This is a genomic window from Sulfitobacter mediterraneus (assembly GCF_003054325.1).
GTDB lineage: Bacteria > Pseudomonadota > Alphaproteobacteria > Rhodobacterales > Rhodobacteraceae > Sulfitobacter > Sulfitobacter mediterraneus.
On sequence record NZ_QBKU01000003.1, the window covers coordinates 115,343 to 170,930 of the forward strand.

The 55,588-nt window shown below is 58.9% G+C and carries 54 protein-coding genes and 1 tRNA gene (2 of these 55 cut by a window edge); 28 read left to right on the top strand and 27 right to left on the bottom strand.

Annotated features, from left to right (window positions below; all coding sequences use genetic code 11):
- Nucleotides 1–632: the start of a cytochrome-c oxidase, cbb3-type subunit I gene (ccoN, locus tag C8N31_RS05755; RefSeq protein ID WP_037918505.1), read on the bottom strand. The gene continues 973 nt to the left of window position 1, outside the view; only the first 632 of its 1,605 coding nucleotides appear in the window; it begins with the start codon at nt 630–632; its stop codon lies off the left edge, out of view.
- Between the two features lie 194 nt (nt 633–826).
- On the opposite strand from ccoN, the gene C8N31_RS05760 reads away from it, so the two are divergent.
- Nucleotides 827–1,666, top strand: a complete 840-nt coding sequence (locus C8N31_RS05760; RefSeq protein ID WP_025048411.1) for a universal stress protein — start codon at nt 827–829, stop codon at nt 1,664–1,666.
- A 4-nt stretch (nt 1,667–1,670) separates the two neighbouring features.
- Here the strand turns inward: C8N31_RS05760 and fnrL are convergent, their stop codons facing one another.
- From fnrL to C8N31_RS05775, 3 genes are all read right to left on the bottom strand, one after another.
- Nucleotides 1,671–2,417, bottom strand: a complete 747-nt coding sequence (fnrL, locus tag C8N31_RS05765; RefSeq protein ID WP_025048410.1) for a transcriptional regulator FnrL — start codon at nt 2,415–2,417, stop codon at nt 1,671–1,673.
- A 120-nt stretch (nt 2,418–2,537) separates the two neighbouring features.
- Entirely contained in the window at nt 2,538–4,814 is a 2,277-nt protein-coding gene (locus C8N31_RS05770; RefSeq protein ID WP_025048409.1) for a mechanosensitive ion channel family protein, read from the bottom strand.
- Nucleotides 4,811–5,932, bottom strand: a complete 1,122-nt coding sequence (locus C8N31_RS05775) for a 2Fe-2S iron-sulfur cluster-binding protein (RefSeq protein WP_146173108.1) — start codon at nt 5,930–5,932, stop codon at nt 4,811–4,813. The genes C8N31_RS05770 and C8N31_RS05775 overlap by 4 nt, the downstream gene beginning before the upstream one ends.
- A gap of 188 nt (nt 5,933–6,120) precedes the next feature.
- Here C8N31_RS05775 and C8N31_RS05780 point away from each other — a divergent pair, with 188 nt between their 5' ends.
- From C8N31_RS05780 to choV, 3 genes are all read left to right on the top strand, one after another.
- Complete coding sequence (locus C8N31_RS05780) at nt 6,121–7,044, top strand: choline ABC transporter substrate-binding protein (protein ID WP_025048407.1); 924 nt, start codon at nt 6,121–6,123, stop codon at nt 7,042–7,044.
- An 84-nt stretch (nt 7,045–7,128) separates the two neighbouring features.
- On the top strand, nt 7,129–7,962 hold the full coding sequence (gene choW / locus C8N31_RS05785) for a choline ABC transporter permease subunit (protein WP_025048406.1): 834 nt from the start codon (nt 7,129–7,131) through the stop codon (nt 7,960–7,962).
- Complete coding sequence (choV, locus tag C8N31_RS05790; RefSeq protein ID WP_025048405.1) at nt 7,959–8,975, top strand: choline ABC transporter ATP-binding protein; 1,017 nt, start codon at nt 7,959–7,961, stop codon at nt 8,973–8,975. Before choW ends, choV begins: the two co-directional genes overlap by 4 nt.
- A gap of 106 nt (nt 8,976–9,081) precedes the next feature.
- Here choV and C8N31_RS05795 read toward each other — a convergent pair.
- Nucleotides 9,082–9,157 (bottom strand) — tRNA-Thr (locus C8N31_RS05795).
- 256 nt (nt 9,158–9,413) lie between these two features.
- Between C8N31_RS05795 and C8N31_RS05800 the strand changes: the two genes are divergently transcribed.
- A complete protein-coding gene (locus C8N31_RS05800; protein WP_025048404.1) occupies nt 9,414–10,289 on the top strand; it encodes a hypothetical protein in 876 nt (291 codons plus the stop codon).
- Nucleotides 10,290–10,465: 176 nt separating this feature from the next.
- On the opposite strand, the gene C8N31_RS05805 is transcribed toward C8N31_RS05800, so the two are convergent.
- On the bottom strand, nt 10,466–12,001 hold the full coding sequence (locus C8N31_RS05805) for a trimethylamine methyltransferase family protein (RefSeq protein ID WP_037918409.1): 1,536 nt from the start codon (nt 11,999–12,001) through the stop codon (nt 10,466–10,468).
- Between the two features lie 216 nt (nt 12,002–12,217).
- Between C8N31_RS05805 and C8N31_RS05810 the strand changes: the two genes are divergently transcribed.
- The 8 genes from C8N31_RS05810 (at nt 12,218) to kynU (ending at nt 21,392) form a co-directional block, all read left to right on the top strand.
- The gene (locus C8N31_RS05810) at nt 12,218–14,509 is read left to right on the top strand and encodes a bifunctional salicylyl-CoA 5-hydroxylase/oxidoreductase (RefSeq protein WP_025048402.1); all 2,292 of its coding nucleotides are present in this window, start codon (nt 12,218–12,220) and stop codon (nt 14,507–14,509) included.
- On the top strand, nt 14,506–15,225 hold the full coding sequence (locus tag C8N31_RS05815) for an SDR family NAD(P)-dependent oxidoreductase (RefSeq protein WP_025048401.1): 720 nt from the start codon (nt 14,506–14,508) through the stop codon (nt 15,223–15,225). The genes C8N31_RS05810 and C8N31_RS05815 overlap by 4 nt, the downstream gene beginning before the upstream one ends.
- A complete protein-coding gene (locus C8N31_RS05820) occupies nt 15,222–15,701 on the top strand; it encodes a MarR family winged helix-turn-helix transcriptional regulator (RefSeq protein ID WP_025048400.1) in 480 nt (159 codons plus the stop codon). The genes C8N31_RS05815 and C8N31_RS05820 overlap by 4 nt, the downstream gene beginning before the upstream one ends.
- Nucleotides 15,691–16,491, top strand: coding sequence for an enoyl-CoA hydratase family protein (locus C8N31_RS05825; protein WP_025048399.1), 801 nt, complete (start codon nt 15,691–15,693; stop codon nt 16,489–16,491). Before C8N31_RS05820 ends, C8N31_RS05825 begins: the two co-directional genes overlap by 11 nt.
- A gap of 116 nt (nt 16,492–16,607) precedes the next feature.
- Nucleotides 16,608–17,756, top strand: coding sequence for an acyl-CoA dehydrogenase family protein (locus C8N31_RS05830; protein WP_025048398.1), 1,149 nt, complete (start codon nt 16,608–16,610; stop codon nt 17,754–17,756).
- A 1-nt stretch (nt 17,757) separates the two neighbouring features.
- On the top strand, nt 17,758–19,377 hold the full coding sequence (locus C8N31_RS05835) for an AMP-binding protein (protein ID WP_025048397.1): 1,620 nt from the start codon (nt 17,758–17,760) through the stop codon (nt 19,375–19,377).
- Nucleotides 19,374–20,201, top strand: coding sequence for a tryptophan 2,3-dioxygenase (locus C8N31_RS05840; RefSeq protein WP_025048396.1), 828 nt, complete (start codon nt 19,374–19,376; stop codon nt 20,199–20,201). Before C8N31_RS05835 ends, C8N31_RS05840 begins: the two co-directional genes overlap by 4 nt.
- Nucleotides 20,202–21,392, top strand: a complete 1,191-nt coding sequence (kynU, locus tag C8N31_RS05845) for a kynureninase (RefSeq protein WP_025048395.1) — start codon at nt 20,202–20,204, stop codon at nt 21,390–21,392.
- 86 nt (nt 21,393–21,478) lie between these two features.
- Here kynU and pcaG read toward each other — a convergent pair whose 3' ends face one another.
- The 6 genes from pcaG to C8N31_RS05875 are packed head-to-tail and all read right to left on the bottom strand — an operon-like array spanning nt 21,479 to nt 26,053.
- Complete coding sequence (pcaG, locus tag C8N31_RS05850) at nt 21,479–22,069, bottom strand: protocatechuate 3,4-dioxygenase subunit alpha (protein WP_025048394.1); 591 nt, start codon at nt 22,067–22,069, stop codon at nt 21,479–21,481.
- Nucleotides 22,069–22,809 (bottom strand): protocatechuate 3,4-dioxygenase subunit beta, encoded by a 741-nt coding sequence (gene pcaH / locus C8N31_RS05855; RefSeq protein WP_025048393.1) that lies wholly within the window; start codon nt 22,807–22,809, stop codon nt 22,069–22,071. The genes pcaG and pcaH overlap by 1 nt, the downstream gene beginning before the upstream one ends.
- Nucleotides 22,809–23,978, bottom strand: a complete 1,170-nt coding sequence (gene pobA / locus C8N31_RS05860; protein WP_025048392.1) for a 4-hydroxybenzoate 3-monooxygenase — start codon at nt 23,976–23,978, stop codon at nt 22,809–22,811. Before pobA ends, pcaH begins: the two co-directional genes overlap by 1 nt.
- Before the next feature lie 53 nt (nt 23,979–24,031).
- A complete protein-coding gene (locus C8N31_RS05865; RefSeq protein ID WP_025048391.1) occupies nt 24,032–24,826 on the bottom strand; it encodes a metal ABC transporter permease in 795 nt (264 codons plus the stop codon).
- On the bottom strand, nt 24,816–25,577 hold the full coding sequence (locus tag C8N31_RS05870) for a metal ABC transporter ATP-binding protein (protein WP_025048390.1): 762 nt from the start codon (nt 25,575–25,577) through the stop codon (nt 24,816–24,818). The genes C8N31_RS05865 and C8N31_RS05870 overlap by 11 nt, the downstream gene beginning before the upstream one ends.
- Nucleotides 25,574–26,053, bottom strand: a complete 480-nt coding sequence (locus tag C8N31_RS05875; protein WP_025048389.1) for a transcriptional repressor — start codon at nt 26,051–26,053, stop codon at nt 25,574–25,576. Before C8N31_RS05875 ends, C8N31_RS05870 begins: the two co-directional genes overlap by 4 nt.
- Nucleotides 26,054–26,138: 85 nt before the next feature.
- On the opposite strand from C8N31_RS05875, the gene C8N31_RS05880 reads away from it, so the two are divergent.
- A complete protein-coding gene (locus tag C8N31_RS05880; RefSeq protein ID WP_025048388.1) occupies nt 26,139–27,122 on the top strand; it encodes a zinc ABC transporter substrate-binding protein in 984 nt (327 codons plus the stop codon).
- On the opposite strand, the gene C8N31_RS05885 is transcribed toward C8N31_RS05880, so the two are convergent.
- Both C8N31_RS05885 and C8N31_RS05890 read right to left on the bottom strand, forming a co-directional pair.
- Entirely contained in the window at nt 27,065–28,240 is a 1,176-nt protein-coding gene (locus C8N31_RS05885; protein WP_025048387.1) for a Hint domain-containing protein, read from the bottom strand. The genes C8N31_RS05880 and C8N31_RS05885 overlap by 58 nt on opposite strands.
- A 237-nt stretch (nt 28,241–28,477) precedes the next feature.
- On the bottom strand, nt 28,478–30,499 hold the full coding sequence (locus C8N31_RS05890; protein WP_025048386.1) for a PhoX family protein: 2,022 nt from the start codon (nt 30,497–30,499) through the stop codon (nt 28,478–28,480).
- A gap of 292 nt (nt 30,500–30,791) precedes the next feature.
- Here C8N31_RS05890 and C8N31_RS05895 point away from each other — a divergent pair, with 292 nt between their 5' ends.
- The 3 genes from C8N31_RS05895 to C8N31_RS05905 all read left to right on the top strand — a co-directional run bounded on the left by C8N31_RS05895 (nt 30,792) and on the right by C8N31_RS05905 (nt 33,279).
- Entirely contained in the window at nt 30,792–31,448 is a 657-nt protein-coding gene (locus tag C8N31_RS05895) for an ATP-dependent Clp protease proteolytic subunit (RefSeq protein ID WP_025048385.1), read from the top strand.
- Between the two features lie 125 nt (nt 31,449–31,573).
- Complete coding sequence (gene clpX / locus C8N31_RS05900) at nt 31,574–32,842, top strand: ATP-dependent Clp protease ATP-binding subunit ClpX (RefSeq protein WP_025048384.1); 1,269 nt, start codon at nt 31,574–31,576, stop codon at nt 32,840–32,842.
- 74 nt (nt 32,843–32,916) lie between these two features.
- Nucleotides 32,917–33,279, top strand: coding sequence for a RidA family protein (locus tag C8N31_RS05905; protein WP_025048383.1), 363 nt, complete (start codon nt 32,917–32,919; stop codon nt 33,277–33,279).
- Nucleotides 33,280–33,292: 13 nt separating this feature from the next.
- On the opposite strand, the gene C8N31_RS05910 is transcribed toward C8N31_RS05905, so the two are convergent.
- Nucleotides 33,293–35,059 carry an FkbM family methyltransferase gene (locus C8N31_RS05910; protein WP_037918405.1) on the bottom strand — a complete coding sequence of 589 codons (1,767 nt, stop codon included), beginning with the start codon at nt 35,057–35,059 and terminating at the stop codon, nt 33,293–33,295.
- A gap of 171 nt (nt 35,060–35,230) precedes the next feature.
- On the opposite strand from C8N31_RS05910, the gene C8N31_RS05915 reads away from it, so the two are divergent.
- Together C8N31_RS05915 and C8N31_RS05920 are read left to right on the top strand one after the other, a co-directional pair.
- On the top strand, nt 35,231–35,614 hold the full coding sequence (locus C8N31_RS05915; RefSeq protein ID WP_025048382.1) for an NADH:ubiquinone oxidoreductase subunit NDUFA12: 384 nt from the start codon (nt 35,231–35,233) through the stop codon (nt 35,612–35,614).
- 41 nt (nt 35,615–35,655) lie between these two features.
- Complete coding sequence (locus C8N31_RS05920) at nt 35,656–36,009, top strand: DUF2155 domain-containing protein (protein WP_025048381.1); 354 nt, start codon at nt 35,656–35,658, stop codon at nt 36,007–36,009.
- Here the strand turns inward: C8N31_RS05920 and aat are convergent.
- From aat to accB, 3 genes are read right to left on the bottom strand one after another with little or no spacing between them, the layout of a single operon-like run.
- Nucleotides 35,973–36,608, bottom strand: coding sequence for a leucyl/phenylalanyl-tRNA--protein transferase (gene aat, locus C8N31_RS05925; protein ID WP_025048380.1), 636 nt, complete (start codon nt 36,606–36,608; stop codon nt 35,973–35,975). The two genes, C8N31_RS05920 and aat, sit on opposite strands and share 37 nt — an antisense overlap.
- A gap of 6 nt (nt 36,609–36,614) precedes the next feature.
- The gene (gene accC, locus C8N31_RS05930; RefSeq protein ID WP_025048379.1) at nt 36,615–37,967 is read right to left on the bottom strand and encodes an acetyl-CoA carboxylase biotin carboxylase subunit; all 1,353 of its coding nucleotides are present in this window, start codon (nt 37,965–37,967) and stop codon (nt 36,615–36,617) included.
- A 10-nt stretch (nt 37,968–37,977) separates the two neighbouring features.
- Nucleotides 37,978–38,475, bottom strand: a complete 498-nt coding sequence (gene accB, locus C8N31_RS05935; protein WP_025048378.1) for an acetyl-CoA carboxylase biotin carboxyl carrier protein — start codon at nt 38,473–38,475, stop codon at nt 37,978–37,980.
- Nucleotides 38,476–38,618: 143 nt separating this feature from the next.
- Between accB and C8N31_RS05940 the strand changes: the two genes are divergently transcribed.
- Nucleotides 38,619–40,121, top strand: a complete 1,503-nt coding sequence (locus tag C8N31_RS05940; RefSeq protein ID WP_025048377.1) for a class I adenylate-forming enzyme family protein — start codon at nt 38,619–38,621, stop codon at nt 40,119–40,121.
- A 96-nt stretch (nt 40,122–40,217) separates the two neighbouring features.
- Here the strand turns inward: C8N31_RS05940 and C8N31_RS05945 are convergent, their stop codons facing one another.
- The 5 genes from C8N31_RS05945 to C8N31_RS05965 all read right to left on the bottom strand — a co-directional run bounded on the left by C8N31_RS05945 (nt 40,218) and on the right by C8N31_RS05965 (nt 45,468).
- Nucleotides 40,218–40,970, bottom strand: a complete 753-nt coding sequence (locus C8N31_RS05945) for an ABC transporter ATP-binding protein (protein WP_025048376.1) — start codon at nt 40,968–40,970, stop codon at nt 40,218–40,220.
- An 11-nt stretch (nt 40,971–40,981) separates the two neighbouring features.
- Nucleotides 40,982–41,743 carry an ABC transporter ATP-binding protein gene (locus C8N31_RS05950; protein ID WP_025048375.1) on the bottom strand — a complete coding sequence of 254 codons (762 nt, stop codon included), beginning with the start codon at nt 41,741–41,743 and terminating at the stop codon, nt 40,982–40,984.
- An 11-nt stretch (nt 41,744–41,754) separates the two neighbouring features.
- Nucleotides 41,755–42,978, bottom strand: a complete 1,224-nt coding sequence (locus C8N31_RS05955; protein ID WP_025048374.1) for a branched-chain amino acid ABC transporter permease — start codon at nt 42,976–42,978, stop codon at nt 41,755–41,757.
- Between the two features lie 3 nt (nt 42,979–42,981).
- On the bottom strand, nt 42,982–44,010 hold the full coding sequence (locus C8N31_RS05960; protein ID WP_025048373.1) for a branched-chain amino acid ABC transporter permease: 1,029 nt from the start codon (nt 44,008–44,010) through the stop codon (nt 42,982–42,984).
- Between the two features lie 111 nt (nt 44,011–44,121).
- Nucleotides 44,122–45,468, bottom strand: coding sequence for a substrate-binding protein (locus tag C8N31_RS05965; protein ID WP_025048372.1), 1,347 nt, complete (start codon nt 45,466–45,468; stop codon nt 44,122–44,124).
- Nucleotides 45,469–45,699: 231 nt separating this feature from the next.
- On the opposite strand from C8N31_RS05965, the gene C8N31_RS05970 reads away from it, so the two are divergent.
- The 5 genes from C8N31_RS05970 (at nt 45,700) to C8N31_RS05990 (ending at nt 51,754) form a co-directional block, all read left to right on the top strand.
- Complete coding sequence (locus C8N31_RS05970; protein WP_025048371.1) at nt 45,700–46,995, top strand: helix-turn-helix transcriptional regulator; 1,296 nt, start codon at nt 45,700–45,702, stop codon at nt 46,993–46,995.
- Nucleotides 46,996–47,109: 114 nt separating this feature from the next.
- Entirely contained in the window at nt 47,110–47,478 is a 369-nt protein-coding gene (locus C8N31_RS05975; RefSeq protein ID WP_025048370.1) for a response regulator transcription factor, read from the top strand.
- A 14-nt stretch (nt 47,479–47,492) separates the two neighbouring features.
- Nucleotides 47,493–47,777, top strand: coding sequence for a hypothetical protein (locus C8N31_RS05980; protein WP_025048369.1), 285 nt, complete (start codon nt 47,493–47,495; stop codon nt 47,775–47,777).
- Nucleotides 47,777–50,509 (top strand): sensor histidine kinase, encoded by a 2,733-nt coding sequence (locus C8N31_RS05985; RefSeq protein WP_025048368.1) that lies wholly within the window; start codon nt 47,777–47,779, stop codon nt 50,507–50,509. The genes C8N31_RS05980 and C8N31_RS05985 overlap by 1 nt, the downstream gene beginning before the upstream one ends.
- A 63-nt stretch (nt 50,510–50,572) precedes the next feature.
- Entirely contained in the window at nt 50,573–51,754 is a 1,182-nt protein-coding gene (locus tag C8N31_RS05990) for a FliM/FliN family flagellar motor switch protein (protein WP_025048367.1), read from the top strand.
- Between the two features lie 17 nt (nt 51,755–51,771).
- Here C8N31_RS05990 and C8N31_RS05995 read toward each other — a convergent pair whose 3' ends face one another.
- Together C8N31_RS05995 and C8N31_RS06000 are read right to left on the bottom strand one after the other, a co-directional pair.
- Nucleotides 51,772–52,194 (bottom strand): TIGR01244 family sulfur transferase, encoded by a 423-nt coding sequence (locus C8N31_RS05995; RefSeq protein ID WP_025048366.1) that lies wholly within the window; start codon nt 52,192–52,194, stop codon nt 51,772–51,774.
- An 87-nt stretch (nt 52,195–52,281) separates the two neighbouring features.
- Nucleotides 52,282–52,521 carry a hypothetical protein gene (locus C8N31_RS06000; protein ID WP_025048365.1) on the bottom strand — a complete coding sequence of 80 codons (240 nt, stop codon included), beginning with the start codon at nt 52,519–52,521 and terminating at the stop codon, nt 52,282–52,284.
- Nucleotides 52,522–52,621: 100 nt separating this feature from the next.
- Here C8N31_RS06000 and C8N31_RS06005 point away from each other — a divergent pair, with 100 nt between their 5' ends.
- Together C8N31_RS06005 and tig are read left to right on the top strand one after the other, a co-directional pair.
- On the top strand, nt 52,622–52,906 hold the full coding sequence (locus tag C8N31_RS06005; protein WP_025048364.1) for a DUF2312 domain-containing protein: 285 nt from the start codon (nt 52,622–52,624) through the stop codon (nt 52,904–52,906).
- Between the two features lie 175 nt (nt 52,907–53,081).
- Nucleotides 53,082–54,413 (top strand): trigger factor, encoded by a 1,332-nt coding sequence (gene tig / locus C8N31_RS06010; protein WP_025048363.1) that lies wholly within the window; start codon nt 53,082–53,084, stop codon nt 54,411–54,413.
- 64 nt (nt 54,414–54,477) lie between these two features.
- On the opposite strand, the gene C8N31_RS06015 is transcribed toward tig, so the two are convergent.
- Nucleotides 54,478–54,888: a MerR family transcriptional regulator gene (locus C8N31_RS06015; protein ID WP_025048362.1), complete on the bottom strand. Its 411-nt coding sequence runs from the start codon at nt 54,886–54,888 to the stop codon at nt 54,478–54,480.
- A gap of 68 nt (nt 54,889–54,956) precedes the next feature.
- Here C8N31_RS06015 and C8N31_RS06020 point away from each other — a divergent pair, with 68 nt between their 5' ends.
- A complete protein-coding gene (locus tag C8N31_RS06020) occupies nt 54,957–55,430 on the top strand; it encodes a DUF2938 family protein (RefSeq protein WP_025048361.1) in 474 nt (157 codons plus the stop codon).
- Between the two features lie 36 nt (nt 55,431–55,466).
- Here C8N31_RS06020 and C8N31_RS06025 read toward each other — a convergent pair whose 3' ends face one another.
- Nucleotides 55,467–55,588 carry the final stretch of a lytic transglycosylase domain-containing protein gene (locus C8N31_RS06025; protein ID WP_231476816.1) on the bottom strand. The gene runs 400 nt beyond the window's last position, so only the last 122 of its 522 coding nucleotides appear in the window; its start codon lies off the right edge, out of view — the gene reads right to left on this strand; its stop codon occupies nt 55,467–55,469.

The following is a 55,588-nucleotide window of genomic DNA, read 5'->3' on the forward strand; positions in this document are numbered from 1 at the left end:
TTACGTTTGATCAGCGTGCCCATGTAGATGACAAGGAAGGCCACCCAAACCAGGGTCAGCCAGATATCAACGTACCATTCAGGTTCTGCATATTCTTTGGATTGTGTGGCACCAAGCAGATAGCCGGTCGCGGCCAGCACGATAAACAGCTGATAGCCCCAGAACACGAACCAACGCAGGTTCCCGCCCCAAAGCCGTGTGCCGCAGGTGCGCTGCACAATGTAGAACGACGACATGATCAGCGCGTTGCCGCCAAAGGCGAAAATCACCGCTGATGTGTGAAGGGGACGCAGACGCCCGAAGTTCGCATAAGGCTGTGCCCATTCGAAGTTCAGGACCGGAAAGGCCAGCTGAAACGCGATGAACGTGCCTGCAAGAAACCCGACAACGCCCCAAAAGCCGGTGGCAATTACCCCGGCTCGCACCACGTCGTCCATGTATCCGTTTGCGTCGATACCGCCATTGTTTGGCTCGTCTGTGCGCCGAAGCACCCAGATGAACATCCCGGCGGCCACAGCCATGATGATCAGCGCGTGGATCTGATATGCCAGATCGCGGCCCCAATCGGCTGCAAGGGCTGCAAAGATCGTAATCAGCCCCAATATGATTAGTTTAAAAAAATCAGACGTCATTTTCTGTCCCCTCTGTCCGCCACCAACCCCGAGGAGCGGGAAAGCGCGGTTTGCGTCGTAGAGCAGCATTTGCATCTTGGCTCGCAGATGTTCTTTGATCTGAGTCAAATGCCGTTCGTTTTCTTTTTGGGCGATATCAAAGACAGGGGTCAATGCGACATGCAGGCTGTTTAAGAAATAAAAGGAGAAACAGCATGTCCATTCAGACTGTCACCACTGTTCTGACCGACAAAGAAACAGCCGTCTCGCAGATTGAGGCCGCGGCGAGTTTTGCCCGCACCTGTGATGCGCATCTTCAGGTTCTGGCATTAGGCACAGGTCTGGACCAGCCCGGCGTGGTGCAGGGGGCATTAGACGCGGTGCCGATCTCGGCCAGCCTCGAAGACGGGATGTTGCGGGCCAAGGAGCTGGCAGAGGTTGCAGAACAAGAACTGGCAAAAGAAGACATCCGCTGGGATGTGGATGAGGTGTCCTCGCTGACCTCCTCGCGCAGCAATGACATCACGCGGCACATCCGGTTCAGCGATCTGGTGATCCAACAGCGTTCCTCCGATCGGGTCGCGGCGGCGCATGTGGCGCAAACGGCAGAGACGGTGCTGTTTGACGGCGATTGCCCGCTTTTGCTGCTGCCGGAGCGGCACGAGATGTCGGCACCGCCGAAAAAAGTCATGGTCGCGTGGGACGAAAGCGCAACCGCACTGCGGGCCGCACGTCTGGCGCTGCCACTGCTGCGCCGCGCCAGCAGTGTTTATGTTGCCATTGTAGATCCGGCCAAAGATTCGCCGGATCGGTCAGATCCCGGCGGCGCTTTTGCGCAGTTTCTGGCCCGCCATGATGTCAAATGTGAAGTGATGGTGCTGTCGCGCACCGACGACACGGTCTCGCAAACCATTGAACGCCGGGCACAGGAATTGGGCTGTGATCTGGTGGTGATGGGGGCATACGGCCACTCACGCCTGCGCCAAGCGCTGTTTGGCGGCACAACGCGACATATGCTGGAAAGTGCGATCTTGCCGGTTTTCCTGGCGCACTGACGTATCAGGTTAGCATCATCCCATCGGTATCGTCCCCGGTTTCGGCCATCAATCCGGCCAGATCGGGGATGGTGATGGTGCGGGTGCCGCCCAGTTCGATAATGCCGTCCTTGCGCAGGGCGGTCATCTGGCGGCTGACGGTTTCGATGGTCAGACCCAGATAATTCGCCATGGCCTCACGCGACATCGGCATTTCAAACGACAGGCCATCCTGAAGTTTCTGCATATGCAACGACGCGGTGCGACGGCCAATCAAAGACAGCAGACATGTGATCTTTTCCCGCGCGGTCTTGCGGCCCAAAAGCATCATCCATTCGCGGGCAACTTCCAATTCATCCAGCGTCATTGCCAGCAAACGCTGGCCGATGTGCGGCGTATCTTTGATCATGTTTTCAAAGGGTTTGCGCCGGAAACAGCACAGGGTGACCTTTTGGATCGCCACCACATCATAGGCCACGGCATCACGGCCGGGACGGCCAATGAAATCGGAAGGGAGCAAAAGGCCGACCATCTGAATGCGGCCATCCGGCAGAGTGCGTGACAGGGTCGCCGCACCCGACACTACGGAGGCCACGAAATGCATCTCGTCGCCCTCAAACATGATCGACTGGCCCGCATCGAAGGTCCGGTAATACTTGATATCTTCAAGCCGGCTTAGCTCATGCGGCTCGCAGGTCGCGCAGACAGCACGATTGCGAATGTTGCAGTCTGCACAGGCCATGAAATCCGAACTGGATTGCGCCAGAGTCATAAGGAGGTCTTTCGTCCGCTAAAAGTCCAACAGTTCTAGCATCAAGAGAGCCACAAGCAAACCCTCATCGGTGCGTCATTGTTGCCACCAAAGATCACGCACCTGTCCAAAAATCCCCAATCATGGCTCATCAGGGATCGGCGCCTTGGGGCCAAGCTGGGTTTCCGTGGCCTGCTGGGCGGCCGCGGCAACGGCGGTGCGTTCCTCTTCGGTCATGTTTTCCGATCCGGCCACTTCGACTTTGACATTGCGTTCGGCCATGCGGATGCCGTTCGCCTCAAAGGCGTCGCGCACCATCTGGTAGGCATCGCGCCGCACCAACCATTGCTCTCCGGGGCGGGTCATGAATTTGACGCCAACAACCATGTTAAACTCCTCCATGCGCCGCACACCTTGGGACTTGAGTGTTTCAATAATGCTATGGCCATAGAATTCGTTTTCGAGCATCTCCGCGCCGATTTTCTTGATCAGCTTTTTGACCAGTTTCAGATCGGTTTCAAACGGCACGCGGAATTCCAGCTTCATGATCACCCAATCGCGCGAATGGTTGGTCAGATGACGCAACTCGCCAAAGGGCAGGGTATGCACCGCGCCCCTGTGGTGGCGAATTTGCAGGGACCGGATCGAGATTTTCTCGACCGTGCCGCGCAATTGGTCGATCTCGACATATTCGCCGACCCGGAACGCATCATCGACAAGGAAGAAGATCCCCGAGACCACATCCTTGACCAGTGATTGCGCACCAAAGCCGATGGCGATGCCAAGAACACCCGCACCCGCAAGGATCGGCGCGATATTGACGCCCAGTGAGGACAGCACAGACATCGCCACCATCACCAGCAATGTCACCATCAATGTGACCCGCAGCAGTGGCAGCAAGGTGGCCATCCGCGCCTCTGGCCCCGGCGCGGTGCCCGGTTCTGGCGGGCGATAGGCGGCCAACCTGCGGTCGATCGCCGAACTGGCCCAGACCCAGACCAGATCGGCCAGCAAAAGCGCCACCGCGCTGTCGATCAAAACCCGAAGGGCACGGCCCGAGAATGTCGGCGTTGCCGCCCGTTCAAAGACCCGCAGATCCCAGACCATGGCCAAGACGGCCCCAATGGCAAACAGCGCGACAAAGCGCACCAGCCGTTGCGCCAGCGGGCGGTAGCTTTCGTAAGGATGGTCGGGCAACGGCGCATCCACGTCTTCGTCATGCAAATCAGCAATGGGTTCGGCCGCGGCTTCGCTGGCTTCGATCTCAGCCAGATCAGCAGGATCAGGCGCTTCAATACGGATCACCTCGGCCTTGGCCCGGTCAAAGCTGTCATCGACCCAAAGCCGCAGCAACCGCAAGCCGGGCACCAGCAAGCCAAGCAAGGCAAAGCTCCACATCAAGGCGGGCAGGGCCAACACCAATGCAGCGTAGACCAGCACCGCCAGCACACACAGATAGACCCGCCAAAGCCGCTGTGCACGGCTGCGTGGCAGATCGAGCACCGTTGTGATCTTGCCAAAACCATAGATCACCGCCGCCAGAGTCAGGACCAATGCCAGCGTCGCCAGCGCGAGACTGACACCAAGCGCCTGCGGGGACTGTCCGCCGCTGCCGGTGATGCGGCCAAATACATCTGCCATGGAAGCTGCGAGCACAAAGAACCCGGCCAAGCACAGCAGCAGTTTGGACAGGAATTTGGCCACCGGGTTGGACAGCGGCAGCAAACGCAATTCTTCCACAGAAGGGGCCAGAAACAGCACCAAAAGCGCCCGTATCGCCCGCACCCCAAACACCACAACCAACAGGTTCAGCACCAAGGTTTCCAACGTCGGCGGCCATGAAAAGGCAGCAAAGGTGCCAATGCTGCCAAACGCAAAGATTGCCAAACCGGTCAAGGTGATCAGGGACCGCAAGGTCGCCGCCGTCACCCGTTCGCGCACCGTGCTGACATGCTGCAATTCGATGCGCAGTTTTACCGGGTTGGTGTATTGCCGGTACAGCCATTCCAGCCCGGCACCCACAAACAAAAAGATCATAACAAAGGTCAGGCCGCGCACTTGCTGGGCAGGGGTGACCTTGGTTTGCCAACGCTCCAGAATAAAGGCGGGGGCCGAAGGAAACGCACGCCAAGCCTGTCCCAGATCGCCGATCCGCGCCCGGATACCGGTCAGGACAGCTTCGGCCTCTTCGCGAAAGGTCGCGCCGTTGTCATCTGCGATTGCTCCGGCGGTGTCCGCTTGGGCGGTTAACCAACCTTGGATGCGCGGATCGGCCAGCAGGCGGGTGAATTCGTGCAAATCATTGGCTGAGGGGGCATCAAGGGGTGCGGCGGCGGCGGTGTCCTGCGCGGCGGCAGGCAGCGCGGCCAAAGTCAGGCTCAGCCAAAGCAGGGCGGCGCGGATCATGCGGACCATCATGCGGGCACCTCATCTGTATCATGCCGGGGTTTGGCCGCAGGGGTGCTGTCAAATGCAAAATCAGGCGGGAACACCCGCGCCACAGTCAATTCGGTGCCATGTTCAAGCGGCAATTGGCAGGCCAGACGCACGTCATCGCCTTTGTTGATCCGGTCCAGTGTCATCTGCTCCAGTGCCGAGGCTGGCGGTGGCGGATTGCCGGCCACGTCCAAAATGCGCACGGCGCAGGTGCCGCAACGCCCGCGCCCGGAACACAGATTGGCATGAGGTTGATCGGCACGGCGAAACCCGTCCAGCAAGCTTTGCCCGGTCAAGGGCGCAATCCGCCCGATGTCTTGGGTGGTCACAGTGACTCGCACATTCTGGGCCATCCAGTTGCGCAATCCGCGTGCCGCCAGCACCAGCACGGCCAGCCCTGCCGATACCCAGATCACCCAGTTCGTTACGGTCTTAATCAAACCAAAGGGGATCGGCGCCACAAAAGCCGGATCGCGGATCAGCTCTGGCCCTGCGCCCTCGGCCAGCACGATCCGTCCGGCCTGCGCAAACCCGATCAACGCCAGCACCGGCACCGCCACCGCCAATGGATAGAGATAGGGCAGATACCCCGCCGCCGCGCGTTTGGAGCGCAGCCACATGAACAGACCCGCACAACCATGCACCCAGACCACAGACAGCAGAACGACCTGTGTCAGTCCGATACCCGGATTGCTGAGCCAGAAAATCCGGTTGATCAGGACATAATCCACCAAAACACCCGATTGCTGCAACATCGAAACGCCTATGGCATGGGTCGCCAGCAAAGGCAGAACGGTCAGCCCCGACAAGGCCTGCACCAGATCCTGAGCGGTGCCTGAAATGCTTGGCCGCTGATAGATCGACCACAGCCCGACAAAATAATGCAGCAGCAGCATGGTCAGCGTGACATAAGACGCCGCGCCATTGGTCCAGATGCCCGAGAGGTAGGGCCGCGCTGCATCCATTGCATCCACCGACAGCACCCCCAGACAGAGGTTCAGCAAATGACAGGTCACATATCCCAGCAAATAAAGGCCACTGAACATGCGCAAGTTGCGCATCGTTTTTTGCTGTGCCGGGCGGGAGGGGGCTTGGCTCAATGGAATGTCCTTGATCAAAAAGCTGCGTCAATATCGCACAGTCTATGATCTGGGACGGGCAGGGCGCAAGCGCAGTGCGATTTGCCGCTCCCCCCTGCGTTAGGGGATAAATCATGTTGCATTGTCTGGTCAGTTGCCTTTTTATTGGCCCATCAATCAATAAAAATCCTCTGGGAGTGATCTGAACCATGAAAACCTTGCTTGCGACAACCGCATTGGCGCTGACCATCGGCACGTCCGTGGCCGCTGCCTCTTGTGACAAAGTCACCTTTTCAGATGTGGGCTGGACCGACATCACAGCCACCACCGCAGCAGCCAGCGTTGTGCTGGACGCATTGGGCTATGACACCGAAACCAAGATCCTGTCGGTGCCAGTGACCTATACCTCTATGGCGGCAGGCGACATCGACGTCTTCCTTGGCAACTGGATGCCGACAATGGAGGCTGACATCGCGCCTTACCGCGAGGCTGGCACTGTCGACACTGTCCGCGCCAACCTGCAAGGCGCAAAATACACATTGGCCGTGAACAAGGCTGCCGCCGACATGGGCATCACATCCTTTGACACCATCGCCGGCAAGGGCGAAGCGTTGGATGGCAAGATTTACGGCATCGAAGCGGGCAATGACGGCAACCGACTGATCCAGTCAATGATCGATGACAACGCCTTTGGCCTGAAGGACTTTGAAGTGGTCGAATCCTCCGAACAGGGGATGCTGGCACAGGTGGCCCGCGCCAACCGCAAGGGCGATCCGGTTGTCTTCCTCGGTTGGGAGCCACATCCGATGAACGCAAACTTTGATCTGACCTACCTTGAAGGCGGCGATGATTTCTTTGGCCCTGATCTGGGCGGCGCAACTGTCTACACCAACACCCGCGCCGGTTACGCCGCAGAATGCCCGAACGTCGGCAAACTGCTGGGCAACATGGAATTCACGCTTGCCATGGAAAACGAAATCATGGGCGCAATCCTGGATGACGGCAAAGACCCCGAAGAGGCCGCGACCGATTGGCTCAAGGCCAATGCATCGGTGCTGGACGGCTGGCTGGCCGGTGTCACAACCATGGACGGCGGCGACGCGATGATGGCGGCCAAAGACGCGCTGAAGTAAATTCGGCCTAAAATCGAAAGATGCCCGTTCTGATCACAGGACGGGCATCTTTTTTGAATACACAACGGTTTGGCGGGGGACGCAATGGACTGGCTGACAGAAAACAAAGTGCCGATTGACGATGTTGCAGAGGCAATGTTCGAATGGCTGCAAATCAATGGCGCGTGGTTCTTTGACGGGTTGGCCCTGCTCATGGAACAACTGATCGATGCGATCCTCTGGGTGCTGCAAACACCGCATCCGCTGATCATTATTGCCCTGTTCGCCGCGCTCACATGGGTGATCCAACGCAACTGGAAAACCGTGATCTTTGTTGTGCTGGGTTTCCTGTTTATCCTCAATCAGGACTACTGGGAGGAAACCACCGAAAGCCTGACGCTGGTCCTGTCGGCCTGTGTGGTCTGTATGGGTGTTGGCGTGCCGATTGGCATCGCAGCGGCGCACCGGCCCAAGCTGTACCGGTTCATGCGTCCGGTGTTGGACTTGATGCAAACCCTGCCAACCTTTGTGTATCTTATCCCCGCGATTGTGTTTTTCGGCATCGGCATGGTGCCGGGCCTGATCGCCACGGTGATCTTTGTGCTGCCCGCCCCGATCCGCCTGACGCAACTTGGCATTTCCTCCACCCCCAAGGCGCTGCTGGAAGCCGCCGAAGCCTTTGGCGCCAAGCCAAGCCAGACCCTGTGGAAGATTGAGCTGCCCTATGCGCTGCCGCAGATCATGACAGGGCTCAACCAAACGATCATGCTGTCGCTGTCGATGGTGGTGATTGCCGCGCTGGTCGGTGCAGACGGGCTGGGCGTGCCGGTTGTGCGGGCGCTCAATCAGGTGAACACCGGCCTCGGCTTTGAAAGCGGGCTGATCATTGTGGTGGTGGCCATCATGCTGGATCGAATGTTGCGGGTGGGCGGAAAATGACCAAAGCTGTTGAATTTAATAACGTTTCCATCGTCTTTGGCGAAAAGCCGGACAAGGCGTTGCCATTGATGGACGCTGGTCAGAGCCGCGCCGAGATCGAAGCGGCCACCGGGCAAGTTCTGGGCGTGCACGATTGTTCCTTTGAGGTCGAAGAGGGCGAGATCCTCGTGCTGATGGGCCTGTCGGGCTCGGGCAAATCGACACTTTTGCGGGCGGTGAACGGTCTGAACCCCGTGGTGCGCGGCAATGTTACGGTCAACGACGGCGCGTGGTCTTGCGACGTGCAGGGCTGCTCCCCCGCTGATCTGCGCCGGGTGCGCCGCGAATGCGTATCCATGGTGTTTCAGCAATTCGGCCTGCTGCCATGGCGCAGCGTGCGCGACAACGTGGCACTGGCGCTGGAACTGTCCGATGTGCCCAAAAAAGAACGCCTCGAACGGGCCGACAAACAGCTTGCACTCGTTGGCCTGTCCGATTGGGCGGACCGCAAAGTGGGCGAATTGTCGGGCGGCATGCAACAACGTGTCGGCCTCGCGCGCGCCTTTGTCACCGAAGCACCGATCCTGCTGATGGATGAGCCGTTCTCGGCCCTTGACCCCTTGATCCGGACCCGGCTTCAAGACGAATTGCTGGACCTGCAACGCGACCTGAAACGCACGATCATCTTTGTCAGCCACGATCTGGACGAGGCGTTCAAGCTGGGCGGCCGCATCGCAATCATGGAAGGCGGCCGCATCGTGCAACTCGGCACCCCGCGCGAAATTTTCTCAAACCCCGCATCGGAATATGTGGCGGATTTTGTTGCCAACATGAACCCGCTGGGGGTTCTGACCGCACGCGATGTGATGGGGGCAGAGGCCGGATCAGCATCCGCCGAAGTCTCAGCCGAAACACCCGTGGCCGAGCTGATAGATCAACTCAGTGGCGCAGAGACCGCCCTGAACGTGACGGACGACACAGGCACCGTCGGCACCGTCACCGCACAAAGCATCGTCGAGCGGCTCAAGGGTTAGCCTTGCGGGGCAAAAACCACGCGCCTTGGCCAAAAAGGCCAAGGCAGACAATACGATAGCTGTGATCAGGTCACGCTTGGCATGCTTTGACATGTTGAGAAAGAAATGGTGCCCCCACACGGACTCGAACCGCGGACCTATTGATTACAAATCAATTGCTCTACCAGCTGAGCTATAGGGGCAGACATCAAAGATGTCAGTGCTATCTGGCGTGTGTCACCGCGTAGCGTGGGCGTTCTTTAAAAGATGATTTGGGGGGATGCAAGACATTCTCTTGAGCAAAAGTCAGGAAATTTCACTTCACCCTTTTGGGGCGTTGTTGGTCGCAGTACAGCTGAAGATTGCAATGGCCCACAGGCGCAGTCAGATTGGCATTTTACACAAGCCCTTCAACGCTGTATTCAACGTTCCACAGCAATAAAAATTGAGCGGTTGATCATGCAATTGATCTTGCACACAGGTGCGCATTTCACAGAGCAAGAGCGATTGATGAAATCGCTGCTGCGTAACAAGGGTGAATTTGGCCAACGCGGGATCGCTGTGCCGGGGCCGAACAGCTATCGCGGACTGATCCGCGACACGTTGAACGCGATGCACCGCACGCCGGCTTCCGCTGAGGCACGTGAAGTGCTGCTGGATGTCATCCTCGACGGCAGCAAAGCAGACCGGGTGATCCTGTCCGACCCCAACTTTTTCCGCACGCCCGCTACGGCGGTGCGCAAAGGCCAGCTTTACCCCGCAGCCGCGCGGCGCATGCGGTTTATGGCCGAACTGTTCCCCGACGATGACCTCGAGATTTTTCTGGCGATCCGCAACCCGGCCGCGCTTTTGCCGATCCTGCACGGCAAGGCGGACAAGAAAGATCCGGACGCATTTTGGGGCCCGCACGACCCGTTGGATGTTCGGTGGTCCGAAACAATCGAAGACATCAAGGAAGCGGTGCCACATGTGCCGATCACCATCTGGTGCAACGAGGATATGCCGCTGATTTGGTCGCAGATTATCCGCGAGATGGCCGGTTTTGAGCCCCATGAAAAGGTCGCGGGCGGGTTTGACCTGCTGGCGTCGATCATGAGCAAGGAAGGTATGCAAAGGTTCCGCGCTTATCTTGATGGCCATCCCGATCTGACCGAAATTCAGAAACGCCGGGTGATCGCCGCCTTCCTCGACAAATTCGCGCTCGAAGATGAGATCGAAGAAGAGCTGGACATGGAAGGCTGGACCGAAGAACTGGTCAACGAAATGACCGATCTTTACGACGAAGATGTTCTGGCCATTCAGCGCATTCCGGGCGTGTCACTGATTACGCCCTAAACTTTCTGCACGATCACCGCGCCTCGCAGACACCCGGGGCCTTGCCCCGGACCCCAGAGGTTTAAGGGCCAAATGAAGAAAAAGTGTGTCCTTCTCTTCATTTGGCCAGAAAAACCTCCGGGGGGAGCGCCGCGCAGCGGCGGTGGGGGCTGGCCCCCTTATGCGTTGAGGGGGGCTTAACCTTCGGTGGGCGGGGCGCCGCCCGCTTTGGTGCCCTTATCGACAAACGCTTTCAATTTATCGGCCATACTGGCGGCACTTGGTGGCGGGGCGAAGTCTCGCAAAATGCCTTGCCAGACATCTACCGCCCGCTCGGTCGAGGTTTTTGATCCTGCTTCGACCCAAGCCCCGTGATTGCTCAGATCTGCCACCACCGGCGCGTAAAAGGCGTCGCGGTAGCGGTCCATGGTGTGTTGGGTGGCAAAGAAATGCCCGCCGGGGTCCACATCAGCCAAGGCATCCCAGCCCAGGCTAGCCTGATCTTCGGGGGTTGGCATCGCCATTTCGGCCAGTTGTTGTACGGCTTCCATATCGTTGATGAACTTTTCAAAGCCAAAGCTGAGCCCGCCTTCGAGCCAGCCTGCCGAATGCACCGTCAGCGTTGCGTTGGCTTGCAGTGCTGCCCAGAGCCCCATGTGGTTCTCACCGGCCCCCTGCGCATCAGAAGTATTGGACGCCGAACCTGCCGCCGACCGCCAGGGCAACCCGATGTGGCGCGCCAGTTGGCCAGAACCGATGGTCAGCTTCATATGCGAAGGTGTGCCAAAGGCAGGCGATCCCGATTTCATATCAACGTTGGAAGCAAAGCCGCCGTAGGTCACTGGCGCGCCGGGTGCGGTGAGCTGCGACAGGGTGATTGCCGCCAAAGCTTCGGCATGTTGCAGCACCAGTGCACCGGCCACTGTGATGGGGGCCATTGCCCCTGCCAGACAGAAAGGGGTGATGATGGTCATCTGGCCGGCGCGGGCCATTTCGATGATACCTTCGGCCATCGGCACGTCGATCTGACGGGGCGAATTGGTGTTGATGATGGAGTAGGACCACGATCCATTGCGCAGCTCGTCATCAGACAACCCATGCCCCAGCGCGATCATTTCAAGGCTCTGCGAGATCTGCTTTTTCCCGCGGGCATAGATGAAGGTTGGCTTGTCGCTGATGCTCAGCTGCGCTTGCATCATGGCGTAGTGGCGCAGATGCGGCGGCACATCTTGCGGCTCTGCTGAAGGGCCGAGAATATGAATGGCATCAAAGCTTTGCACCAGTTTGAGTGTTTCCTCAAAGGTCTGCAGACACCCCGCCTGACGTCCGCGCACCGCATCAATGGTATTGGGGCAACCGGCCCCCGCTGAAAACAGCATCGCGCCCGGCTCAAACCATTGTTCGCGGTCCGGATTGGGCCCGCGCAACCGGATGGAGCTGGGCGCAGTGGCAAGGGCCGCCGCGACAAGTTCCGGCCCGATCCGTACCATTTGACTGCTGTCATCGACGAGTGCGCCCGCATCACCAAACAGTTTCCGCGCCTCGGGCAGCAGGATTTTCATCCCCAGTTCCGACAAGGCCCTGAGCGCCATCTGGTGCATGTTGGCAATTGCGTCATCCGAAAAAACCCTTTGAGGTTCAAAGGGATGGCGCATCTGGCGGTAAGCGCGGCTGCGCGGCGGGGTGCTGGTGTCAGGGGCTTGGCGGGCGCGGCGACCTGTGCGGAGGCTCATCATTTTTCCTTTCGTGTTGGCACCACCGTTGCATCCCGCATCGCACCTTGTCGCGTCTTATGTCCGACAAAACAGGTCGCTTTCAACGCGAGGTGGCCGGAAAAATGGCCCGGCAAGGCGCAAGGTAAAATTATTTTATATCTAAAATATTTTTACTTGAAGCAAATCCCGACTCACCATACCTTTCCCGCAAATGGACATCTGAGGGAGAGGCTGATGCGTGCAATCTGTTTGGGCGGCGGGCCTGCGGGGCTCTATTTCGCAATCTCGTTGAAACTGCGCCAACCGGACGCGGATGTGACTGTGCTTGAGCGGAACAAGCCCGACGACACCTTTGGGTGGGGCGTGGTTCTGTCGGATGAAACGCTTGATAATCTGGAGGTGAATGATCCGGTCTCGGCAGCTGTGATCCGCAGCCATTTTGCCTACTGGGATGATGTGGCGCTGATCTACAAGGATCAAAAGACCGTCAGCTCCGGCCACGGGTTCTGCGGTATCGGGCGGATGCGCCTGTTGCAAATCTTGCAAGACCGTGCGCGTGATTTGGGCGTGAACCTGCAGTTCGAGACCGAAGTGCATGCCGCCTCGCATTACATGGATGAGTATGATCTGGTGGTGGCCTGTGACGGGCTCAACTCCAAGACCCGGTTGGAATTTCAAGAGACCTTTCAACCCGATATCGACGTGCGCAAATGCCAGTTTATCTGGCTCGGAACCCATCAGAAATTTGATGACGCTTTCACCTTTATCTTTGAAAAGACAGACAAGGGCTGGATTTGGGTGCATGCCTATCAATTCGACGATGAGACCGCGACCTTCATCGTTGAATGCAATCAAGACACCTTTGATGCCTATGGCTTTGGCGAGAAGACCCAAGAAGAAACCATCGCCATCTGTGAAGAGATCTTTAAGGACCATCTGGGCGGCCATGCCTTGATGACCAACGCCAAGCACATCCGTGGCTCCGCCTGGATACAATTCCCCCGCGTGCTCTGCGAAAAATGGAGCCACAAGAACGTGGTTCTACTGGGCGATGCTTCGGCCACTGCGCATTTCTCCATCGGGTCAGGCAGCAAGCTGGCAATGGAATCGGCGATTTCTCTGGCCGATCATGTGACCGCAGAGAGCGATATCGAGGTCGCCTTTCAGAAGTACGAAGACGCCCGCCGTCTGGAAGTACTTCGCCTGCAATCTGCTGCGCGTAACTCATTGGAATGGTTCGAGGATGTGGAGCGGTATCTTGATCTTGATCCGGTGCAGTTGAACTATTCCATGCTCACCCGCAGCCAGCGGATCAGCCATGAAAACCTGCGCGAGCGGGATGCAAAATGGCTCGAAGGGGCGGAACGTTGGTTCATGGAACAAGCCGGTGCCGGGGCCAACGGCCCGGTGCGTGCGCCGATGTTTGCCCCGTTCCAGCTGCGCGATATGAAGCTGGAGAACCGTGTCGTGGTCTCGCCCATGGCGCAATACAAGGCCGTGGACGGCTGCCCGACCGATTGGCATCTGATCCATTATGGTGAACGGGCCAAAGGCGGCGCGGCGCTGGTTTACACGGAAATGACCTGTGTGTCTCCCAAAGGGCGGATCACGCCAGGCTGTCCGGGTCTTTACGCGCCTGAGCATGAGGCGGCATGGAAACGGCTGGTGGATTTCACCCATGCCGAGACCGACGCGAAAATCTGCTGTCAGATCGGCCATGCGGGGCGCAAAGGCTCCACCCGGATCGGTTGGGAAGGCATGGACAAACCGCTGGCCTCGGGCAACTGGGATCTAGTGTCAGCCTCCGCAATTCCGTGGTCGGACGAGAATGCGGTGCCCCGTGCCGCAACCCGCGCGGATATGGATCAGGTCCGGGATGAGTTTGTAAGCGCTGCCGAAATGGCGGATCGGGCTGGCTTTGACATGATCGAACTGCATGCCGCGCATGGCTATCTGATCTCGTCCTTCATCTCGCCCCTGTCCAACAGCCGCACCGACGAATATGGCGGCCCTCTGGAAAACCGGATGCGCTATCCGCTTGAGGTTTTCAACGCCATGCGGGCGGTCTGGCCGGAGAGCAAGCCGATGTCGGTGCGTATCTCGGCCAGCGACTGGGCCGGTGATGATGGCGTGACCCCCGAAGAAGCCGTTGAGATTGCCAAGATGTTCGAGGCCGCAGGCGCAGACATCATTGATGTCTCCGCAGGCCAGACCAGCACCGAAGGCCAGCCGGTCTATGGCCGGATGTTCCAGACACCGTTCTCGGACCGTATCCGCAACGATGGCGGCATCAAAACGATGGCGGTGGGCAATATCTATGAACCTGACCATGTCAATTCCATCCTGATGGCGGGCCGCGCTGATCTGGTCTGCCTTGCGCGGCCACATCTGGCCGACCCCTATTGGACCTTGCATGCAGCAACCGAAATTGGCGATCGTCATGCCAAATGGCCGCTGCCCTATGAGGCGGGCCGGGATCAGGCATGGCGGTTGGCGGACCGTGCCGCAGAGATGGAGAAAGTATGAGACGCATCTTAATCACGGGTGGCGGATCAGGCATTGGCCGCGCCATTGCACAGCACTACGCCGATCAAGGGGATGACGTGACCATCGCCGGGCGGCGCATGGACGCGCTTGCGGAAACCGATGGCGGGCGCGGGATGACCTGCAAACAGGTTGATGTGACGGATGAAACCTCGGTCAAAGCACTGTTCGATAAGCCTTATGATGTGGTGATCGCCAATGCGGGTGCTGGCACGGCGATGCGCGTTGCCGACATGCCACTGGAGGTTTGGCAAAGCACGCTTGCGGTCAATCTGACTGGGGTGTTCCTGACCTTCCGCGAGGCGCTTAATGGAATGACAGCGGGCGGGCGGCTGATTGCCATCGCCTCCACAGCCAGCCTCAAGGGCGGGGCCAATATTGCGTCTTACGCGGCAGCCAAACACGGTGTTCTTGGGTTGGTGCGGTCCTTGGCCGTGGAACTGGCCCGCGAGGGTATCACCTGCAACGCGGTCTGCCCGGGATTTGTCGATACCGATATGGGGCAGGCTGCGGTCACAGGGGTGATGGAACGCATGAACATCCCGCGCGAAAAGGCCGAGAAAATGGTGGTGGGCGGCAACCCGATGCGCCGGATGATCAATACAGATGAAGTGGTCGCTGCGGTACAATTCCTGGCATCCCCCGAGGCGTCGATGGTCAACGGTCACGCATTAAGCGTTTCGGGCGGGGAAATATGACCGCCGCAAAAGATCGTGTGCGTCTCTGGCTGCGGCTGCTGAAAGTGGTGCGCGGGATCGAACATCAACTGCGCGACAACCTGCGCCGCGACTACAACACCACGCTGCCGCGCTTTGACGTGATGTCAGCCCTGTCGCGCCATCCCGAAGGCCTGAAGATGAGCCAGCTGTCGGGCGTGCTGCGGGTCTCCAATGGCAATGTCACGGGCATTGCCGACCGGCTGAGCGATGAGGGGTTTGTGGAGCGCATCGCCGTACCGGGCGACCGCCGCGCCACCCGCCTGCGCCTGACCCGCGAGGGGGAGGCGGAATTTGCCCGCCAGGCATTGTCTCACGAAAAATGGGTGGATCTTATGCTAACGGATGTGACCCCCGAAGACGCCCGCGCCATGGCTGCGCGACTGCAAGCCTTTGCCGATGCGGCGGACCGGGCAGATATGGAAATGAACAAAAAGGAACCTGAGAATGCGCAGTGATGTGAAACATTTTCTTTGTGATATCAAAGACGGCATCGCCACGGTGCGGCTCGACCGGCCTGACCGGAAGAACCCGCTGACCTTCGACAGCTACGCCGAATTGCGCGACTGGTTCCGCGATCTGGTCTATGCCGACGACGTGGATATCGTGATCTTTGGCTCAAACGGCGGCAACTTCAGCTCGGGCGGCGATGTGCATGATATCATTGGGCCTTTGACCCGCATGAATATGAAGGAACTGCTGCAGTTCACCCGTATGACCGGCGATCTGGTCAAGGCAATTGTGAACTGCGGCAAGCCGGTGATTGCGGTGGTGGACGGCATCTGTGTGGGGGCCGGCGCGATCATTGCGATGGCGTCCGATCTGCGGCTGGCGACGCCCGAGGCCAAAACGGCGTTTCTGTTCACCCGTGTCGGCCTTGCGGGCTGTGACATGGGGGCTTGTGCGATCCTGCCCCGCATCATCGGCCAGACCCGCGCGGCAGAGCTGCTTTATACAGGGCGGTCGATGTCAGCAGAAGAAGGCGAACGCTGGGGCTTTTTCAACCGTTTGGTGGATGGCACCGATCTGGACGCTGAGGCGCTGGCCTTTGCCAAGAAGATCCAGGCCGGGCCGAACTTTGCCCATATGATGACCAAGACGATGCTGGCGCAGGAATGGTCGATGTCGATTGAGCAAGCGATTGAAGCCGAGGCGCAGGCGCAGGCGATTTGCATGCAGACCGGCGATTTTGAGCGGGCCTATAAGGCCTTTGTCGCCAAGGAACGGCCCGTGTTCGAAGGCGATTGAGCCTCACATCGACAAGCGACACTTTGGGGGCCAGCCCCCAAACAAAGCTACATTGGGGGCCAGCCCCCAAACCCCCGGAGATATTTCGGGCCAAAAAGGGAAGAGGGAGGAGCGCAATGCCGGATCGTAGTTTTCTGACATGGCCGTTTTTTGAGGACCACCATCGGGAACTGGCCGCGGCGCTGGACGCTTGGGCACAGCAGAACCTTGGGGCGGTGGATCACAGCGATACCGATGCCGCCTGCCGTGACCTGGTGGCAATGCTGGGGCAGGGCGGTTGGCTGCGTCATTCGGGGGCAGAGGCGGGCGAGAGCCTTGATGTGCGGTCGCTGTGCCTGATCCGCGAGACCTTGGCACGATATGACGGGTTGGCGGATTTTTCCTTTGCGATGCAGGGGCTTGGCACTGGCGCGATCTCGCTCTTTGGTAATGCAGAGCAGCAGGCAGACTGGCTGCCCAAGACCCGCAGCGGGGCGGCGATATCGGCCTTTGCCTTGACCGAACCACAATCCGGATCGGATGTGGCCAATTCCACCATGACGGCCGAGGCGGATGGCAATGGTTTTGTCCTGAACGGGCGCAAAACCTGGATTTCCAATGGCGGAATTGCCGATGTTTACACAGTCTTTGCCCGCACCGGAGAGGCACCGGGGGCCAAGGGGCTTTCGGCCTTTGTGGTACCAGCGGATACGCCGGGGTTAAAGATCGAAGCGCGGCTTGAGGTGATGGCGCCGCATCCTTTGGCGACCTTGCATTTTGACGATGTGAAACTGCCCGGATCGGCCCTGTTGGGCGAGCGTGGCAAAGGCTTTGCCATCGCGATGTCGGTGTTGGATGTGTTTCGCTCCACCGTGGCGGCGGCGGCGCTGGGATTTGCGCGGCGGGCGCTGGATGAGGCGTTGGAGCGGGTCAGCACCCGCCATGTTCAGGGTGCGCCCTTGGCGGATTTGCAGCTGGTGCAGGGGCATATCGCTGATATGGCGGTGGATGTGGATGCCTCGGCCTTGCTGATCTATCGCGCCGCTTGGGCCAAGGACAGCGGCGCGGCACGGGTCACCCGCGAGGCCGCGATGGCCAAGCTGTTTGCCACAGATCATGCGCAACAAGTAATTGATAAGGCTGTGCAATTGCACGGGGGCGACGGCGTGCGCCATGGCGAAACCGTTGAACGGCTTTACCGCGAGATCCGCGCCTTGCGCATCTATGAAGGTGCATCGGATGTGCAGCGGGTGGTGATTGCACGCCAAACATTGGGAGGACGCTGAGATGCTTGGGCCAACCGGACACAGCGACAGCTATTGCCGCGATAACCTGCCGGATCAGGCGCTTTGGCCGGATCTGTTGCTGGAGGGGTTTGACTATCCAGATCAGCTGAACGTCGGGGTCGAGTTGACCGACGCGATGGTGGTCAAAGGTTTTGGCGATCACACGGCGTTGATCGGCAATGGCCGGCGCCGCACCTACAAGGAACTCAGCGATTGGACCAACCGTCTGGCCCGCGCCATGGTTGAGGATCTGGGCGTCAAACCGGGGAACCGGGTGTTGATCCGCTCTGCCAACAATCCGGCCATGGTGGCGTGCTGGCTGGCGGCGACCAAAGCGGGGGCGGTGGTGGTCAACACCATGCCAATGCTGCGGGCCGGGGAACTGGGCGCGATTGTCGACAAGGCGGAGATCACCCATGCCCTGTGTGACACGCGGTTGATGGATGAGATGGCAAGCTGTGCCAAGGCGTCAAAATTCCTCAAGACGGTGGTCGGTTTTGACGGGACCAGCAACCATGACGCTGAATTGGACAGGTTGGCGCTGGAAAAGCCAGTGCATTTTGACGCGGTGCCAACGGCGCAAGATGACGTGGCATTGCTCGGCTTTACCTCTGGCACCACGGGCGATCCCAAGGCGACGATGCATTTTCACCGTGATTTGCTGATTATCGCAGATGGCTACGCCAAAGAGGTGCTGCAGGTCACGCCAGAAGATGTCTTTGTCGGATCGCCGCCTCTTGCCTTCACCTTTGGGCTGGGTGGTTTGGCGATCTTTCCACTGCGCTTTGGCGCGGCAGCGACATTGTTGGAAACCGCAAGCCCGCCAAACATGATTGAAATCATTGAGAAGTTCAAAGCAACGGTATGTTTCACCGCGCCCACGGCTTACCGCGCGATGTTGCAGGCGATGGAGGAAGGCGCGGATCTGTCTTCCCTGCGTGCCGCAGTGAGTGCTGGTGAAACGCTGCCCGCGCCTGTCTATCACGACTGGATGGAAAAGACCGGCAAGCCGATGCTGGACGGGATCGGCGCGACCGAGATGTTGCATATCTTCATCTCCAACCGTTTTGATGATCACAAGGCGGCCTGCACGGGCAAGCCGGTTGGCGGCTATCAGGTTCGGATCATTGACGAAAACGGCGATGATGTGCCGCGCGATGAGGTTGGCAAGCTGGCGGTGCGCGGGCCAACGGGCTGCCGGTATCTGGCCGATGATCGCCAAAAAACCTATGTGCGGGACGGTTGGAACATCACTGGCGACAGCTTCATGATGGATGCGGATGGCTATCTGCACTTTGCCGCCCGCAACGACGATATGATCATTTCGGCGGGTTATAACATTGCCGGACCAGAGGTCGAAGCGGCCTTGCTCAGCCATCCCAAGGTCAGTGAATGCGGCGTTGTCGGTGCGGCGGATGAGGCACGGGGCGCAATTGTTCAGGCACATGTGGTCCTGATCGACGGCGCGGTTGGCGATGCGGCATTGGTCAAGGACTTGCAAGACCATGTGAAGGCAATCATCGCACCCTACAAATACCCGCGTGATATCCGGTTTATTGAAGCATTGCCCAAGACCGCGACCGGAAAAATTCAAAGATTTGCACTGAGAGAAGACAAATGAGCACGTTTGACGAGGCCGCAAAAGGCGCCAAAATGAACTTTGCCAAGGACAAGTCCTATGGCGATTATCTGGGGCTGGACAAGATCCTGACTGTAGAGAACCCGCTGGATATGGCCCATGATGGCTTGCTGTTTATCATCCAGCACCAGACGTCCGAGTTGTGGATGAAACTGGCCATTCATGAGCTGACCGAGGCACGCCGCTGTATCGCTCAGGGCCAGTTGCAGCCTGCGTTCAAAATGCTGAGCCGGGTGGCGCGGATCTTTGAACAGCTGAACTCGGCTTGGGATGTGTTGCGGACCATGACGCCCAGCGAATATACGGCATTTCGCCCTTATCTGGGGGCGTCTTCGGGGTTTCAATCCTATCAGTACCGGCTGATCGAGTACCTTTTGGGCAACCGCAACCGCGCCTTGACCAAACTGCATGAACACACGCCGGAACCTCATGCCGCGCTGACCGATGAGCTGGGCAAGATCAGCCTCTATCAGGTGGCGATTGATCTGCTGTGTGATCGTTTGGGCATTCCGTCATTGGCAGGAGAGGCCGAAGGCACCGCATGGGAGGCAAAACCGGAGGTGCAGGATCTGTGGCAGAAGGTCTACGAGGATCCCCAAACCCATTGGGAGCTATATGAGCTGGCGGAAAAGCTGGTGGATCTTGAGGATTACTTCCGCCGCTGGCGGTTTAACCATGTCACCACAGTGGAGCGGGTGATCGGGTTCAAGCGCGGCACAGGCGGCACATCAGGGGTGGCCTACCTGCGCAAAATGCTCGAAGTTGAGCTGTTTCCGGAATTGTGGCACGTCAGAGGAGCGCTGTAAGTGGCTGATGTATTGAGAAAAGACCAGTTTATCCTTCCCGAAGGCGTGATTTATCTGGATGGCAATTCGCTGGGCCCGATGCCCAAATCCGTGCCCGCCCGCGTGGCGGAGGTGATGACGGGCGAATGGGCGCAGATGTTGATCGGTGGCTGGAACAAGGCCGGTTGGATGGCGATGCCCGAACGGGTGGGCGATCAGGTGGGCGCGCTGGTTGGCGCAGATGCGGGATCGGTTGTGATGGGCGATACCCTGTCGGTGAAGGTGTTTCAGGCGCTGGCCTCGGCGGTGAAACTGCGCCCGGAGCGGCGGGTGATCCTCAGTGACACCGGCAATTTCCCGTCTGACCTCTATATGGCGGAGGGTCTGGTTGGCCTGTTGGAGCAAGGCTACGAGCTGCGCACCGTGGCGCCCGAAGAGGTAGCAGATGCGATTGGCAATGACATCGCAGTGGTGATGTTGACGGAGGTCGATTACCGATCTGGCCGAATGCATGACATGAAGGCCATGACCAAGCTGGCCCATGCGGCAGGGGCGGTGATGGTTTGGGATCTGGCCCATTCGGCGGGGGCGATCCCGGTTGATTTGGCCGGATCGAACTGTGAATTTGCGGTCGGCTGCACCTACAAATATCTCAATGGCGGGCCGGGCGCGCCTGCGTTTATCTATGTGCGTCCTGATTTGGCGGACAGTGTTGAACCGGCGCTCAGCGGCTGGCTCGGCCATCGCCAACCCTTTGATTTTGATCTCAATTACACGCCTGCCAAAGGGATTGAGCGGATGCGCGTTGGCACGCCGCCGATCCTCCAGATGGCGGCCCTCGAAGAGGCGATGAAGGTCTGGGACGGTGTTGATATGGGGGATCTGCGGGCGGCGTCGGTGGCCTTGCAGGAACAATTTATCGAAGAGGTTGAGGCGCAGGTGCCACAGCTGGAACTGGCCAGCCCGCGCGATGCAAAAATCCGCGGCTCGCAGGTCTCGTTCCGGTTTGAACATGGCTATGCCGCGATGCAGGCGGTGATTGATCGCGGTGTGATTGGCGATTTCCGTGCGCCCGACATCATGCGCTTTGGCTTTACGCCGCTCTATCTGGACGCGGGCGATGTCAGTGCAGCGGTTGAGATCATCCGCGATGTGATGGCCAACGATCTGTGGGACGATGACAAATACAAAGTGCGCAGCCGCGTGACCTGATTGGTCAAGGAGGGGCAGGTTTTCTGCCCCTCGGGTTCCGGCGCCGCATCTAATGTTGCGCGAACGGGCTGTGTTCTGACCTGCGGTTAGACGTCGAAAAACACAGTCTCTTCAGGGTCTTGCAGGTGGATGTTGAATCGATACACCCCATCTTTTTCTGCCTCGGCGATCAAGGTTTGAACCCGCACGCGATGCTCAATCCGGCCCAGGACCGGGTCGGTCTCCAACGCCGGATCACCCGGAAAATAGACCCGCGTGTGCAGTCCCAGATTGATCCCCCGCGCGACAATCCAAAGGGTGATATGGGGCGCCTGCATCCCGCCCTGCGGCCAGGGGGTTGCCCCCGGTTTTACGGTTTCGAAAGTGAACGCGCCGCTGTCCTGATCGCAGGCACATCGGCCAAATCCGGTGAAATGCGGATCAGCCCCGTCTTGCCCGGCATAGAGCCCGCCCGCATCCGCTTGCCAAGCCTCAACCATCGCATCGCGCAGCGGTGTGCTGGTGCCGTCAAAAATCTGACCCGTGAGTGTGATCCGTTCCCCAGACACATCGCCGGTGATCATCTGTGCACCAAGGTCTTCGTCATAAACCCCTGTGATCCCTGCAAAATTTGGGGTGCAGCCGATATGGACATAGGGGCCAGCGGTCTGGCTTGCGGTTTCTGGCAGATCGCTCATCACAGACCCTCCATCCGGTTTTCAAACATGGTTTGCCGCCGCCCGCGCAGGATGATGTTGAACTCATAAGCGCGGGCATCCATCGGCACGGTCCGGTTCATATCCAGAGGCGCGATCAGCCGTTCAACAGCGGATTTATCCCCGATTGACCCAACAATCGGACAGCGCCAGATCAGCGGATCACCTTCGAAATACATCTGCGTGATCAACCGCTGGGCAAAGCCGGCGCCAAACAGGCTAAAGTGGATGTGCGCAGGTCGCCAGTCGTTCGGGCCATTGGGCCAAGGATAAGGGCCGGGCAGGACCGTGCGAAACTCATATGATCCGTCTTCTCGGGTGATGGTGCGCCCGCAACCGCCAAAGTTGGGATCTAGGGGCGCGATATAGCCTTCTTTCTTGTGCCGATAGCGCCCGCCGGCATTGGCCTGCCACACCTCGATCAATGCACCTGAAACGGGGCGGTCAAACTGATCACGCACCTTGCCATGCACAATAATGCGCGGCCCGATGGCAGAGGCGCCATCTTGGGCAAAATTGTGCAGCAAATCCGCATCCAGCGGGCCAAGCAGGTCATGTCCAAAGACCGGTCCGCTTTCCTCGCCAATGCTGGTGGGAAAGGACAGCGGCGCGGCCTGCGGGCTGCGTTTGACGGAGGTGCGATAGGGCGGATAAAGCGCCACGGGATGATGTCCGGGCTGGCGGGCAGCATAGCCGCCTTGGGGGATCTTTGTATCAGACATCAGTAGGGCAACCCCACGTAATTTTCGGCCATGGCTTTTTGCGCGGCGTCATTGCTGCGCAAGAAATCAAGTTCGGCTTTTTGCATGCGAAGGTCAAACTCCGATTGGTCCGGGAACCGGTGCATCAGCGATGAGAACCACCAGCTGAACCGTTCGGCCTTCCACACCCGTGCCAGCGCTTTTTCGGAATATTGGTCAAGGCCCTCGGGGGTCTTGTCCTGATACCAGGCCTTGAGCCCCTGAAACAGGTAATGCACATCCGAGGCGGCGGTGTTGAGGCCCTTTGCCCCGGTGGGCGGTACGATATGCGCCGCATCCCCGCAGAGGAACAACCGGCCCCAACGCATGGGTTCGGTCACAAAAGACCGCAGCGGCGCGATGGATTTTTCGATCGACGGACCAGTGACCAATTGCGCGGCAATGTCATCCGGCAGGCGGCGCTTGAGTTCGGTCCAAAACGCCTCATCCGACCAGTTTTCAACCGTATCGGCCATGGAGCATTGGATGTAATATCGGCTGAGGTTGGCACTGCGCATGGAACACAAGGCAAAGCCGCGTGGTGAGTTGGCGTAGATCAACTCGTGATTGACGGGCGGTGTTTCCGACAGGATGCCGAGCCAGCCAAAAGGATACACCTTTTCAAACTCTTGCCGTATGCTTTCGGGTATGGTCTGGCGGCTGACCCCATGAAATCCGTCACATCCCGCAACATAGTCACATTCAATGCGGTGCGATTGCCCGCCCTTGTCAAAGCTGACGCTGGGCTGGTCGGTGTCCGCGCCGTTGATCACCACATTGCTGACCTCAAAATGGGTCACCGCGTCAATGCTATCGCGGGCGTCATAAAGATCACGGGTCACTTCGGTTTGCCCGTAAACCATGATGGAATGGCCCGCGTGTCCGGCCAGATCGACGCGGAACATGTCCCCTTCATAAGCAATCAGCGTGCCATCATGGGGAAGACCTTCGGCATGGGCGCGGCTGTCGATCCCGGCTTGTTTCATCAGGTCCAGCATGCCGCGTTCCAGCACCCCGGCGCGGTTACGCGACAGCACGTAATCGCGGGTCTTACGTTCCAGGATCACGGCATCCACACCGATCCCGTGCAGCAATTGCCCCAGCAATAGCCCAGATGGCCCGCCCCCGATGATCACAACCTGATGCCGCATGTCGCCCCCCATTTTCAGGGGCAGCGTATTGTAATCTATTGAAAAGGCCAGTGTTATCTTCGCCGCAAGAGCGGAGAAATTGCCGCAGACAGCGCAAATATCACTGCTGCTACCGTGACAATGCTTGGCCCTGTGGGCGTGTCAAAGGTAAATGATCCGGCCAGCCCGCCCAATGCAGAAAACCCGCCGATCAAAACCGCACAGATCGCCATCACCTCGGGTGTGCGGGCAAAGGGCCGTGCGGCGGCGGCAGGAATGACCAACATGGCAGCGATCAACAATGCACCCACAACCTTGATCGCGACCGCAACCGTCACCGCAAGGGCCAGCGTCAGTACCAGTTGTTCGCGTTTGGGATATCCGCCAGAGGCCACCGCCAGATCGGGGTTTAGGGTGGCCGTGAGCAGGGCCTGCCAGCGCCAGACCATCAACCCGCCCACCAGCGCGGCCCCGATCCAGATGATCGCCAGATCCACTTGCCGCACCGCCAGAATATCGCCAAACAGATAGGCCGACAGATCCACCCGCTGACCGGGGATCAGCGACACCGCGACAAGGCCAAGCGCCAGCGCCGAATGGGCCAGAACCCCCAGCAAGGCATCGGTGCTGACATTACGTTCGGTCAGAGTGCTGATGATCAGCGCCATCATCAGCGCCACCAGCAGAACGCCGCCCACCACAGGTAAATCCGTCGCCAGCGCCAATGCCACCCCCAGCAGCGCGGCATGGCTGGTGGCATCGCCAAAATAGGCCATCCGCCGCCAGACCACGAAACACCCCAAAGGCGCGGCGGCCAGTGCAACGCCCAACCCGGCAAGGGCGGCGCGCATCGCAAAATCATCCAGCATTGTGGTCCTCGCCGCATTCGTGATGGTCGTGATGGTGGCCGTGGTCATGATCATGGGTGTGATGGTGCCGATACAGCGCCAGCGCCCCTTGAGTTCCGCTGCCAAACAGCGCCCGGTATTCCGGCGCATCCGCAACAACTTCGGGGGTGCCTTCACAGCACACATGCCCGTTCAGGCACAACACCCGGTCCGAGGCGGCCATCACCACATGCAAATCATGGCTGACCATCAAGATTGCCACGCCGGTACGTTGGCGCACCTCTTCGATTTTCCGATAAAACGCCGCAGCGCCCGGTTGATCCAGCCCCTGCGTGGCCTCGTCAAGGATCAGAACATCGGGTGAACCGAGCAAGGCACGGGCCAGCAGCACCCGCTGAAACTGGCCGCCAGACAGGTCGGTCATCTGCCGCTGCGCCAGTTCTGGCACGCCCGCCTGTGCCAATGCGGCGGTTGTGACAGTTTGCGTCTGTCGCACCGGCAGGCTCAGGAAACGCCGCACGGTCAGGGGCAATGTCCCGTCGATCTGTAGTTTCTGCGGCACATAGCCGATCTTGAGGCCGGGTTTGCGGATCACCGTACCGCTGGCCGGCTTCAACGCCCCAATCAAGGCCCGCAGCAGGCTGGATTTGCCAGAGCCATTGGGGCCAACGATGGTGACGATCTCGCCCTGTGAAAGGCTGAAATTCACGTCGCGCAGCACAGTTGCGCCGCCGTAGTGCAGGCTCAACCCCTTGGTTTCGATCAAAGTCACGCGGCATCATCCTGACAATCGGGGCACAGGCCCTCGGCCTCGACCACGGTGCGCTCAATGGTAAATCCGGCGGCACGGGCCGCTTCGCCCAGGCGCCCCTGCGCGGGGGCGGTGTCGGTCTCGGCCACCGACTTGCAACTGCGGCAAATCAGAAAGGCGGGCGCGTGATCCGCGCCCAGATGGGCGCAGGCGATATAGGCATTCAGCGCCTCAATTTTGTGGGCGAATCCGGCTTTTACCAGAAAATCCAATGCGCGGTAGGCAACGGGTGGCTGTGCGCCCAAACCTTCTTCGGCCAGCACTGCCAGCAGATCATAGGCCCCCAGCGCCCGATGTTCCGCCAGCAAAATCTCCAGTGCTCGCCGCCGCACGGGGGTCAGGCGCAGGCCGGTTTTGGCGCAATGGGCCTCGGCCTTGGCCAAAGTGCCTTCAACGCAGGCGGAATGGTCATGTGCGGCAAAGCCGATGGCGGGCATGGAGGGGCCTTTCGGAAATTTATCTGTTGATATGTTATAACATCCACGTTAGCAAGCGTGATAATATAACATTATGGAGATTCCCATGCGCCGCCTCAGCCTTTTGTTCTCACTGCTTGCCACGACCTCTTTTGCCGAAGTGCCGCGGGTTGCGACCGATATTGCGCCGGTGCACAGTCTTGTCGCGGCCATCATGGACGGGGCAGGGGCGCCCGATCTGATCATTGCGCCCGGTGCCTCTCCGCATGGGTATGCAATGCGTCCTTCGGAGGCCCGCAATCTGGCGGAAGCAGATCTGGTGATCTGGGTTGGTCCGGGGCTGACACCCTGGCTGGCGGACCCGCTGGAAAGCCTTGCTGGTGATGCTGTGCATTTTACCCTGATGGATGTCGAAGGCACGCGCGTCCTGCCGGTTCGCGAAGGTGTTGGATTTGAGGACCACCACCATGATCATGGTGACCACGGCGATCATGACGACCACGGCGATCATGACGATCACAGCGACCATGATGACCACGACAATCATGATGACCACGACGACCATCACGCAGGTGGCGTCGATCCACATGCTTGGCTTGACCCGCTCAACGGGGCCGCATGGGCCGGTGCGATTTCAAAACAGTTGGCAGAGATCGATCCTGAGAACGCCGCTCTTTATCAGAAGAACGCGCTCAGCTTGATCCAGGATATTCTGGCGCATGAGGCCAAAGCGCAAGAGACATTTGCCCCGCTTCAGAACCGCCCCTTCGTGGTGTTGCACGATGCGTTCCAATACGTCGAAGCGCGGTATGAGTTGCAAGCCGTGGCCTCAGTGCACGATTCAGAAGCCGCAAGCCCGGGCGCCGCGCGGGTCGCACAATTGCGCGAGCGTGTGAAGTCAGAGGGTGTGGTCTGTGCCTTTGCCGAACCTCAGTTGAACCAAGGGCTGCTGATCACGGTCACCGAAGGGTTGCCTGTAAAAATTGGCACGCTTGATCCCTTGGGCGCTGATCTGCCACTGGGGCCGTCACATTACATGGATACGCTTGAACAACTGGCGCAGGATATGCGGGACTGTCTGGCAAAGTAACGCGCGGACAAAGGGGCGCCGGCGGCCGGATGCGCCGCCGGTGTTGCCTTGTATGAACCTTTGCGGCCGTTACGGGCGGCCGGCGCGCCACCGGCCAGGCGTTTGCGGATCTGCCTTTTTGCTGCTTTTGCCGTCAAACACTGCCGCGCAACCGGCCCGTTGAGGGCTGCGCCCTTTTGGGCCGCTGGGCCAAAGAGGGCATCAACCGCGCCGCGTTCTGATGTGGTCATCGCTTGGATCACCATCGGACCAAGCAATAGGCTTTCCGCCAGGCAACCATTGGCGCGGACAATCTCGTGACGGTCGCAGGCGAAATGTATCCAAGTGATGCGCGATCTTCCTGTGATATGCCGTATGCCCGCCAAACCAGTCAGCGCCTTCGCTGGAACTAAGGCGGCTTGGTCAAAGATCTGCGTCAGTTGCCCGGCTGTGCCGACCAAAATGCGGTGCTGCGGCGAGACGATCAAATCCTGCATTGGCAAGTTCGCACCCAAGGTTCCGGCCTTTATCAGGACCGGCAATCTGTCTTCGGTCTGGCCCGTCAACAACTGATCTTTGCAACGCACCCATTGGATCTGTTGCACACCATTGTCGGCGGTGATCACGCTGTCACCGGGCCGCAGGTCTTGGACCGCCCGTTGCCCCGATGGCGTATCAATGAGTGTACCGGGTGCATAGCAGGGCACAGTGCCTGAATTTGGGTTTGGTTGCGCATAGTAGGACAGCCCGCCATCATCTGATTGCAGGCTCCCGGTCGGTGTAGAGGTACCGATGTCTGTGCTCGACTGGCCCGCCGCCGGACCGTTGGTTGCCGTTACAACCCGGCCCTCGAAAGAGATGAACTGAACCAGCGTTCCGGTGTCATCCACCAATGCCACGGCATCTTCGCCGCGAATGCCCGGCAATCCGGCTGAGGCGTTGTCCAAGACATAGACGTCCTGATTGCCAATTGTCGCCTGCAAGGGGCCCAGTGCGTATGGCCCACTGAGAACAGCGCCAAACTCATCGTAAATATAAAGGGCAAAGCTCGAAACATCGGTCCCGACCGGCGCGGCGATCTCGACAAACTCATTGCCAATGCCGCCCAGCGTGTCGATCTCGGAAATATAGGCAGTCATCGTGCAATCCCCGTGGTTGGTGCCAGACCGGTTTAAAACGCGGGTCGGGCAATCTTGGAAAGGGATCGTCTGAGACTGTGTCTGAATTGCGGAAGGTTGCGGGCGCCGCTGGGCCGAATTGGAACGATTTGATTTGCCTTTTCCCTATGTTTTAAGGGGATCGTGCGGCCCGGCTCCGATAACAAAAGCCCCGCCAAACTGGCGGGGCATCGACTGTTTTAATGACTTGGGCTCAATTCAAACGGCGATCTTGCCGCCACCTTTCTTTGTCACCACAACCACCGAGGGGCGCGGCGGCATCTTTGGGTCAAAATCCGGCCAGCGGGTGGCGGGATCTTCAAAGGTTGAGGCCCGCTCGAACCCTTTGAGGTCTTTTGTGCCATCTGTGCCGGGGTGCTGCACCGCGAGGAACAGCGTTTCGCCGTCATCGGTAAAGTAGGGGCCGCACATCTCGCCGCCCACCGGGCAGCGGAAAAACAGCTTGGATGTGCCGCGCGCCGTGCCTTCGGTCTCAACCGCATAAAGCCCGTCGGACTTGCCGGTTTTGCCCCATTTGCTGCCTTGATCGGTGGACACCCAGAGGCGGCCATCGGCATCCATCGCACAGTTGTCAGGCGACCCGAACCAACCGTTTTCGGAGGTTTCAGGGTTCCACTGCGCCCCAACTTCGGAAATCGACGGATCGCCGCATTTCACCAAAATGGACCAAGTGCCTTGGGTTGCCGCGTGATCACCGCCGTCTTCCTTGATCTCGATGATATGGCCAAAGTCGCTTTTGCTGCGCGGGTTGGCGGCGTTGGTTTCTTTGCGTTTGTTGTTGTTTGTCAACATGATGTAGGCCGTGCCATCGCCGCGCGGCTGCGCGTCTTCGGGACGGTCCATCGGGGTCGCGCCCAACAGATCCGCGGCCAGTCGGGTGTCGATCAACACATCACCCTGATCATTGAACCCGTTCTCAGCCGTGAGCGGCCCCGTGCCATGCACCAGCGGCATCCATGTGACGCTGCCATCCTCGTCAAAACGAGCCACATAAAGCGTGCCATCACTCAGCAGCCCCGCATTGGCGGCGCGATCTTCGGAAACAGAGCCGTTCGAGACATATTTGTACTGATAATCAAAGCGGTTGTCGTCGCCCATGTAGACAACCAGCTTGCCATCTTTGCTGACAGTGGTTTCTGCGCCTTCATGGCGGAAGCGGCCCAATGCGGTGTGTTTGATCGGGGTCGAGGTCGGGTCCATCGGGTCCACTTCGACCACCCAGCCGAATTTGTTCGGCATGTTGGGTTCTTTGTCGATATTGTAGCGGTCGTGGAAATTGCCCCAGGCGTACCAGCGGCCCGGCACGCCATAGCGCTTTTTCTGGACGGCATCGTCATGCGCGCTCAGATCCGGCTTGCCATCTGCGTCCAGAACATCGGTCCAGAAATAGCCGTGAAAGTTTTCCTCAGCCATCAACCATGTGCCCCATGGCGTCATACCGCCCGCGCAGTTGTTGATCGTGCCGATCACATTCATGCCCGCAGGATCGTCGTTTGTTTTCATGCGCTTGTGACCCGCCGCCGGACCTGACAGCACCATCTCAGTGTTCAGCGGTGTCACCCGGCGGTTCATCTTGCCGTCCTGCACCACGGCCCAATTTCCCGCATTATCCTGCGCGATCTCGACGACGGTGCCACCATGGGCCGCCATTTCGATGTCAATCAATTCGGCGGTCATACCTTCAAAGCCCGCCCTGTCCTGACGGCCCAGACCGGGGAACATCACTTCTTCGTTGGTGTATTCGTGATTCACACAAAGCAAGCCGCGCGTTCCGGCCTCATTGAGCGGCACAAAGCCAACGTAATCGTTGTTGTAGCCAAACTGTGTCAGCTGCGCGGCGGCGGTTTGGTTCATCACGTCAAAGTCCGGCGCATCCGCCAGCACCGGATCACCCCAGCGCAACAGCACCTGCGCATCATAGCCTTCGGCGACATGATGCGTTTCGTCATTGCCGGCTGTCAGTTCTTCGAATTTGTAACGGCTTTGCGCTTCGCCCGCAGTGGCTTCATTCGGGGCCATCAGCGCGGAACTGCCAAAGAGCGCCGTGGTGGCAGACACCCCAAGCATCCCGCGCAGAACGTCGCGGCGGCCATAGCGAGCGTTGATCACATCGCCGATGGTGCGGCTCAGATTGGGGTTTGTGGGGATATCATCAAAGGCCTCAAAGGCTTCGGCCTTGTTGCCGATGGCCGGGTCATTCAGGATGTCTTTGCGCGTCATGGCTTGTTCCTATGGCTTCGGTTGCGTTGCGCCCCTAGTGGCCGGATTCTGTAATGGATTTATGTAGGCTGGATGTCAGTTTTGTGAACCGCGAAAAATGGGTCTGCCAGCGGTCAAAAAGGCGCCGCCAGCGACATTTGCCCCCCTCCGGGGCCGGGTTGCAAGGCTGCCGGACCGCGCCAATCCGATCTGGCGGGCAGAGCCCCCCTTGAACCCCCCAAGGGGCGAGACTAATCTCTGGGTAACGGTTTTGCGGGTATGGTCCTGCGGACATCTTAACAGGCAGGCATCAATGACAGATCCATACGAAACATACATGAACACGCTGGTCCCCATGGTGGTGGAGCAAACCAGCCGCGGCGAACGCGCCTATGACATTTTCTCGCGTCTGCTGAAGGAACGGATCATCTTTTTGTCCGGTCCGGTGCATGACGGCATGTCCTCGCTGATCGTGGCGCAGCTTTTGCACCTTGAGGCGGAAAACCCGTCCAAGGAAATCTCCATGTATATCAACAGCCCCGGCGGCGTTGTGACCTCTGGTCTGTCGATCTACGACACCATGCAATACATCAAACCCAAGGTCAGCACGCTGGTTATCGGGCAGGCGGCCTCGATGGGGTCGCTGCTGCTGACGGCCGGCGAAAAAGGCATGCGGTTCTCGCTGCCCAACAGCCGCGTGATGGTGCACCAGCCGTCTGGCGGCTATCAGGGGCAGGCCACGGATATCATGATCCACGCGCAGGAAACCCAGAAACTCAAGACCCGCCTGAACGAAATCTACGTCAAGCACACAGGCCAGACCTTGAAAAAGGTCGAAGAGGCGCTTGAGCGGGATAACTTTATGTCTCCAGAAGATGCCAAGGACTGGGGCCTGATCGACGAGATCGTCGAAAGCCGCGGCAAGGCAGACGACCCGGACGCCCCCACAAAGGGCAAGGGTGACAAGTAACACCTGAACCACCCGACGCTGCGATTTTGCGATTGTAGCGCCGGTGCCTCTGGCCTAGGATCAGGGCCAACCACGCAGTCCCCAACGCAGGGGCAAATAAACACGAAAGACCTGAAAGGGTTGAGATGGCGAATAATTCCGGCGGCGACAGCAAAAACACCCTCTATTGCAGTTTTTGCGGCAAGAGCCAGCACGAGGTGCGCAAGCTGATTGCGGGGCCAACCGTTTTCATCTGTGATGAATGCGTTGAGCTGTGCATGGACATCATCCGGGAGGAAACCAAAGCATCGGGCCTCAAGGCAACCGATGGTGTGCCAACCCCCAAAGACATCTGCGAAGTGCTGGATGATTATGTGATCGGACAGGCGACAGCAAAACGTGTGCTGTCGGTCGCGGTGCACAACCACTACAAGCGCCTCAACCACGCTCAAAAGGGCGGCGATATTGAGCTGGCCAAATCCAACATCCTGCTGATCGGCCCCACCGGCTGCGGCAAGACATTGCTGGCGCAAACGCTGGCGCGGATCTTGGATGTGCCCTTCACCATGGCCGATGCCACCACATTGACCGAAGCCGGTTACGTGGGCGAGGACGTTGAGAACATCATTCTCAAGCTGTTGCAGGCCTCTGAATACAACGTCGAACGTGCGCAGCGCGGCATCGTCTATATTGACGAGGTCGACAAGATCACCCGCAAGTCCGAAAACCCCTCCATCACCCGCGACGTGTCGGGCGAGGGCGTACAGCAGGCCTTGCTGAAACTGATGGAAGGCACTGTGGCCTCCGTACCGCCGCAGGGCGGGCGCAAGCATCCGCAGCAGGAATTCCTGCAAGTGGACACCACGAACATCCTGTTTATCTGCGGCGGCGCATTCGCCGGTCTGGACCGGATCATCGCGGCGCGCGGCAAGGGCTCCGCCATGGGCTTTGGCGCGGATGTGCGCGACAACGACGACCGCGGCATCGGCGAGATTTTCACCGAGCTGGAACCAGAAGATCTGCTGAAATTCGGTTTGATCCCTGAATTCGTCGGCCGTTTGCCGGTGCTTGCGACTTTGGAAGATCTCGATGAGGACGCGCTTGTCACCATCCTGACCCAACCCAAAAACGCGCTGGTCAAACAGTATCAACGCCTGTTTGAGCTGGAAGACACACAGCTGAACTTCACTGATGATGCGCTGTCGGCCATCGCCAAACGCGCGATTGAGCGGAAAACCGGTGCGCGGGGCCTGCGCTCCATTCTCGAAGACATCCTGCTGGATACAATGTTTGAATTGCCAGGTCTTGAATCGGTGTCCGAAGTGGTCGTGAACGAAGAGGCCGTGAACTCCGACGCCGCGCCGCTGATGATCCACGGCAAGGAAGCCGAGAAAGAGCCGGCAACGGCGGGCTGATCCAAGATCAGCGGTCAAGGAATAGAGGGCGGGCCAAGAGGCTCGCCTTTTTCATTTCGAACTAGGGGACGACTATGACCATCAAACGCATTCACTCAGGCGGCGAATTTGAAGCCAAGGTCGGCTATTGCCGCGCTGTTGTCGCTGGCGGCTTTGTGCATGTGGCGGGCACTGTGGGGCAGGGCGATGATGCCCCCGCACAATGCCGCCATGCCTTGCAGGTGATTGAGGCCGCATTGACCGAAGCAGGGTGCAGCTTTGCTGATGTGATCCGCGTCACTTACATGCTGCCGGACCGCCATGAATTCGAACCCTGCTGGCCGATGCTTGCCGAGACATTTGGCGCCAACCCACCGGCAGCCACGATGATCGAATGCGGGCTGGTCGACCCGAAATACCGGATCGAGATTGAGGTGACGGCGCTTTTGCCGGAGTGATTGTATCGCCCCCTTAGGCGACTTCCTCAAATCCCTTGCCCAGTTCCTTGCTGACCTCTGCAGGCTTTAGCGAGGGCCATTTCTTGGCTTTCTGGCCGATAAAGCCCGCTGTGCGCAGCTCGTCCTGAACGGCGGGCATGTTCAGCTCCCCCATCCACAGGCGCGGCTTGGCCGGGCCGACAGGTTTCCATGATCGGGCCAGCTGTGTAACGGTCACGGGGGGCTTGCCAAGGAACGCGGTCAAATGCCGCTCTAGCTGCCGCGTGGCGCCAGAGGGGCGGCGCACCACCATGGCAACCTCTGCGGCGGGATCGGCGACCATGGCCAACAGATGCAGTGCGGACCCTTCGGCGGCGATGACCTTGCGCGCCGCTTTATAGGTGGCGATCTGACTTTTGAGGTCATGCTTCTCGGGGTGGTAGATCGTGTACCCTTCCGCCGCCAGATTGGTTTCAAGCTGCTTTTCACCCAGCAGATTGCCGCGACCAGAGGGCAGGGCGCTGCGACTGACATAAAGCTTTTCCGGCCCATCCGGCACGATGTCTTTGGCAAAATGCCCCTGTATCGCGTCTTGATAATTCTGGGTGCCTTCAATCATCGTGCCAAGACCAAAACCCTGACCGGGGATCACAAGCTGTTCCACCTGTTCTGGTTTGTCGGCGCAGACAACCGGAACATCGCAACCCATCAGATCAATAAACACCTTCTGAAAGTCAGCCACTTCGCTGCCATTGCGCGGGCGTTTGGGGACATACAGAATACCGTCAATCTCCCCCTTCAGCTCGGGCAAGGCCCAAAGGCGGCTGGTGCTTTCCACCAGAAAATGCCCGAAATGCATCCACAGCACACCACCCCAAAGCCAGCGCCCCTTGCGCAGCGGCAAATCGTCCTTGGGCATTGGCGGCTCAACAGTCAAAGCCCGCCCGTTGCGCCACAAGGCGCCCGTGGGGCAATAGCGGCCATCGTCATGCAGCACACCGGCCTCTTGTACAAAATCCTGCGCGGCGGGCGGCACCACAATCGCCTGCGGCACCTCGCGCATCTCGCGGGTCCAGCCGCGATCCGGCTTGGGCGGGCTCAGCTCTTCGTCATAGGTGCAGGTCCAGACGTGGCGCGTGCAATGTTCCGGCACCTGGGCGAACCCGGCCTGTCGCAGGATGCTTTTGCATTCGCGCATGCCGTCCTTGCCATAGGCCTCGGGGTGAAATTCGATCACAACCGCGCGGATACCGTTCAGATCGGCATGGCGCAGAAAGTCCAGCTCGCCGCCTTCAATGTCCATCAACAGCACATCCGGGGCAAATTCGGCATGCACACGGGTATAATCGGCAGTTGGCACATCAACGCGGGTGGTTGCGCGTTTGTCACTGTCGATGAGGGACGATCCCAAATAGGAATTGCGGATGTGAAAGGCCATCGTCTCCGGCGCATCGGGCGCAGAGATCAGCACCTCATTGCGCACCTCGATCACCTTTTCCAACTTGTTCAACTGATAAAGCGCGTTGATATGTTCGATCAGGCCCGGATTGGCCTCAAAGGATAACACCTTGGCAGGATTGCCATTTTTCGCGGCAATTGCCCCAACGAGGCCAATCCCTGCACCCATTTCCAGCACGTTGTCACCGGGGCGGATCACATCCAGCGCTCCGGCAATTTCCTGTCCCTCATACCGCGCGGCATTGATCCTCTCTGCGCGGGTGGGGGTCATCATCGGGCTGTCCGGCACTTTCACGCCATGACATTCCGCCACATGGGTCGGTTTTTTGGGGCTGCCTGCCATCGGTATTATCTCCGTTTTGGAAACAATAGGGCGATTGTTTCTGTGAACCAAAGGGATTTAACCGCCAAATTGACCAAGTTTTGTGGCAGGAGTCTTTGCTGCAACACCATAGGTTACTGGACGCCGCCCCGGCCATGGTGCATAACCCGAATAACAAGAGCGGAGACCGTCATGGGCATTCTCAACACAATTTTCCGGGCTCTCACATGGTGGGATGGCCAGACCTTGAACACACAGCTTTTCACCTGGCGCAAAGGCACCAAGGTGGGCGAGGATGATCAGGGCAATGGCTACTACCGCAACCATGACGACAGCAAACGTTGGGTGATCTACAACGGCGACATGGAAGCAAGCCGCGTCAGCCCTGATTGGCACGGCTGGCTGCACCGCACATGGAATGAAACGCCCAGTGACCGGCCTTTGGTGCACAAGGCATGGGAAAAGCCCCATATCGAAAACCTGTCCGGCACCGAGATGGCCTATGCGCCTGCGGGGTCGATCCGGCGCCAGAAACCCGCAGACCGGGGCGATTACGAAGCATGGAGCCCAGAATAACCGGCATATGCGTTCCGGCGCGATGCGGTGAGGTGGCCAACATGTTGAAATACCTAGCAGTCTTTACCTGTCTGGCGACGCCTTTGGCCGCCCAAGAGGTGACAAGTGCCACGGGCGGCGTCCTGCGGGCGTTGGACAAGATATCGGGGCAAACCACAGACATTGAAATCAGCGCGGGCAGTGCCGCGCGGTTTGGCAATTTGCAAATCGTAATGGCCGATTGCCGCTATCCTGCGGGCAACCCTTCGGGCAATGCCTATGCGGCGTTAGAAGTTTCCGAAGCGGGCAAGGCGGGTACATTGTTTTCCGGCTGGATGATCGCCTCTGCCCCGGCGCTTTCGGCGCTTGAGCACCCGCGTTATGATGTTTGGGTCATCCGCTGCACCACCTCATAAAGACTGGCCTCTGGCGGCGCATCAAAACGGGCTTTGACCTCTTTGGCGTGAACAAGACGGGTGTGATACTCCGCACGGGTAATCTCCTGTGCGCCCAGTGAGGCCAGATGATCCGTCAAGAACTGCGCATCAAAAAGCACGAACCCCGCCCGCCGCAACCGATCCACCAGCACGGCAAGCGCCATCTTTGACGCATTGGTGCGCCGCGAAAACATGGATTCGCCAAAGAAGGCACCGCCCAAGGTGACGCCATAAACCCCGCCAACAAGCGTCTGATCTTCCCAGATCTCAATGGAATGGGCGTGGTGTCTTTGGTGCAGTGCATTGTAAAGGCTGAATATTTCGTCATTGATCCAAGTGTCTGCGCGATCTGCACAGCCCTCAACCACACCGGCAAAATCTTCATCCACGCTGGCGCGAAACGGTGAACGGCGCATCGCCTTGGCCAATGACCGCGACAGATGAAACCTTTGCAGCGGCATCACCCCGCGCCGCCGCGGATCGACCCAGAAAATTTCCGGGTCGTCGCGGTGTTCGGCCATCGGGAAAATCCCGATTGAATAGCCATGCAGCAACAGTTCCGGCGTCAGCTCGGACATTGCGGATCAGGCATCGCCCAGATTGGTTTCCAGCCAGTGTTCCAGCCAGTGAATGTTGTACCCGCCGGACTGGATATCCTCTTCCTGTAGCAGCGCATGGAAAAGTGGCACCGTGGTATCAACACCATCCACAATCAGCTCGCCCAAGGCCCGTCCAAGACGCGCCAATGCTTCGGGCCGATCGCGGCCATGCACGATCAATTTGCCGATCAGACTGTCGTAATAGGGTGGGATCGAATAGCCATCATAAAGTGCGCTGTCCATCCGCACACCCAAGCCCCCGGGGGCGTGATATTGGGTGATGCGTCCGGGGCAGGGGCGGAAATCCGGCAGCTTTTCTGCGTTGATCCGCACTTCGATGGCGTGACCATTGATCGACAGATCGTCCTGACCAAAAGACATGTCCATGCCGCTGGCCACGCGGATTTGTTCGCGCACCAGATCAACGCCAAAGATCGCCTCGGTCACGGGGTGTTCGACCTGCAAACGGGTGTTCATCTCGATGAAATAGAACTCACCGTTTTCATACAGAAATTCGATGGTGCCCGCGCCGATATAGTTGATGTCGGCCATCGCATCTGCACAAACCTTGCCAATCCGCGCCCGTTCTTCGGGGGAAATGGCAGGGCCGGGCGCCTCTTCAAAGACCTTTTGGTGGCGGCGTTGCAAAGAACAATCGCGTTCGCCCAAATGCACAGCCTTGCCTTTGCCATCGCCAAACACCTGAATTTCGATGTGGCGCGGCGTGGTCAGATATTTCTCGATGTAAACTTCGTCATTGCCAAAGTTTGATTTGCCTTCGGCCCGTGCGGTCTGGAACGCCTTTTCCATGTCCGCTGCGGTTTCGGCCACTTTCATGCCCTTGCCGCCGCCGCCAGCCGTGGCTTTGATGATGACCGGATATCCGATCTCTTCGCCCAGCTTTTTCGCCTCTTCCAGGGTGGCCACGCCGCCTTCGGATCCGGGCACGCAGGGCACACCGAGCTTTTTCATTGTGTCCTTGGCGGTGATCTTGTCGCCCATGACGCGGATATGTTCCGCCGTGGGGCCGATGAAGGTCAGATCGTGGTCTTCGATGATCTGCACAAATCCGGCGTTTTCAGACAGGAACCCGTATCCGGGGTGGATCGCTTCCGCGCCGGTGATCTCACAGGCAGCGATGATTGCGGGAATGGACAGGTAAGACTGCGTCGAGGATGGCGGGCCGATGCAGACAGATTCGTCCGCCATCCGCACATGCATCGCGTCACTGTCAGCGGTCGAATGCACCGCAACCGATTGAATGCCCATTTCGCGGGCCGCACGGATCACGCGCAGGGCGATCTCTCCGCGGTTGGCAACGAGGATCTTGTTGAACATCTGCGCGCCCTTATTCGATGATCACAAGCGGCGCACCAAATTCGACGGCATCGCCATCGCCGACCAGAATGCGCTTGATTGTGCCTGCCTTGGGGGCAGGAATATGGTTCATCGTTTTCATCGCCTCAACGATCAGCAATGTATCCCCTTCAGAGACGCTGGCGCCAACGGTGATGAACGCCGGCGCGCCCGGCTCACCTTGCATATAAACGGTTCCGACCATGGGCGAGGTCACTGCGCCCGGATGGCTTGCCGGATCGGCAGGTTCTTCTGCGGCAGTGGCAGCAGCGGCGGCCGCAGCGGCGGGCGCAGCAGCCATAGGGGCCGCAGCCTGCATCTGTTGCGGTGCCACGATCTGTTGTGGTGGCTTGCGGCTGACGCGGACATTGAGGCTGTCATCCTCAGCATAGTCGCGTTTGACCTGCAGCTCGGTCAGGTCATTTTCATTCAGCAGCTCGGCCAAGGCCTTGATAAAGGCCACATCAGCGTCATGGGTGTTCTTAGTCATTTTTTTCCTCAACACTTCTTTTGTGCAGGCACCAAAGTGCCGTGACGTTTTTTTGCTTATATGCCATGGGACTCCCCATGGAAAGCCGCCAGTTGCAGCCTCAATAAAGGCTTGGCATGGTGGGATTCAAAGGGGAAGTTTTCATGAATCTTGACCATTGGTTGATCCGCACTGCTGCGGCCATGCCGGATCGGCCCGCTGTTTTTGAGGGGCGGAACAGGATTTGCGACTATGCGGGCCTGAACGCCCGGGCCGGTGCGCTGGCCGCTTGGCTGACCGGGCAGGGCGTTGCACCGGGGGATCGGGTTGCGATTTTTATGAAGAATGTGCCCGATTATCTGGCGGTTCTCTACGGGATTTGGCGCTCCGGCGCGGCGGCGGTGCCGATCAATGCCAAGCTGCACGGGCGCGAGGCGGCGTTCATCATAGAGGATGCCGATGCCAAACTGGTGTTTGCCAGCCCCGAACTGGCGCCAGCCCTAAATGAGGCAAATGCCCCCGCGCGTATCCTTTCCACCGATGATCAGGTGTTCCAGACCGCCATAGTCGCCACGCCGATGATGCATCCCGTGGATCGCGCAGCGGAGGATCTGGCGTGGCTGTTTTATACTTCCGGCACCACGGGCAAGCCCAAGGGCGTGATCATCACTCATGGCATGTTGATGTCGATGGCGCTGTGCTACGAGGCGGACGTTGATCCGGTGAGCGCGAAAGACACAACCCTTTATGCCGCTCCAATGAGCCATGGCGCGGGGCTTTACGCCTTGATGCATGTCGCCAAGGGGGCGGCCCATGTCTGTCCGGCCTCTGGCGGGTTTGACCCTGCGGAAATTCTTGATCTGGCGGCGCATTTCGGGTCGGTACACATGTTTGCAGCCCCGACAATGGTCAAACGGATGACCGATTTTGCCAAAGGCGCGGGCCACTGCGGGCAGGGGCTGCGCACCGTCGTTTATGCGGGCGGACCGATGTACAACGCCGATATCATAGACGCGGTGGAACAGTTTGGCCCGGTCTTTGTGCAGATATACGGACAGGGCGAATGCCCGATGGGGATCACCGCCTTGCCGCGCACCGATGTGGCAGATCGCAGCGCGAAGAATTGGCAAAAGCGGCTGGCCTCGGTCGGGCGGGCGCAATCTGCGGTCGAGGTTCGGATTGGCGATGCGAACGGTCAGCCATTGCCCACCGGATCGCAGGGGGAGATTATGGTGCGCGGCGCAACGGTCATGCCCGGCTATTGGCAAAATCCGGCGGGCAGCGCCAAAGCCTTGAAAGACGGCTGGCTGATGACCGGCGACATGGGGTTCCTGGACGCCCGAGGCTATCTGACGCTGCAAGATCGCAGCAAGGATGTGATCATAACAGGCGGTTCCAACGTCTATCCCCGCGAGGTTGAGGAGGTCTTGTTGACCCATCCACAGATCAGCGAAGCGGCGGTGGTTGGGCAACCGCACCCTGAATGGGGCGAAGAGGTGATCGCTTTTGTGGTGGGTGAGGCAGAGGCCGCAGCGCTGGATGGGTTGTGTCTGAGCAAGATCGCCCGTTTCAAAAGGCCCAAACGCTATCACCACCTGCCGGAATTGCCCAAGAACAACTATGGCAAAGTGCTCAAGACCGAGTTGCGCAAGCTGTTGGAGGGGTAGAGGCACACAGGCGATGGCCCACCGGCCAACAAAAAAAGCAGCAGGCGGACCTGCTGCTTAGTTGGGGGTAATTTCATGCCTCAGCCAGAGCTAAGATCAGATCGCGAGGTATTCCGCCCGCAGCTCTGCGTTGTTCAGAACCTCTTCGGCTGTGCCGTCAAAAACGATCCCGCCGGTATCGAGGATCACAGCGCGGTCGGCCAGCTTCAGGGCGCGGACCGCGTTTTGTTCAACCAGGATCGTGGTGATCCCCTGTTCCTTGATCAGGCCCAGAGTCTTTTCAATCTCGTCCACAATCACTGGCGCGAGGCCCTCGTAAGGCTCATCCAACAGCAGCACTTTGATGTCACGAGCCAAGGCGCGGGCGATGGCCAGCATCTGCTGTTCGCCGCCGGAAAGCGTGACGCCCTCTTGGTTCTTGCGTTCACCAAGGCGCGGAAACAGATCATACAAACGATCCAGCGACCAACCCACAGGCGGGGCGATCTGGGCCAGTTTGAGGTTTTCCTCAACCGTCAGGCCGGGGATGATCCGCCGGTCTTCGGGCACCAGGGCAAGGCCAGCGGCAGAAGCCTGATGGCTGGCCATTTTGTGCAGTGGCTGGTGGTCCAGCCAGATCTCGCCGTGGCGGGCCTCAGGTTCGCTCAACCGGGCAATGGCCCGCAAGGTCGAGGTTTTGCCAGCGCCGTTGCGGCCCAGAAGGGCAAGGATCTCGCCCTCATGCACGTTAAAGGTAACGCCCTGCACGATATAGCTTTCGCCGTAATAGGCGTGCAGATCCCAGACCGACAGAAAGGCGGGTGCGGTACTGGCGTGATTGGCGTTGCGGTTCATTGTTGCGGTGTTCATCGTGGTGATCCTTATGCCGCTTGGGTTTCGCCAAGGTAGGCTTCGCGCACCTTGGGGTGACCCTTGATTTTGTCAGGCGTGTCTTCCACCAGCGGCGTGCCCTGTGCCAGTACGGTGATCCGCTCGGCCAGAGAGAACACAACATGCATGTCGTGTTCGATGATGGCGATGGTGATGTCGCGCTCGTCCTTGATCCGTTTGAGCAGATCAATGGTGTTGTTGGTGTCCGCACGGGCCATGCCCGCCGTTGGTTCATCCAACAGCAACAGCCGTGGATCTTGGGCCAGACACATGGCGATTTCCAAGCGGCGTTTGTCACCGCGTGACATGGAGGCGGCATGCATCTCGCGCTTGTCGATCATGTTCATATCGACCAGCATTTCTTCAGCCTTGGCGACGATGTCCTGCTCATTGGCGATGGTTTCCAATGCATGCATCCGAAACGCGCCATCGCGTTTGGCAAAGCAGGGGATCAACATATTTTCCATCACCGTCAGATCGCCAAAGATCTCGGGGGTTTGGAATACGCGGCTGATACCCATCTGGTTGATTTCAAAAGGTTTGCGCCCCAGAACCGATTGCCCGTCAAACATCACCGATCCGGTGTCAGGGATCAATTTGCCGACCAAACAGTTCAGCAAGGTGGACTTGCCCGCGCCGTTTGGCCCGATGATGGCATGCACCGTGTTTTCTTCCACGTTGAGGTTCACATCCCCCAGCGCTTGCAACCCGCCGAACCGTTTGCCGACATTCTTAACTTCTAGAATTGCCATTGTTTCGTTCCTTATTCAGCTGCGGGGTTGCGCTGTTTGGCGGCTTTCGCCTCAGCGTCGTCGGATTTTCCGTCCTTGCGACGGAAGGTGGCTCCGATTTTCTCAGCACCTTGCACAAGACCGCCAGGCAGGAAGATCACAACCATCATGAACAGCAGACCAAGCGTCAGGTGCCAGCCCTTGCCCACGAAGGGGTGAACCAGCGTGACCATGAAATTCTCGATGCCATCAGGCAGGAAAGAGAACCAGCTGTGCAGAACGTTGTCGTTGATCTTGGCAAAGATGTTTTCAAAGTACTTGATGAACCCTGCGCCCAGAACCGGACCGATCAAAGTGCCTGCGCCGCCAAGGATGGTCATCAAAACCACCTCGCCAGAGGCTGTCCATTGCATCCGTTCGGCGCCTGACAGCGGGTCCATAGAGGCCATCAAACCACCCGCAAGGCCCGCATACATGCCGGAGATCACAAAGACCGCCAATGTATAGGGTTTGGTGTTCAAACCGGTGTAGTTCATCCGCTGCTGGTTCGATTTTACCGCCCGCAGCATCAGCCCGAAGGGGGACCGGAAGATGCGGATTGCCAGATAGAACATGCCGATCAGGACCAGCGCACAGAAGTAGTAACCAAAGTTGAAGTCAAAGCTCCATGCGCCGACGTCCAAGGTATAGGTCGACTGCATCTTTTGGCCAAAGAGGTGCGGAATGTCCGGCTTGGCCGCGCTGTGGAAAAACTGCGGGTCAGAGTTATAGACCTGCAAACCGGTTTCACCGTTGGTGATCGGGGTGCCGACAAAACGGCCAATCAGATCAGAATAGGCAATCGCAAACAGCATTTGTGCAAAGGCCAGTGTCAGGATCGAAAAATAGATCCCGGAGCGGCGCAGCGAGATATAACCGATCAGCAGGGCAAAGAAGGCCGAGACGATGACCGACAGGATCATGCCGGGAATGATGTTGTACCCCAGCAATTTGAACATCCAGACCGCGGAGTAGGATCCGATCCCCAGAAAGGCCGCGTGGCCAAAGCTGAGGTAGCCGGTCAGACCAAACAGCAGGTTAAAGCCGATGGCAAAGATGCCAAAGATCGCAAACCGCTGCATCAGGTCCGGATAGCCCGCGTTGAACTGCGCCATGGCAGAATCGGCAGGAAACGGGTTGAGGAGGAAAGGGGCGAACAGCGCCAGGCAGATCACAATGATCAACAGCTGCGTGTCGTGTTTCTTAAGTCCGAGCATGGTTTATTCCTCCATCACGCCTTTGCGGCCCATCAGGCCACGCGGACGTGTCAGCAAGATGATGATAGCGACAACATAGATGATGATCTGGTCGATACCGGGCAGAATGTTTTTGATTTCGTTCATGGAGGCGAGGCTTTCGAGGATACCCAGCATAAAGCCAGCCAGAACCGCGCCGGGCAGGGAGCCCATGCCGCCAACAACCACAACCACGAAGCTTAGAACCAGAAAGTCCATGCCCATGTGGTAATTGGGCGAGTTGATCGGCGCGTACATCACACCTGCCAATCCCGCGACCGCCGCCGCGATGCCAAACATGATGGTAAAGCGCCGGTCAATGTCGATGCCCAGAAGGCCCACGGTTTCCCGGTCGGCCATACCTGCACGCACCACCATCCCAAAGGTCGTGAACTGCAAGAAGGCAAAGACAGCACCGATGATCAGCGCAGAGAAGCCGAAGTAGACCAAGCGCCAGTAGGGATAGGCGAGCGAGCTGTCGAGACCCAGCAGCGGACCAAAGTCAAAGCTGCCAACAAAGGCAGAGGGCGCCGGGGTCGGGATCGGGTTGGCGCCATAGAAATACTTGATGACCTCTTGCAGCACGATGGCAAGGCCAAAGGTTACAAGGATCTGGTCGGCGTGGGGACGTTTGTAGAAGTGTTTGATCAGGCCCCGTTCCATGACAAAGCCGACAAACAACATCACCGGTATCGCCAGCAGGATCGCCAGCGGCACCGCCCAGTCAATGATCGAAGCGCCCACCTCGGGGCCAAACCAGCTTTCGACATAGGGGGTTTTGATTTTGAGCGGATTGCCGAGGAAGTCTTTCTCGGTTTCCGACAGCGTTTCAGAGCTAAGTGTCAGAATGCGCTGGAGGGTTACGGAGCAGAACGCACCAATCATGAAAATCGCACCATGGGCGAAGTTCACAACCCCCAACGTGCCGAAAATCAGCGTTAGGCCCAAAGCGATCAACGCATAAGCGGATCCCTTATCCAGGCCGTTCAGAAATTGAAGAATGATTGCGTCCATGGTCCCCACCTCTTGCAATGCGTCATCACGAGGCGGACAGCGCCCGGCGTGATGGTATGGGACAGGGCGCATCAATTGGAATGCGCCCTGTAGTGTTTTGATTGGTTCGGCTTATGCGCCTGGGTTACATTTGCCCAGTTCGCCACCAGCAAACATTGGGTGATCCGGCGCATACTCAACCTGAGCACGCGGTGTCACTTCAACGATTTCCAGTGTGTCGTATTCGTTAGATGGGTTCTCTTTACCCTTCATAACCAACACGTCTTTGAAGCACTGGTGGTCATCGCCGCGGTACAGAACCGGACCATTGCCCAAACCATCGAATTCAAAGTCTTCCAGCGCTTCGACAACGCCGCATGGGTTGAATGTGCCAGCACGTTCACAGGCATCTGCATACAGCAGCGTCTGAACATAGCAGGTGTGTGCGGAGTTGGATGGCGGACGGCCATACTTTTCACCGAAGGATTTCACGAACGCTTTGGAGCCTTCATCCTGCAACTGCCAGTTCCAGTTCATGGAGCCGATAACGCCTTGCACGTTTTTGCCCGCACCAGCGGCCATCAGTTCGGAATACAGTGGAACAACGATTTCGAACTTCTTGCCGTTCACTTCTTTGTTCAGCAGGTCGAACTGGATCGCGTTGGTGAGCGAGTTCACCATGTTGCCGCCGTAGTGGTTCAGAACCAGAACGTCCGCACCGGAGTTCAACACAGGCGCGATGTAGGACGAGAAGTCAGTGGACGCGAGCGGCGTCAGCACGTTGTTCACAGTTTCCCAGCCCATGGCCTCGGTCGCTGCTGCGATCGATTCCTGCTGTGTCCAGCCCCATGTGTAGTCGGCTGTCAGGTGATAGGCGCGGCGGTCAGAGCCATATGCGTTCTTAAGCACTGGCGCGAGGGCCGCAGCAGACATGTAACCGTTAAAGAAGTGACGGAAACCGTTGGCTTTTTTGTCTTTACCGGTGGTGTCGTTTGAGTGGGTCAGACCCGCCATAAAGATAACGCCGGCCTCTTGGCACAGGCCCTGAACAGCAACAGCCACACCGGAGGACGAACCGCCGTTGATCATGATGGCGCCGTCTTTTTCGATCATCGCCTTGGCAGATGCACGCGCCGCGTCAGACTTTGTCTGGGTGTCGCCTGTTACAAACTCGACCTTCTTGCCGAGAATACCGTTCCCTTTCAGCGCTTTGGAGCTGAAAGTGTTCATCATACCGCCGTCGCCTTCACCATTAAGGTGTTGAACCGCGAGTTCCTGAGCGCGCAATTCGTCCAGACCTTCTTCGGCATAGGGGCCGGTCTGGGGCACGTTAAAGCCCAAGGTTACGGTGCTGCCCGTTGGGGCGTTGGTAAAGCCAGAGTGCCCGTCGGCACGCAGATACGTCGGCAGCGCCAGACCGGCACCAGCGACAGCGCTGGTTTTGATCAGACCACGACGTGTCAGATTGGAAAATGACATGAATTCCTCCCGAATTATGAAACCGCAAAGGCGCGTCTCCCGCGCACCTTCACATGGCACAAATGTGCAAATTGACTATCGCCTGCTATGTGAAAACCAATCAATAACCCCCTTGATAAACACATTAAATTTGTAAATATCTTCGCAGGAACATTTTCAAAGGTGTAAAGAAAATGATGTTGCAGCGCAGAAACCCATTGAAAACGCGGGATATTGGTGGAGCTTTGTCCAATGGCACGTGAGGGGCTGACTGGCAGCCGCATCCGCGAACGCCGCGTGATGGCCGGGCTCAAGCAGGCAGATCTGGCCCGTGATATCGGCATTTCGGCCAGCTATCTTAATCTTATTGAACACAACCGCCGCAGAATCGGCGGCAAGCTGTTGCTCAATATTGCCTCCGTGCTGGGGGTGGAACCGCAGACCCTGACCGAAGGGGCAGAGGCCGCCCTGATCGCCGCCCTGCGCGAGGCGGCGGATGAGGCGGGGCTTACCGGGCCTGAGGCCAGCCGCGCCGATGAGTTTGCCGGGCGCTTTCCCGGTTGGGCAGATGTGTTGGCTGGCACCCGGCGGCGGGTGGCGTCCCTTGAACAGACGGTGGAGGCGCTCACCGACAGGCTGGCCCATGATCCGCATCTGGCCGCCTCCATGCATGAACTTTTGACCACCGCTGCTGCGATCCGGTCCACTGCTGCGATCCTTGCCGAGACCAAAACATTGCAACCGGAATGGCGTGAAAGGTTTCATGCCAATATCAACGAGGACAGCCATCGCCTGTCTGACAGTGCGCAGGCCTTGGTATCGTATCTTGATGCCGAAACCGGTGCCGCCGATGCGGCCAGCTCCCCCCAAGAAGAGGTTGAGGCGTTCCTGTCAAAGCACGACTTTAGTTTTGGCAGTCTCGAAACCGGATCAGCGACCGAAGCCACCATCGCCGAGATTGTAGAGACGGCCGAGATGCTCCGCTCTCAGGCCGCGAAATACATTGCGCGAGGGGTCTTGCAACAATGGGCGCGGGATGCGGCGGTTTTGTCACTCAAAGACCTGCGCAAAGAGATCGAAACTGCCGGAACCGACCCGCTGACATTGGCGCGCAACCTGCACAAACCTGTTGTTGTTGTTTTGCGCCGTATGGCGGCTTTGCCGGAACTTGGGGCAGGGCTGGTGGTTTGCGACCGTTCAGGCACCGTGATTTTCCGCAAATCGGTCGAAGGCTTCACCGTACCGCGCCACGGGGCCTGTTGCCCGCTTTGGCCGCTGTTTGGCGCATTGGCGCAAACCGGCATGGTGGTCACAGAAACGGTGATGCAGCTGGGCCGCGCCCAAGCCCAGTTTGAATGTTTTGCCACATCCGAAACCCAATCGGCCCCATCCTACAATGCGCTGCCGCTGGTGCAGGCGGTGATGGTTTTGCTGCCCGCGCCCGCAGGTGCAGGGCAAGGCCGGTCAATGGGATCGACTTGCCGCGTCTGCCCGCAAGAGGGCTGTAGCGCCCGCCGCGAGCCGTCAATTCTGAGCAGCGGCGTCTGACTGCGGCTTTTGGGCTTTTGACAGCCCGCTCAAACCGTTGCATGCTCAGGGTCGGCATGGCGCCAGCTGCATCAGACAGACCCGCCCTGCCACCTTGGGGGAGGAGGACCGCGCGTGAATAAACATGTCGTGTTGGTTGAGGACGAAACAAACATTGCTGAGGCAATCCGCTTTTTGCTGTCCAATGAGGGCTGGCGGGTCGAAACCTTGGCCAATGGATCAAATGCAGTGGATGTGATCCGCAACACCGGGCCGGATCTGGTGATGCTGGATGTGATGCTGCCGGGCAAAAGCGGGTTTGAAATCCTGCATGATCTGCGGGCCGATCCGGCCTTTGATGCACTGCCGGTGCTGATGTTGACCGCACGTGGCCAAAGCCGCGACCGTGAAATGGCGGAGAAAGCAGGCGTGAGCCGGTTTATGACCAAACCGTTTTCCAATGCCGAAATGCTGGATGCGGTGCGCGAACTGACCGCACAATGAAAGGGGCCTGAGCGATGCCGCAGCGGCGCATGTTTCTCGAACGGCGCAGCTACCGGATGCGGCGGATGATGGATGCCCTGCGGTTTCTGCCGTTAATTGGTCTGTGCCTGTGGATGGTGCCGCTGCTTTGGCCCTTGCCCGAGGCGGGTCACACCGATCCGATGCCGATGAGCGTGGCCCTTAAATATCTGTTTGGCGTTTGGCTGGCTTTGGTGGTCATGGCATGGGCGCTGTGGCGATATACCCGCGGTCAGGCTGAGGCGGATGCCGCCCAAGGCCCTTCGGACAGGGCACCCTGATGGTTTCTCTCAACGAATTGGTGCTGGTGTGCCTGACCTATGTTGTCGGGCTTTTTGCCATTGCCTTTCTTGCGGAACGCGCCGCCCTGCGCGGGCGCGGCGGATGGCTGTTGCGCTCTCCGGTGGTGTATACGCTGTCGCTGTCGATCTATTGCACCGCCTGGACGTTTTATGGCGCGGTCGGATATGCCGCGCGATCGGGGCTGGAATATCTGACGATCTACCTCGGTCCGTCGATCGTGATGATCGGCTGGTGGTGGGTGCTGCGCCGGTTGGTGCGCATCGGGCGCAGCCAGCGCGTGACCTCCATCGCGGATCTGATTTCGTCGCGCTATGGCAAGTCCAATACCTTGGCGATTGTGGTCACAGTGATGGCGGTGATCGGGGTAACACCCTATATCGCCCTGCAACTTCAGTCGGTTATTCTGTCTTTGGCGATTTTTGCCACCCCCGATGCGGGCCTTGCCGGGGCTGGGGATGCACCGTTCAACCGCGCGCAGGCGGCGTTCTGGGTGGCCACAGGTCTGGCGCTTTTCACCGTGCTTTTTGGCACCCGAAATCTGAACGTCAATGAACGCCACCACGGCGTGGTGATCGCCGTCGCGGTTGAGGCGGTGGTGAAACTGGTCGCGCTGATCGCCGTTGGGGTCTTCGTGGTTTGGGGGCTGGCGGGCGGTGTCGGCGACACGCTGCAACGGATTGACGCCTCCGCCATTGGCGAATGGGAGGTGAAAGGCAGCCGCTGGGCCGCGTTGATGTTTGTATCTGCAGCCGCTTTCCTGTGCCTGCCGCGGATGTTTCAGGTCATGGTGGTGGAAAACAATGACGACCGGCACCTGCAAATCGCCTCATGGGCCTTCCCTCTGTACCTGATGTTGATGAGCCTGTTTGTGGTGCCGATTGCCGTGGTTGGTCTTGATCTGTTGCCCGCTGGATCCAATCCCGACCTCTTTGTACTCAGCCTACCGCTGAGCCAGGGGCAGAACGGTCTGGCGATGTTGTCTTTCCTTGGGGGGTTCTCATCGGCCACGTCGATGGTGATTGTCGCCACGCTGGCGCTCAGCACGATGGTCAGCAACCATATCGTCATGCCGATCTGGCTCAACCTGCGGCGCGGCGGGGCGACCCAATCGGGGGACGTACGCAGCGTGGTGATCCTGGCGCGGCGGCTGTCGATCCTGCTGATCATCGCGCTTGGGTTTTCCTACTACCGGGTCAGCGGCGGCAGCGGTGCATTGGCCGCCATCGGCACAATCTCCTTCGGCGGCGTGGCACAGTTCCTGCCCGCGCTTTTGGGCGGCATGTTCTGGCGCGGCGCCACGCGGATGGGTGCATTATGCGGGTTGGGTGTCGGCTTTGTCCTGTGGGTGTTCACCATGCTTTTGCCCAGCTTCGGCATGGATGTGGCCCTGTCACAAAGCACCTTCGAGCAAGGCCTGTTGGGGGCCGGGTGGCTGCGCCCACAGGCGCTTTTTGGTGTTGAGGGGCTTGATCCGACGGTGCATGCGGTGGTCTGGAGCCTGAGCCTGAACACATTGGTGTTCTTTGTGGTTTCGCTTTTTACCTTTCCTGATCCGATTGAAAGGCTTCAGGGCGCGCAGTTTGTGAACGTGTTGGATCATGGTGGATCGGCGCGGGGCTGGACGGCCTCGGTGGCGGGTAGTGAAGACCTGATGATCATGGCCCAGCGAATTTTGGGTGCAGCAGAGGCGCAGGCGTTTTTCCGGCAAGAGGCCAAGGCGCAGGGGCGGTCCGGCAATCTGCCAGAGCCCACGCCCACCTTTGTGCAGGAATTGGAAAGAGAGCTTGCAGGCTCGGTTGGTGCGGCCACGGCACATGCGATGGTCGGCCAGATTGTTGGGGGCACATCTGTGTCGGTGCAGGATCTGTTGGCGGTGGCGGACGAATCTGCGCAGATGCTGGAATACTCCAGCCAGCTTGAGGCCAAATCGAGAGAGCTGTCTGAGACCGCCGAGGAACTGCGCCGTGCCAATGAAAAGCTGACCCAGCTGTCCTTGCAAAAGGACAGTTTCCTCAGCCAGATCAGCCATGAATTACGCACGCCCATGACCTCAATCCGGTCGTTTTCTGAGATTCTGAGGGACGCAGCCAAGCTCAGCGAGGCGGACAAGACCCGCTATGCCTCGATCATTCATTCGGAGACCATTCGTCTGACCCGGCTGCTTGATGACCTGCTGGATCTGTCGGTGCTCGAGAACGGGCAGGGCAATTTGCACATCGGCGAAGGGGCGCTGCAAGATGTGCTGGACAGGGCCGTGACCACAGCCCTGACCGGCAGTGAAAACCCGATCACCGTGACCCGCGCAGGCGTGCAGGAGGATATCATGATCCGCACCGATCTGGACCGTTTGGTGCAGGTTTTCATCAATCTTATCACAAATGCCAAAAAGTATTGCCGCGCGGATGCGCCTGCATTGACCATTCTGGTCGGACGGCGATCTGATGGGATCACGGTTGATTTTGTGGACAATGGCGAGGGCATTCCCGCAGATGCGCAGGCGGTTATCTTTGAAAAGTTTTACCGCGCCACCGGCGCCGAAGGAGACGGCGCAGGGCTGGGATTGGCGATTTGCCGTGAGATCATGCACCGGCTGGACGGTGAGATCAGTTATTTGACATCTTATGACGGGGCCGCGTTCCGGGTTTACCTGCCGGCATCGGCGCTTGCCTCTGCCCAGACAGATCAATCGGAACTGACCCAACCCGCATAAAGGCCATAGTAACCAATCTTCCGGTATGGCTGATCCAAGCAATCCCAACCGCGGGCGGAGGCAATGGGTCAGGACCAAGAACAGTTAGCCAAAGGTGAGGACACGGCGCCGCCTGTTGGGGTCTTGCATCGCAAGGCCCATACGGGACGTGCGGTGCATCAGGCCCGTGCAATGACACTGGCCAAGGCGCTGCGCCTGACTTTGGCCAAGGTGGCTGATGACCTGTTTGATATGGCCATGGCGGTGATTGGACTGCGCCGCGAAACCCACAGTGCGGATAACTTGGACCAGGTGTTTCCAGCCGATGCCCTGCTGTTGCTGATGGAGGGGCCGCAGCGGCAAAGGGGCGGCGTTGTGGTCGATCAGGCGCTTGTTGGCGCTTTGTTGCAACAACAAACGATGGGAAAGGTCTTGCCCGCGGCAGAGGGCGACGCGCGCACAATGACCGAAACCGATGCTGCGATGTGCGCGCCGTTCGTTGACGCGCTGATCCACCGCGCGGCCGGATTGCCGGAAACAGAGGCGGATCGCCAGTTGATCAGCGGCTACACCTTTGGCGCACGCACCGAAACGCCAAGGCTGCTATTGATGGCGCTGACGGCTCAGAATTATGAAATCATTGAAATTACCGTGGATATTGATGGCGGTACCCGGCAAGGCACACTGACCCTGTGCCTGCCGCACAGCGAGGCGGTGAAAGACCCCGGCAGCGGAGACGAAGCGGAAGAAGACGGCGCATCCGCTGCCAAACCGACCCCCAAAAAGCTAACCGAAACGGTTCTGGGGCTGCGGGTTGATCTCAACATCGCGCTCACCCGGGTTCGGATGCCGTTGCGGCGGCTTGGGAGGCTCAAAGTAGGGGATGAGATTGATCTGGGCCGGTGTGCCTTTGATCAGGCGCGTGTGCTGACGATGGGCGGCAAGGCGCTTGGCCTCGGCACATTGGGGCGGGTCAACGGCATGCGGGCCTTGCGGATAACCCAGACGGGGCAGGGCCAAACCCAAATCGAGCCGGACGGGGATGCCCGCGCCGCAGTTGGATTGTCGCCCTCCGGCGAAATGCCGGATATGCCCGGCGCAGACTACGGCGCAGCGGGGCCGCCGGAAATGGCGGAGGGTTTGCCCGACTTGCCGGACCTTCCCGACCTTCCTGATCTTCCAGACCTGCCGGATTTGCCTGACTTGCCAGATATGTCAGACCTGCCCGGTTTCGAAGATATCCCCGCCGAACAGGAGGCGGGCTAACTTCATCCCGCGAGGGATCAGACGAAAGGCTGATCGAGCGCCGGACGAATGTTGCTGAGATCATAACCACCGGCGGCTGCCGCCGCGACAATCTCATCGGCGGGCAATGTGCCCGCTTGCCCCAACGCCCAGGCAATGGTCGAACGTGTGCCAGAGGCGCAATAGGCCAAAACAACATCGCCCGTGTCCAGACCCAACGCGCGGTTTGTGGCAATCACATCAGGCACCATGGTCTGATGGGTCAGCGGCTGCACGGCAAAGGCAAGGCCAGCGGCCTCAGCCGCGGCGCGGATTGCATCGGCGCTATGGCTGGGCGGCACTTCGGCATCCGGACGGTTGCACAGGATGCGGGTGATCCCGGCATCGCGCAGGGCGTCCATATCGGATGGGTCAATCTGCGGGCTGACGAAATAGCGGGGGGTGATTTGGCGAATATCCATAGGATGATTTAAGCGCAGAGCAGGATGCTGTCCAGCCGTCATTGCTGCTCGGTTCAATGGGTCGCAGGGCAGGCGGCAAGGCGGGCCTCAGCCCATGAAAATCCCGACAACCACCATCATCAGACCGATGACAGACAAAAACAGCGCCCCAAGGTTCAGCGGCAGCGCCGATTGCAGAACGGCGCGCATCGCATCATCATCCAACTGGGCGCGTTTGGCGCGGGTGACCTTGAGAATACACCACACCAGCCCGACAAGCCCCAACAGGGACAGCGCGGCACCAGACCAGATGATCCAATCAAAAACGGTAAATGTCTCGGTTTCCATGGCAGGCTGCTACGACAATCGCACCGCTGGGGCAAGTGCCGCTTGCGGGAGCGCTGCACCGAAGGTAGTCAGTCTGAAAGCCAATCAAGAGGACCGTCAGATGAGCGATACAGGCACCAACCCCGACGTGATCGAAACCGCAGGTGATGCGACATACCGCGTGACAGCCAACGAGCTGCGCCAGTTTGTGGAGCGGATTGAGCGTCTGGACGCGGAAAAGAAAGATCTGGCCGAGCAACAAAAGGAAGTCATGGCCGAGGCCAAGGCGCGTGGCTACGACACCAAGGTGATGCGCAAAGTCATCGCCCTGCGCAAACGCGACAAAGACGACATCGCCGAAGAAGAGGCGGTTCTTGAGATGTACAAAGAAGCCTTGGGCATGTGATCCAAACCGGGGGCAAACGGGCCTGTTTTGCAGATGCAGGCAGGTTTTTACCCCCAACCGCCCCCTAAGGCCGGTTCGACCGGGCCGACCCCCTTGCGCACGTCCTTCATCAGCCATAGAAGGACGGAAATTTTTACCCGCGCCGCGCGGCGCGGCCCTATCCTATGGAGCAAACATGCAGGTCAACGAGACGCTGAACGAAGGTCTGAAACGCGGCTATGCCATCACCGTGACAGCGGCCGAGCTGGACGCCAAAGTGAACGAAAAGCTGGTCGAGGCGCAACCTGAAGTCGAGATGAAGGGCTTCCGCAAGGGCAAGGTGCCGATGGCGCTGCTGAAAAAGCAGTTTGGCCAGCGCGTGATGGGCGAAGCGATGCAGGAAAGCATCGACGGCGCGATGAACGACCACTTTGAAAAGTCCGGCGACCGCCCTGCGATGCAGCCCGAAGTGAAAATGACCAATGAAGATTGGAAAGAAGGCGACGACGTCGAGGTCACAATGACCTATGAGGCGCTGCCCGAGATCCCTGAACTGGACATGGCCAAAATCAAGCTGGAAAAGCTGGTTGTCAAAGCCGACGACGCAGCCGTTGATGAGGCGCTGGCCAACCTTGCCGAAACCGCGCAAGACTTCAAAGCCCGCAAAAAAGGCTCCAAGGCCAAAGACGGCGATCAGGTTGTCATGGACTTTGTTGGCAAGGTCGACGGCGAAGCCTTTGAAGGTGGTTCTGCCGAAGATTACCCGCTGGTTCTGGGCTCCAACTCCTTTATCCCCGGTTTCGAAGAGCAGCTGGTTGGCGTGAAGGCCGGTGAAGAGAAAGCCGTGACCGTGTCTTTCCCTGATGATTATCAGGCCGAGCATCTGAAGGGCAAAGAAGCGACATTTGATTGCACAATCAAAGACGTGAAAGAGCCTGTGGCCGCTGAGGTTGACGACGAGCTGGCGAAAAAGTTTGGCGCCGAAGATCTGGCCGGTCTGAAAGCCCAGATCGCAGAGCGTTTGGAAGCCGAATACGCCGGTGCTTCCCGCGCGGTGATGAAACGTGGTCTGCTGGACCAGTTGGACAGCATGGTTGATTTTGACCTGCCGCCGACCTTGGTTGAAACCGAAGCGGGCCAGATTGCGCACCAGCTGTGGCATGATGAAAACCCTGAGGTTGAAGGCCACGATCACCCAGAGATCGAAACCAACGACGAGCACACCAAGCTGGCGACACGCCGCGTGCGTCTGGGCCTCCTGCTCGCGGAACTGGGCCAGAAAGCCGAAGTTCAGGTGACTGACGCCGAGATGACCCAAGCGATCATGAACCAGGCACGTCAGTACCCGGGTCAGGAACGTCAGTTCTTTGAATTCGTTCAGCAAAACCAGCAGATGCAGCAGCAGCTGCGCGCGCCTTTGTTCGAAGACAAAGTGATTGATCACATCGCGGACAACGCCGAAGTGTCCGAAAAAGAGATCAGCAAAGACGACCTGCAAAAGGCCGTTGAAGCGCTCGAAGACGAATAAGCCCAACTTGATCACAGGTTGTGAAGGCCGCGCCATTTGGCGCGGCCTTTTTCGTTTCAGACGGTCAAGGTTTGGCTTGCCGTCTACGCCCCTCCGCGATTTTCAGGATGCGCCGGAATTTCGGGCATTCAAGATGGCTTGACGCCGTGCAATTGGCCGCATGCCGCAGACCATCGCGCATACGCTGCAATTCTGCGATTTGTAGATCAAGCGCATCGGCGCGGCCACGCAGGGCATCAGGCGACAGGCGCGGCGTACCCCGCCGGCCCATCAGCGCCGCAATTTCGCGCAGTTTGAATCCGGCGCGTTGCCCCAATCCGATTAACGTGAGCCTGTCCTTCACATCTGTGGTGAATACGCGTTTGATCCCCTTGCGACCGACTGCCCGGATCAGGCCAATTTCCTCATAATATCTGAGGGTTGAGGCAGGGACGCCGCTGTCTTTGGCCAGTTGGGAAATATCTTGGTTTTGCATGGTTGACCTCAAGTGCACTTGAAGACGGAAGTTGCGCGGCATGGGCGTAACTGACAAGGGGCAAAACGATGTCTGATGATGGATTGGCGTGGCAGGCGATTTTGGTTGGCGTGGTCGCCACTGTGGTGATGGATGTGATTGCTATGCTGCGGGGGCGGGTCACTGGCGTAAGGGGGCTTGATTACGTGCTGTTGGGGCGCTGGGTTTTGCACATGCGGTCCGGCCGCTGGTTTCACAACAGTATCGCAACCGCAGACCGGCGCAGCGGCGAACGCGCGTTTGGTTGGCTGCTGCACTATCTGATTGGTGTGATCTGGGCGGTGCCTGCGGTTTGGATGGTGCAGGCCGGTGCATCCGTGGTCGCCGCGGCGCTTGTGGTCGGGGTGGGCTCCGTGCTGGCCCCCTGGCTTGTGATGCAGCCCGCCTTCGGGATGGGGATTGCAGGGAATAAGCTGCCGAAACCCTGGGCCGCGCGCAGCCGCAGCCTGCAAACCCATTTGACCTTTGCACTGGGGCTTTGGGCTGGCTTGCTCGCGATCTGATGGACGTACCGCCTTGGGCCGTCGCAAAGCCGGGGTTCAGCCCGATTTCAAACCGGTTTCGACCAACATGCCGCGCCGCTTTGCCTCATAGTAATAGCCCCGCGCGTACCATCCGATGGCGGTGTCAAAATCGCTATCGGATAACAGCCAGGCACCGC

What these genes read in the sequence shown, in the direction of transcription:
- C8N31_RS05760 (WP_025048411.1), top strand. Translation starts at nt 827, where the DNA reads ATGTCCATTCAGACTGTCACCACTGTTCTGACCGACAAAGAAACAGCC.
- fnrL (WP_025048410.1), bottom strand. Translation starts at nt 2,417, where the DNA reads ATGACTCTGGCGCAATCCAGTTCGGATTTCATGGCCTGTGCAGACTGC.
- C8N31_RS05770 (WP_025048409.1), bottom strand. Translation starts at nt 4,814, where the DNA reads ATGATGGTCCGCATGATCCGCGCCGCCCTGCTTTGGCTGAGCCTGACT.
- C8N31_RS05780 (WP_025048407.1), top strand. Translation starts at nt 6,121, where the DNA reads ATGAAAACCTTGCTTGCGACAACCGCATTGGCGCTGACCATCGGCACG.
- choW (WP_025048406.1), top strand. Translation starts at nt 7,129, where the DNA reads ATGGACTGGCTGACAGAAAACAAAGTGCCGATTGACGATGTTGCAGAG.
- choV (WP_025048405.1), top strand. Translation starts at nt 7,959, where the DNA reads ATGACCAAAGCTGTTGAATTTAATAACGTTTCCATCGTCTTTGGCGAA.
- C8N31_RS05800 (WP_025048404.1), top strand. Translation starts at nt 9,414, where the DNA reads ATGCAATTGATCTTGCACACAGGTGCGCATTTCACAGAGCAAGAGCGA.
- C8N31_RS05805 (WP_037918409.1), bottom strand. Translation starts at nt 12,001, where the DNA reads ATGAGCCTCCGCACAGGTCGCCGCGCCCGCCAAGCCCCTGACACCAGC.
- C8N31_RS05810 (WP_025048402.1), top strand. Translation starts at nt 12,218, where the DNA reads ATGCGTGCAATCTGTTTGGGCGGCGGGCCTGCGGGGCTCTATTTCGCA.
- C8N31_RS05815 (WP_025048401.1), top strand. Translation starts at nt 14,506, where the DNA reads ATGAGACGCATCTTAATCACGGGTGGCGGATCAGGCATTGGCCGCGCC.
- C8N31_RS05820 (WP_025048400.1), top strand. Translation starts at nt 15,222, where the DNA reads ATGACCGCCGCAAAAGATCGTGTGCGTCTCTGGCTGCGGCTGCTGAAA.
- C8N31_RS05825 (WP_025048399.1), top strand. Translation starts at nt 15,691, where the DNA reads ATGCGCAGTGATGTGAAACATTTTCTTTGTGATATCAAAGACGGCATC.
- C8N31_RS05830 (WP_025048398.1), top strand. Translation starts at nt 16,608, where the DNA reads ATGCCGGATCGTAGTTTTCTGACATGGCCGTTTTTTGAGGACCACCAT.
- C8N31_RS05835 (WP_025048397.1), top strand. Translation starts at nt 17,758, where the DNA reads ATGCTTGGGCCAACCGGACACAGCGACAGCTATTGCCGCGATAACCTG.
- C8N31_RS05840 (WP_025048396.1), top strand. Translation starts at nt 19,374, where the DNA reads ATGAGCACGTTTGACGAGGCCGCAAAAGGCGCCAAAATGAACTTTGCC.
- pcaG (WP_025048394.1), bottom strand. Translation starts at nt 22,069, where the DNA reads ATGAGCGATCTGCCAGAAACCGCAAGCCAGACCGCTGGCCCCTATGTC.
- pcaH (WP_025048393.1), bottom strand. Translation starts at nt 22,809, where the DNA reads ATGTCTGATACAAAGATCCCCCAAGGCGGCTATGCTGCCCGCCAGCCC.
- pobA (WP_025048392.1), bottom strand. Translation starts at nt 23,978, where the DNA reads ATGCGGCATCAGGTTGTGATCATCGGGGGCGGGCCATCTGGGCTATTG.
- C8N31_RS05865 (WP_025048391.1), bottom strand. Translation starts at nt 24,826, where the DNA reads ATGCTGGATGATTTTGCGATGCGCGCCGCCCTTGCCGGGTTGGGCGTT.
- C8N31_RS05875 (WP_025048389.1), bottom strand. Translation starts at nt 26,053, where the DNA reads ATGCCCGCCATCGGCTTTGCCGCACATGACCATTCCGCCTGCGTTGAA.
- C8N31_RS05880 (WP_025048388.1), top strand. Translation starts at nt 26,139, where the DNA reads ATGCGCCGCCTCAGCCTTTTGTTCTCACTGCTTGCCACGACCTCTTTT.
- C8N31_RS05885 (WP_025048387.1), bottom strand. Translation starts at nt 28,240, where the DNA reads ATGACTGCCTATATTTCCGAGATCGACACGCTGGGCGGCATTGGCAAT.
- C8N31_RS05890 (WP_025048386.1), bottom strand. Translation starts at nt 30,499, where the DNA reads ATGACGCGCAAAGACATCCTGAATGACCCGGCCATCGGCAACAAGGCC.
- C8N31_RS05895 (WP_025048385.1), top strand. Translation starts at nt 30,792, where the DNA reads ATGACAGATCCATACGAAACATACATGAACACGCTGGTCCCCATGGTG.
- clpX (WP_025048384.1), top strand. Translation starts at nt 31,574, where the DNA reads ATGGCGAATAATTCCGGCGGCGACAGCAAAAACACCCTCTATTGCAGT.
- C8N31_RS05905 (WP_025048383.1), top strand. Translation starts at nt 32,917, where the DNA reads ATGACCATCAAACGCATTCACTCAGGCGGCGAATTTGAAGCCAAGGTC.
- C8N31_RS05910 (WP_037918405.1), bottom strand. Translation starts at nt 35,059, where the DNA reads ATGGCAGGCAGCCCCAAAAAACCGACCCATGTGGCGGAATGTCATGGC.
- C8N31_RS05915 (WP_025048382.1), top strand. Translation starts at nt 35,231, where the DNA reads ATGGGCATTCTCAACACAATTTTCCGGGCTCTCACATGGTGGGATGGC.
- C8N31_RS05920 (WP_025048381.1), top strand. Translation starts at nt 35,656, where the DNA reads ATGTTGAAATACCTAGCAGTCTTTACCTGTCTGGCGACGCCTTTGGCC.
- aat (WP_025048380.1), bottom strand. Translation starts at nt 36,608, where the DNA reads ATGTCCGAGCTGACGCCGGAACTGTTGCTGCATGGCTATTCAATCGGG.
- accC (WP_025048379.1), bottom strand. Translation starts at nt 37,967, where the DNA reads ATGTTCAACAAGATCCTCGTTGCCAACCGCGGAGAGATCGCCCTGCGC.
- accB (WP_025048378.1), bottom strand. Translation starts at nt 38,475, where the DNA reads ATGACTAAGAACACCCATGACGCTGATGTGGCCTTTATCAAGGCCTTG.
- C8N31_RS05940 (WP_025048377.1), top strand. Translation starts at nt 38,619, where the DNA reads ATGAATCTTGACCATTGGTTGATCCGCACTGCTGCGGCCATGCCGGAT.
- C8N31_RS05945 (WP_025048376.1), bottom strand. Translation starts at nt 40,970, where the DNA reads ATGAACACCGCAACAATGAACCGCAACGCCAATCACGCCAGTACCGCA.
- C8N31_RS05950 (WP_025048375.1), bottom strand. Translation starts at nt 41,743, where the DNA reads ATGGCAATTCTAGAAGTTAAGAATGTCGGCAAACGGTTCGGCGGGTTG.
- C8N31_RS05955 (WP_025048374.1), bottom strand. Translation starts at nt 42,978, where the DNA reads ATGCTCGGACTTAAGAAACACGACACGCAGCTGTTGATCATTGTGATC.
- C8N31_RS05960 (WP_025048373.1), bottom strand. Translation starts at nt 44,010, where the DNA reads ATGGACGCAATCATTCTTCAATTTCTGAACGGCCTGGATAAGGGATCC.
- C8N31_RS05965 (WP_025048372.1), bottom strand. Translation starts at nt 45,468, where the DNA reads ATGTCATTTTCCAATCTGACACGTCGTGGTCTGATCAAAACCAGCGCT.
- C8N31_RS05970 (WP_025048371.1), top strand. Translation starts at nt 45,700, where the DNA reads ATGGCACGTGAGGGGCTGACTGGCAGCCGCATCCGCGAACGCCGCGTG.
- C8N31_RS05980 (WP_025048369.1), top strand. Translation starts at nt 47,493, where the DNA reads ATGCCGCAGCGGCGCATGTTTCTCGAACGGCGCAGCTACCGGATGCGG.
- C8N31_RS05985 (WP_025048368.1), top strand. Translation starts at nt 47,777, where the DNA reads ATGGTTTCTCTCAACGAATTGGTGCTGGTGTGCCTGACCTATGTTGTC.
- C8N31_RS05990 (WP_025048367.1), top strand. Translation starts at nt 50,573, where the DNA reads ATGGGTCAGGACCAAGAACAGTTAGCCAAAGGTGAGGACACGGCGCCG.
- C8N31_RS05995 (WP_025048366.1), bottom strand. Translation starts at nt 52,194, where the DNA reads ATGGATATTCGCCAAATCACCCCCCGCTATTTCGTCAGCCCGCAGATT.
- C8N31_RS06000 (WP_025048365.1), bottom strand. Translation starts at nt 52,521, where the DNA reads ATGGAAACCGAGACATTTACCGTTTTTGATTGGATCATCTGGTCTGGT.
- C8N31_RS06005 (WP_025048364.1), top strand. Translation starts at nt 52,622, where the DNA reads ATGAGCGATACAGGCACCAACCCCGACGTGATCGAAACCGCAGGTGAT.
- tig (WP_025048363.1), top strand. Translation starts at nt 53,082, where the DNA reads ATGCAGGTCAACGAGACGCTGAACGAAGGTCTGAAACGCGGCTATGCC.
- C8N31_RS06015 (WP_025048362.1), bottom strand. Translation starts at nt 54,888, where the DNA reads ATGCAAAACCAAGATATTTCCCAACTGGCCAAAGACAGCGGCGTCCCT.
- C8N31_RS06020 (WP_025048361.1), top strand. Translation starts at nt 54,957, where the DNA reads ATGTCTGATGATGGATTGGCGTGGCAGGCGATTTTGGTTGGCGTGGTC.